The following is a 55,228-nucleotide window of genomic DNA, read 5'->3' as shown; positions in this document are numbered from 1 at the left end:
TGAGGACCAGGAACCAGCCGTCCTCTTCGTCGAGCACGCGCGCGGCTTCGGCCAGGGTCGAGACGACCGTGACCGGGAGTTCCACGCGTTGCTCGATGGCTTCGCGCAGCATGCTGGTGAACGTGCGCGAGTTCTCCACCAACAGCACGCGCTGCGGCAGGACTGCACTTTCACTATTGCGATGTAGGGTACCTGGGGACATCGGCTGGCCGTCTGGATCGAACCGTCAGGTCAGCTAACGGCCCTGCTCGCCAAAACTTGAGCACCACGTTCCAAAGCGTGGCGCTCACCACAGCGCATCGCGCAGCCGATACCAGCTCATCGCCGCCACCAGTAGCGGGGTCCGTAGCCGCCGCCCGCCGGGGAACGGGCGGTGCGGAATGCGTTCGAACACGTCCAGGCGCCGGCTCTGGCCGGCGATGGCCTCGGCAATGACCTGGCCGGCCAGGCCGGTGGCCGCCACGCCATGTCCGGAAAAGCCCTGTGCGAAGTACAGATTGGGCGCCAGCCGGCCCCAGTGCGGCGCACGGTTGCGCGAGATGTCCACGTAGCCGCCCCACAGCGTTTCCAGCGGCACGTCGTGCAGCTGCGGGAATACCGTATGCATGCGCTGGGTCATCAGGCGCTGCAAGCCCGCAGGCGGACGCGAGGAGTAACTGGCGCGCCCACCGAACAGCAGGCGGTGATCGGCACTGAGCCGATAGTAATCCAGTGCCCAGTTGGTATCGGCCACCGCCATGTCGTTGGCGATCAGGGCGCGTGCACGCGCCTGGCCCAGCGGCGGCGTGGCGCCGACATAGGTGCCGACCGGCATGATGCGCTGCTCCAGCGTCGGGGCGATGCCGCGCAGCAGTGCATTGCCGGCGATCACACCGAACGCGGCAGTCACGTTGCCGTGGGCGGTATGCATCACCACGCGCGCGCCGGGCCGCTGCCTGGTCACGGCCGAGTCCTCGTAGATGCGCACGCCGGCGGCCAGCGCGGCCCGCGCCAGGCCCAGTGCATAGGCCAGCGGCTGCAGATGGCCGCTGGCAGGGTCGAACATGGCGCCCAGGTACAGCGGGCTGTCCAGCACCTGGCGGGTGCGTGCGCGGTCCCACCATTGCAGCGGGTAGTCGTAGCGTTCGGCCATGCGCACGATGCCGTGTTGCAGCGCCTGCACCTGACGCGGCTTCAGCGGCACATGCGCGTGGCCGTCGCGCCAGTCGCAGGCGATGGCATGGCGCGCGATGCGCTCGCGCAGCAGGCGCATGCCGTCGCGCGAGAAATCGAACAACAGGCGAGCATCGTCGTTGCCGACCAGCGCTTCCAGCGTTTCCTGCTCGCACCCATAGCCAACGATGGCTTGGCCGCCATTGCGCCCGGACGCGCCCCAGCCCACACGCCGGGCTTCCAGCACGATGACGGCGTAACCGGCCTCGGCCAGCGCCAGCGCGGCGGCGAGGCCGGTATAGCCACCGCCGAGAATGCAGACGTCGGCGTGCTCGGCGCCTTGCAGGCGCGGTTGTTGGGGCAGGCCCGGCGTGCTGCGTGCGTACCAGCTGTCCGGATACCCATTGCCCGCTGAATCGCTGTGCGGCGGTGGCGCGTGGGGGGAAGCCATCACACGGTGCGCAGGTACCGCGCGTAATCCAGGTCGGGGACCTGCGCCTGGTAGTCGAGCAGCTCGCGTTGCTTCTGCTGGCCGAATACGTGCTGGAACTGCATGCCGAACTGCTCGGCGATGAAGTCGCTGCCGACGAACGCATCCACCGCGCCTTGCCAGCTGCGCGGGGTGAACACCGACTGCGCGTACGCATTGCCGGTGACCGCCGCGGTGGGTTCGGCCGGCTGCCGCAGGCCGTCCAGCATCGCGGCCAGCACGGCTGCAGCGGCCAGATACGGGTTGGCATCGGCACCGGCAATGCGGTGTTCGATGCGGGTGTTGTGCGCATCGCTGTGCGGGATGCGCAGCGCCACGGTGCGGTTGTTGAAACCCCAGCTTGCATCCAGTGGCACGAACGCGTTGCTGACGAAGCGGCGATAGCTGTTGGCATGCGGGGCGAACATCAGGAGCGAGGCATCCGCATGCCGCTGCAGCCCGGCGATGGCGTGGCGTAGCGGCTGCGCAGGCGCGTCGGCGGCGCTGGCCAGCACGTTGTGCCCGGCGGCATCGAGCAGGCTCACATGCAGATGCAGGCCGCTGCCGGCCTGGCCGGGGAAAGGCTTGGCCATGAAGCTGGCCAGCTTGCCCTGCTGCTGCGCAATGGCTTTGATGGTGCGCTTGAGCAGAATCGCCTCGTCGCAGGCGGCCACCGCATCGGCACGGTGGTGCAGATTGATTTCGAACTGGCCGGGAGCGTACTCGGCCACGGCGGTGTCGGCCGGAATGCCTTGCTGTCTGCAAGCGGCGGTGACCGCATCGGTAAAACCACGCTGGTCGTCCAGATCCTGCAGCGAATACACCTGCGTGCTGTCACTGCGTTCGCCGGTGATCGGGTCGCGCGGGGTCTGCGGGCGCCCCTGTGCATCGGCGATGGCGTCGAACAGGTAAAACTCCAGCTCCACTGCGATGACCGGGGTCAGGGCGAGTGCGCCAAACCCCTGCAACACGCGCTGCAACACCGCACGCGGGGCGACTTCGAACAGCGCGCCTTCGGGGGTATGCATTGCCAGCAGCAGTTGCGCCATCGGCCTTGGCGCCCAGGGCACCGGGCGTAGCGAGCCTTCGATCGGCCGGCAGATGCGGTCGGCGTCGCCGATCGCGTAGCCAAGCCCGGTCTCTTCCACCGTGTTGCCGGTGATGTCGGTGGCGATCAGCGACATCGGCAGGCACACGCCCTCGCGATACACCTTGCCCAGGGCCTCGGCGGTCACCCGCTTGCCGCGCAGCACGCCGTTGGTGTCGGGCAATCACAGATCGACAGACTCGCACCCGGCGATGCGAGAGAGGGTGTGGGCATCGGCAGCCGGCAGGGAGGCGATGGAGTTTTCGGAAGCCATGGGCAACACCTGCGAAGTCGCCGCCCAGCGTAGCAAAGCGCGCGTGAGTAATCGCAAGCGCAGTGGCACGCTTGGCAATGCCGGCAATGGCGCGGTAACTTCGAGCGTATCGACGTTCCACCGAACGTATCGGATTTCGCGCATGGCAGTCGTTCCGCTGGTCGGCCTGCCGACCGATCGCATCCTGCAAGGGCCTCATCCGTTTCTGGCTGCCGGCGAGAAGTACATCCGCGCGGTGGTCGAGGCAGCCGCTGCGATGCCGGTGCTGTTGCCCAGCCTGCAGCCGGCATTGGATGCAGGCGCGTGGCTGGAGCGGCTGGATGGGCTGTTGTTGACTGGAGCGGTCAGCAATGTGGAGCCGCATCACTACAGCGACGAGCCCAGCTGGGAAGGAAACCCGCACGACCCGGCGCGCGATGCCACCAGCCTCGCGCTCATCCCGCAGGCGCTCGCGCGTGGCCTGCCGGTGCTGGCGATCTGCCGCGGGCTGCAGGAGGTCAATGTGGCACTGGGCGGGCGCCTGCATCAGCGCGTGCACGACGTGCCCGGCCTGGCCGACCACCGGGAAGACCGCGGCACACCGATAGACATGCAATATGGCCCGGCGCATGTGGTGCACCTGCATCCCGGCGGCTGGCTGGCGGGCATGAGCGATAGCGCCCAGGTCTGGGTCAATTCCCTGCACGGGCAGGGCATTGCCACGCTGGCTGAGGGCTTGCTGATCGAAGCCACCGCGCCGGACGGGCTGATCGAAGCGTTCCGCGGCTCCGGCCCGGGGTTTCTGCTGGCAGTGCAATGGCATCCGGAATGGCGTGTCACACAGCATCCGTTCTACCGTGCCATCTTTCAGGCCTTCGGCGAGGCCTGTCGCCAATACGCCGCGCGACGCGGCAAGTGAGGTTGCATGTCCATCCGCACGCGTTCGCGCAAGACCCCGTCCAAGCAGCCGGAGAGCGCGCTGCGCCGCTGGCTGAAAGAGCGCAGCATCACCGAGGTGGAATGCCTGGTGCCGGACATTACCGGCAACGCGCGCGGCAAGATCATTCCCGCCGACAAGTTCTCGCATGAGTACGGGACGCGCCTGCCGGAAGGCATCTTCGCCACCACCGTGACCGGCGATTTCCCCGACGATTATTACGCGCTCACCTCACCGTCGGATTCGGACATGCATCTGCGCCCGGATGCCAGCACCGTGCGCATGGTGCCGTGGGCGGCCGACCCCACCGCGCAGGTCATCCACGACTGCTATACCAAGGATGGCCAGCCGCACGAACTTGCCCCGCGCAACGTGCTGCGCCGCGTGCTGGACGCCTATGCCCAGGCCAAGCTGCAACCGGTGGTGGCACCGGAGCTGGAGTTCTTCCTGGTGCAGAAAAATACCGACCCCGACTTCCCGTTGCTGCCGCCGGCAGGGCGCTCCGGGCGGCCGGAAACGGCGCGGCAGTCGTACTCGATCGACGCGGTCAACGAGTTCGACCCCATCCTGGACCTGATGTACGACTACTGCGATGCGATGGAGCTGGACGTGGACACGCTGATCCACGAATCCGGCGCCGCGCAGTTGGAAGTCAACTTCACCCATGCCGACCCGATGTCGCGCGCGGACCAGGTGTTCCTGTTCAAGCGCACCATGCGCGAAGCCGCGCTACGGCACGGTGTGTATGCCACGTTCCTGGCCAAACCAATGGAAACCGAGCCAGGCAGTGCGATGCATATCCACCAGAGCCTGTTGCATGCCGGCACCTGCAAGAACGTGTTCAGCGGCAAGCGCGAGGGCGGTTTCAGCGATACCTTCGCGCATTATCTGGGCGGCTTGCAGAAATACATTCCGATGGCGATGGGCCTGCTGGCGCCCAACGTCAATTCATACCGGCGGTTGATGTTCGGCGAGGTGTCGCCGAGCAATGTGCTGTGGGGCTTCGACAACCGCACCTGCGGGCTGCGCGTGCCCATCGATGCGCCGCAGAACATGCGGGTGGAAAGCCGCTTTGCCGGCTCCGACGCCAACCCGTATCTGGCTATGGCAGCGACCTTGGCCTGCGGGTTATTGGGGATCGGCGAAAAGCTCGAACCGACCGCGCCGATCAGCAGCAATGGCAAGGAGCAGGGCTACGATTTGCCGCGCTCGCTGGGCGAAGCGCTGGATGAACTGGAAGGCTGCGAGGCGTTGCAGGAGATGTTGGGGCGGCGGTTCGTGCGTGCATACATCTCGGTGAAGCGGAAAGAGTACGAGACGTTTTTCCGGGTCATCAGTTCGTGGGAACGGGAGTTCTTGTTGTTGAATGTGTGAGGCGTTCTTGCATCTCACGCGCGTGCTGTGTTCCTTCTCCTCCCGGGAGAAAATGCCCGAAGGATGGATGAGGGCGACCTCGGCGGCAACGGAAGTTCTCGCGGCCAAGCTGCCTGCCCGGTGTGCAAGCGATTAGCCGGGCGTTCTGCAAAACCGTCCACGGTCCGGCAACAGGGCCTGGGTATGCTTGTAACCCCTCACGCGCGGAGCAGGTCGTGGATCCTTCGGTGCTCAAGGCGTTGCAGCGGCTCGACGCCGCCCATCATCTGCATCCGTTCAACGACAACGCGGCATTGGCGCACAAGGGCACGCGCATCCTGACGCGCGGTGAGGGCGTGTACGTGTGGGATGCCGACGGCAATCAGTTTCTGGATGCGTTCGGCGGACTGTGGTGCGTCAATGTCGGCTACGGGCGCAAGGAACTGGCGCAGGCAGCGGCGCGTCAGATGGAGCAGCTGGCCTACTACAACAGCTTCTTCCAGTGCACCACCGAACCCACCATCCGGCTGGCGGCCAAGCTGGCGGCGTTGGCGCCGGGCGATTTGAATCATGCGTTCTTCGCCAACTCCGGGTCCGAGGCCAACGACACCATCCTGCGCCTGGTGCGGCATTTCTGGGCCGTGCAGGGGCAGCCGCAAAAACGCATCTTCATCGGCCGCCACGATGGCTATCACGGCACCACCATGGCCGGCGCCAGCCTGGGCGGCATGAAGGGGATGCACCGGCAGGGCGGGTTGCCGATTGCCGATATCCATCACATCGCACCGCCGTATCACTTCGGCGATGGCGGGCAGATGGATCCGGAGGACTACGGGTTGCTGGCGGCACGTCGTCTGGAGGACAAGATTCTGGAACTCGGCCCCGAACATGTGGCTGCGTTCATCGGTGAGCCGATCATGGGCGCGATCGGCGTCTATATCCCACCGCGCAGTTACTGGCCGGAAATCGAGCGGATTTGTCGGCGCTACGACGTCCTGCTGGTCGCCGATGAAGTGATCTGCGGTTTCGGCCGCACCGGCGAGTGGTTCGGTGCGGAGTACTTCGGCTTCCAGCCTGACGTGATGACGCTGGCCAAAGGCATCACCTCCGGCTACATCCCGCTGGCGGCAGCCATGTTCAACGACCGCGTGGCCGGCGTGCTCAAGACCCAAGGCGGCGAGCTGGCGCACGGTGGTACCTATGCCGGGCATCCGGTGTGCGCGGCGGTGGCGCTGGAAAACCTGCGCCTGCTGCAGGACGAGGGCATTGTCGAGACCGCGCGCACGCAGGTTGCGCCGTACCTGGCGCAGCGCTGGGCCGCCCTGGGCGAGCACCGGTTGGTGGGCGAGGCACGCATCGCCGGGCTGGTCGGGGCGCTGGAGCTGGTGCCGGACAAGCAGCGCCGTGGTGCGTATTTCCCCGGGCGCGGGCGGGTAGGGGCGATGTGTCGCGATTTCGCGCTGCGCCGCGGGCTGATCCTGCGCGCGACCTACGATGCCATGCTGCTGTCGCCGCCGTTGATCATTACCCGGGAGCAGGTCGACGAACTGTTCGACAAGGCCTGGGCCGCGCTGGACGACACCGCGCAGGCCTTGGGTCGATAGCTCCTGCACAAGCCGTCCCACCGCACGGCAGCGGGCAGTGACGAGGTCGGTGAGCACGCATGCGCGCAGCGGTGCCTTCGTGGCGGCTGCCGCGCTGGTCAGCCGGCAAGGTCGGTCCGTGCCGGTCCCGCTGCGCTGGGCAAACCCGGGCGTGGTGAGTAGGCTGGGAAGAGACCGGATTCGATACCGGCCGCCCCATCGTGCTGCCTGGAGACCCACATGACGCTGCGACTGCTCGCCCTGACGCTGTCCATCACCCTGTTGTCCGGCTGTGGCGGCGCTGGCGCGCCCGGCAAGACCGACGCGCAGGCCAAGGTGCTCAACGTCTACAACTATTCCGATTACATCGCCGAGGACACCATTCCCGGGTTCGAAAAGAGCACCGGCATCAAGGTCACCTACGACGTCTTCGACAGCGACGAAATGGTGGAAACCAAGTTGCTGGCCGGCGGCAGCGATTACGATGTGGTGGTGCCCACGCTGAACTTCTTCGGCCGGCAGATCCAGGCCGGCGTCTTCCTGCCGCTGGACAAGAGCAAGATCCCCAATCTGGTCAATCTGGATCCGGACGTGATGCGCCGCATCGCCGCGCAGGACCCGAACAATGCCTATGGCGTGCCGTACATGATCGGCACCACCGGCATCGGCTACAACGTCGACAAGCTCAAGGCGATCTTCGGCAACACCGATGTCGCCAACAGCTGGGATCTGGTGTTCAAGCCGGAGAATCTGTCCAAACTCAAGGACTGCGGCGTGACCATCCTGGACACGCCTTCGGACATGATTCCGATTGCGCTCAATTATCTCGGGCTCGATCCGCACAGCACGGCGCCGGCCGAGATCGAAAAGGCCGCCGCGCTGATCAAGGCCATTCGCCCGTACGTGCAGAACTTCCACTCCAGCCAGTACGTGACCTCGCTGGCCAACGGCAATACCTGCCTGGCGGTGGGCTGGTCCGGCGACATCATCCAGGCGCGCGACCGTGCCGTGGAAGCCGGCAACAACATCAAGGTGGCTTACGCCATTCCGAAGGAAGGCGCGCCGCAGTGGTTCGACATGCTGGCCATTCCCAAGGATGCCAAGCACCCTGACAACGCCTACGCCTTCATCAATTATCTGTTGAAGCCGGACGTGGCCGCGGCCAACACCAACTTCATCCATTACGCCAACCCGGTGCGCACGGCCACGCCGTTGGTGGATGCGGTGATCCGCAACGACCCCACCATCTACCCGCCGCCGGAAGTGACGGCCAAGATGTTTACCTACGCGATCAATCCGCCGGACGTGGACCGGCTGTACACGCGGCTGTGGACCGAGATCAAGACCGGGCATTGACCGGCTGCGTCGGCGGCGGGTGCTGCGCCCGAGCGCAGTGCTGCCCCGTGCGACGGCCCATCCCAGGGGCCAAGCGCACTGCGTAGGAATGGCACCATCGCGACTTGGTGGGCCGGTTGTCGGCCGGTCGGGTCATCACGCAATCTGTACCGGGCAGTTCAAATAATTGTATGGTTGCGCCGCCATTGCCGACGCCGCCGAGACGGCCGCTGCGTGGCGCGCCTCGCCCATCACACAGGACGCATCCTTTTGAGCAACCACGACCATCAGTCCAATGACGGCCAGTCCTCGGCCACGGATGCGCAGGGCGCCGGCGCGCGCGACGAGCAGCAGGCGCCCAAGCCCTCGCCGTTGAAGAACCCCAAGGTGAAGTGGACGCTGATCCTGGTCGGGGTGCTGGTGCTGATCCTGCTGGTGGTGTGGCTGGCCTATTACCTGATCAAGGGCCGCTACATGCAGGACACCAACAACGCCTATCTGCAGGCCGATTCGGTGGCCGTGGCACCGCGCGTCAGCGGCTACGTGACCAAGGTGCTGGTGAGCGACAACCAGATCGTGGAAGCCGGACAGCCGTTGCTGCAGATCGACGATCGCACCTACCAGGCCACCCTGCAGCAGGCCGAAGCCGCCATTGCCGCACGCCAGGCCGATATCGTCGCCGCCACCGCCAATGTCTCCGCGCAGGAATCGGCGCTGCTGCAGGCGCGTACCCAGGTCACCGCCGCTGCTGCCAGCCTCAAGTTCGCCCAGGCCGAAGTGAAGCGCTTCGCGCCGTTGGCCGCCTCCGGCGCAGACACCCACGAACATCAGGAAAGCCTGCAGCACGATCTGGCACGCGCACGTGCGCAGTACGACGCCGCGCAGGCGCAGGCCAAGGCCGGCGAGAGCCAGATCCAGGCCAGCCGCGCGCAACTGGAACAGGCACAGGCCGGCGTGAAACAGGCCACCGCCGATGCCGACCAGGCGCGGGTGGCGGTGGAAGACACCCGTCTGACCAGCCGTATCCACGGCCGGGTGGGCGACAAGACCGTGCAGGTGGGCCAGTTCCTCGGCGCCGGCACCCGCACCATGACCATCGTGCCGCAGGAATCGCTGTATCTGGTTGCCAATTTCAAGGAAACCCAGGTCGGCCTGATGCGTCCCGGCCAGCCGGCCGAGATCGAGGTCGATGCGCTGTCCGGAGTGAAGTTGCACGGCAAGGTCGAGAGCCTGTCGCCGGGCACCGGCTCGCAGTTCGCGTTGCTACCGCCGGAAAACGCCACCGGCAATTTCACCAAGGTGGTACAGCGTGTGCCGGTGCGCATCCTTGTGCTGGCCGGTGAAGAGGCGCGCAAGGTGCTGGTGCCGGGCATGTCGGTGGAGGTCACCGTGGACACGCGCTCGGCCAAGGACGCCAAGCAGCGTGCCGAAGAAGAATCCGACCGCGTGCAGGAGCAGGAGCGCGCGCGATGAGTGCAGCGGCCGCCACCGGCCCGCGTGCCGGCGGCAGCGCCCAGCGCGAGAAGGCCGAGCCGGGCGCCTGGCTGGCGGTGCTGGCCGGCACCATCGGCTCGTTCATGGCGACGCTGGATATTTCCATCGTCAATGCCGCGCTGCCCACCATCCAGGGCGAGGTCGGCGCCAGCGGTACAGAAGGCACCTGGATTTCCACCGCCTACCTGGTGGCCGAGATCATCATGATCCCGCTGACCGGCTGGTTCGTGCGCACGCTGGGCCTGCGCAATTTCCTGCTGATCTGCGCGGTGATGTTCACCGCGTTCTCGGTGGTGTGCGGGCTGTCGACGTCGCTTTCGATGATGATCATCGGCCGCGTCGGGCAGGGCCTGGCCGGCGGCGCCCTGATTCCGACCGCGCTGACCATCGTCGCCACGCGGTTGCCGCCCAGCCAGCAGACCATGGGCACCGCCTTGTTCGGCATGACCGTGATCATGGGCCCGGTGATCGGCCCGCTGCTCGGCGGCTGGCTGACCGAAAACGTCAGCTGGCACTACGCGTTCTTCATCAACGTGCCGATCTGCGTTGGCCTGGTTGCGCTGCTGCTGCTCGGCCTCAAGCACGAAAAGGGTGACTGGGCAGGCCTGCTCGACGCCGATTGGCTGGGCATCTACGGGTTGACCGCGGGTCTGGGCGGGCTGACCGTGGTGCTGGAAGAAGGCCAGCGCGAGCGCTGGTTCGAATCCAGCGAGATCAATACCCTGAGCCTGCTTGCGTTGAGCGGCTTCATCGCCCTGGTGATCAGCCAGTTCCGGCGGCGCCCTCCGGTGATCCGGCTGTCGCTGCTGCTGCAGCGCAGCTTCGGCGCGGTTTTCATCATGGTCATGGCGGTGGGCATGATCCTGTTCGGCGTCATGTACATGATTCCGCAGTTCCTGGCGGTGATCTCCGGCTACAACACCGAGCAGGCCGGGTACGTGCTACTGCTGTCCGGCCTGCCGACCGTCCTGCTGATGCCGATGATGCCCAAGCTGCTGGAAACGGTGGATGTGCGCATCCTGGTCATTGCCGGGCTGATCTGCTTTGCCGCTGCCTGCTTCGTCAATCTGTCGCTGACTGCCGACACCGTGGGCACGCATTTTGTCGCCGGGCAGCTGCTGCAGGGCTGCGGCCTGGCGTTGGCGATGATGTCGCTCAACCAGGCGGCGATCTCGTCGGTGCCGCCGGAACTGGCGGGCGATGCCTCGGGCCTGTTCAATGCCGGCCGCAACCTGGGCGGCTCGGTCGGGCTGGCGCTGATCTCCACCTTTCAGGAGCGCCGCATGACCTTCCATACCGAAACCATCGGCAGCTCGATCACCGCCAATGCCAGCCGTGCACAGGAGGCGCTGGCCGGCCTGACCGCACAGATGCAGGGCAGTGCCGGCGGCGAGGCGGCAGCCCGCTCGATCGCCCAGTTCGCCCGCGTCGTGCAGCAGCAGTCCCTGGTGATGACCTATAGCGACCTGTTCTGGATCTTTGGCGTGATCGTGGTCTGCACGATTCCGCTGGCCTTTTTGCTCAAGCCGTTACCCAAGGGGGCGCACCTTGCAATGCACTGATTCCATGCGCCTGATCCGCATGCCGCTGGCTGCGGCGGTGGGCACGCTGCTGCTTGGCGGCTGCATGCTCGGCCCCAACTACACCAAGCCGCCAGCGGTTGCCGACGCGGCGATGCAGGCACCCGCCCTGCATCGTGCCAGCGGCGCGGACGTGGTCGCCGCCGCACCGCTGAACCATTGGTGGGAGGAACTGCACGACCCGCTCCTGACCCAGTTGGTCACCCAGGCCTTGGCCGACAGCCCCAACCTGCGCGCGGCACAGGCGCGGCTGCGTGCCAACCGCGCGCTGGCCCAGCAACGCCGCGCCGAGCGCCTGCCCAAGCTCAACGCCAGCGCGGTGTATGCCTACGCCGAACCGCCGCAGACCATTGTCGACACGCTCGGCGGGCTGCAACAGGGTCAACCCGGCCAGCCGCCGGCGGCCGGCAACCAGGCGCTGAACCTGGAAGAGACGCAGATCTACAGCGCCGGCTTCGATGCGAGCTGGGAGCTAGATTTCTTCGGCCGCCGCCGTCGCGCCGCCGAAGGCGCGCTGGCGCAGGCACAGGCCTCCGAAGCCGAGCTGGCCGATGCGCAGGTGCAGCTGGCCGCCGAAGTCGGGCAGGTCTATCTCAATTACCGCGGCTTGCAGGCGCGCCTGGCCATTGCCGATGCCAACCTGGACAAGATCCGCCAGTCGCTACGGCTGGTGCAGCAACGTCGCGGGCAGGGCGCCGCCTCGGACCTGCAGGTCGAGCAGATCGCCACCCAAGTGCAGCAGCAGGAGGCGCAACGCTTGCCGCTGGAAATGCAGGCGCAGGAAGCGCAGGACCAGCTGGCCCTGATGGTCGGGCGCGAGCCCGGTGCGCTGGATGCCCAGCTCAGCACGCCGCAGCCCTTGCCGATGCTGCCGACACAGGTGCGCGTGGACGATGCCGGCGCGTTGATCCGCCGGCGCCCGGACGTGCGCAAGGCCGAGCGCGAGCTGGCCGCCTCCAGCGCGCAGATCGGCGAGGCGTTGAACGGCTACTTCCCGCAGGTGAGTCTGCTGGGCGGGCTGAGCTGGGTCGCCGGCTCGCCAAGCGATTTCAATTCCGACGCGCTGACCACATTGGCCGTGCCGATGCTGCGCTGGTCGATCTTCGATTTCGGCAAGACCCGCGCGCAGGTGGAGCAGGCGCGTGCCGGCAATGCGGGGCGTACGGCAGCGTACGAAGGGACCGTGCTGGCTGCCTTGCAGGATGCCAATTCGGCGTTGGCGCGCTTCGGTTCGGCACGCAAGCAGCTGGTGGTCGCACGCCAGGCCGAAGCCTCGGCCACGCGCTCGGCCGGGCTGATGCAGCAGCGTCGCGATGCCGGTGCCACCTCATCGATCGATCTGCTGGATGTGCAGCGCCAGCAGTTGTCGGCGCAGGACGCTGCCGCACAGGCGCAGGTGCAGTTGCTGGTGAATTACGTGGCCCTGCAGAAGAGTCTGGGGCTGGGCTGGAGCGCACCGGCGCAGGACGCGCGCTGAGAGCAGCCAGGGCAATCTGTGACGCGGCAGCCCATGCGCGGCCGCGTCCGGGTTTTGCCATCATGGTCGGCATTGGCCGTTGTGGCGCATGCAATGCGCAATCGAGAGGTTCAATGGCATCCCCCGAGGCCACCCCGCAGCCCCACCTCACCGCTGGCGACGGCGGCTACCTGAGCATCGACGCGGTCCGCAAGGAGTTCGACGGCTTCGTTGCGGTCGACGACGTCAGCCTGCAGATTCGCAAGGGCGAGATCTTCGCGTTGCTCGGTGGTTCCGGTAGCGGCAAATCCACGCTGCTGCGCTGCCTTGCCGGGTTCGAGCGGCCGACCAAGGGGCGCATTGTCCTGGATGGTCAACCGATCGACGCACTGCCGCCGTACGAGCGCCCGATCAACATGATGTTCCAGTCGTACGCGCTGTTTCCGCATATGAGTGTGGAGCAGAACATCGCCTTCGGGTTGAAGCAGGAAGGCTTGCCCAAGGCTGCGATCGCCAGCCGCGTCGGCGAGATGCTCGAACTGGTGCAGCTTGGCGCGCTGGCCAAGCGCAAGCCGCACCAGCTCTCCGGCGGGCAGCAGCAACGCGTGGCCCTGGCGCGCTCGCTGGCCAAGCGCCCCAAGCTGCTGTTGCTGGACGAACCGATGGGTGCGCTGGATAAAAAACTGCGCTCGCAGATGCAGCTGGAACTGGTCAACATCATCGAAACCTCCGGCGTGACCTGCGTCATGGTCACCCACGATCAGGAAGAGGCCATGACCATGGCCACCCGGATCGCGCTGATGGACCAGGGCTGGATCCAGCAGGTGGGCACGCCCGATGAAATCTACGAGCAGCCGGCCAACCGGTTTGCGGCCGAGTTCATCGGCTCGGTCAATCTGATCGATGCGCTCATCGCCGACGACGCGCCCGAGTACGTCACCTTGAAAACGCCGGCGTTCGATGCCTGCATCCGCATCGGCCACGGCATCACCGGCTTCGAAGGGCAGGCAGTGGCGTTCGCGCTGCGCCCGGAAAAGCTCGCCATCGGCAAGGACGAGCCGGCCCAGGCCTGCAACAAGGCCCAGGGCGTGATCGAAGACATCGCCTATTTCGGCAGCCACTCGGTCTACCACGTGCGCCTGCCCAGCGGGGTCAAGCTGATGGCCAATTTCGCCAATCGCCAGCGTTGGGCCAGCGAAGCGCTGACCTGGGGCGACACCGTGTGGGTCGGGTGGGGCGAAGACGACGGCGTGGTGCTCACCGCATGAGAGCGGCCAGCAAAACTACTGCGCAGCCGCCAGGGGGGCGCGGCCGGTGCTCGGAATCCTCATGTACCACTCGTACACTGCGGTTCCTGCGCGCCGTCCGCGCCCCCCTGGCGGCTGCTCGCTACGTTCTGCTAGCCACTCTTAGCCGTGGCTTGCCGGGCGCGCGCTGGGGCGTGATCGCCGCACCGTATCTATGGCTGCTGGTGTTCTTCGCGATTCCGTTTTTGATCGTGCTGAAGATTTCCTTCGCCGAGCGCGCCACCGCGATGCCGCCGTATACGCCGCTATTGGCGGTTGCTGCCGACGGTGCGGTGAGCCTCAAACTGCATCTGGGCAACTATCTGGCCTTGCTGCGCGACAGCCAGTACGTGGCTGCGTACCTGAGTTCGATCAAGATCGCGGCCATTTCCACGGCGCTTGCGTTGTTGATCGGTTATCCGATGGCGTATGTGATCGCGCGCCTGCCGCTGGCCACACGCAACGTGGCGATGATGCTGGTGGTGCTGCCGTCGTGGACCTCGTTTTTGATCCGCGTATACGCGTGGATCGGCATTCTCGATGGCAATGGCGTGCTCAATCAGGTGCTGTTGGCGCTGGGCGTGATCAAGCAGCCGTTGCAGTTGTTGTACACGCCGATCGCCGCCTATATCGGCATCGTTTACTGCTATCTGCCGTTCATGGTGTTGCCGCTGTACGCCAACCTGGTCAAGCACGATCAGCGCCTGCTCGAAGCGGCCTACGACCTGGGGGCGCGGCCATGGCAGGCGTTCGCACGCATCACCTTGCCCCTATCGCGCAACGGCATCGTGGCCGGCTGCATGCTGGTGATGATTCCGGCGGTGGGCGAGTTCGTCATCCCGGAAATGCTCGGCGGGCCGAACACCCTGATGATCGGGCGCGTGCTGTGGGGCGAGTTCTTCAATAACCGCGACTGGCCGGTGGCAGCGGCCGTGGCCACGGTGATGCTGTTGCTGCTGTTGCTGCCCATCGTGATCTTCCACCGCTACCAGCAGCGTGAGCTGGAAGGGCGGCTGACATGATGCGCGCTTCGCGCGGTGGGCGCCTGCTCGGCGGCAGCGTGCTCGCGCTGGGTTTCGGCTTCCTGTACCTGCCGATCCTGTTGTTGATGGTGTATTCGTTCAACGCCTCGCGCCTGGCAACGGTGTGGGGCGGGTTTTCGACCAAGTGGTACGGCGAATTGGTGCGCGACCGGCAATTGCTCGACGCAGCCTGGGTCAGCCTGGAGGTGGCGTTCTGGACGGCCTGCGCATCGACGGTGCTGGGCACGATGGCCGCCATGGCGATGGTGCGCCTGCGGCGGTTTCCCGGCAAAACCCTGTTCGGCGCATTGATCACCGCGCCGTTGGTGATGCCCGAAGTCATCATCGGTCTGTCGATCCTGCTGTTGCTGGTGTCGATGGGGGGCGTGCTCGGCATCGCGCCGCGCGGCGCAGTGGCGATCTGGGTGGCGCATGTCACCTTCACCGTCTCGTTCGTGACCGTGGTGATTTCTTCGCGGCTGCAGGAACTGGACCGCTCGCTGGAAGAAGCCGCGATGGATCTCGGTGCCACGCCGCTGAACGTGTTTTTCCAGATCACCTTGCCGATCATCGCGCCGGCCCTGGCGTCGGGCTGGCTGCTGGCCTTTACGCTTTCGCTGGACGATGTGGTGATCGCCAGTTTCTTGGCCGGGCCCAGTTCCACCACCTTGCCGATCAAGGTGTTTTCGTCGGTGCGGCTGGGCATCAGCCCCAAGATCAATGCGCTGGCCACGGTGATGGTGCTGGCGGTGTCGATTGCCGCGGTGATTGGCTGGTGGCTGCTGGCGCGCAGCGAAAAGCGCCGCATGCGCGATGCGCAGCTGGCGTTGCAACGCGAAGGTTGAGCGCTTCAGCAGGGGGGGGCGAGGTGCAGAGGCGTGCGAGGCAGGTAAGCCTTCGGCAGCACTGCTTCGAAAACCGATGCGGCTGCATGCACCCAGTGTGGCTGGCGGCCGTGGTGCTTGCGAACACAGTGTTGCAGCAGTTTCAGGCGATTGTGACGCGCCCCGAACTTGCCGGCGTCTAGCATGACCGCCTCGCAACAGGAGACCGTCATGTCCTACGACACCGTCAACCCCGCCAACGGCCAGGTCGAGCACACCCAGCAGACCCTGGACGCCGCTGCCATCGAAGCGCGTCTGGCCGCTTCCGCCAAGGCATTTCCGGCCTGGGCCGCGTTGCCGCTAGCCGAGCGTGGCGCCTTGCTGCGCCGCATTGGCGAGGAGCTGACCAAGCGCCGCGAGGACCTGCAACGCATCATGACCGCCGAGATGGGCAAGCTGCGCGCCGAGGCCCTGGCCGAAGTCGACAAGTGCGCGCAGGCCTGCGCGTACTACGCCGAGCACGCCGCCGACTATCTGGCGCCGCGCGACATTCCCACCGAAGCGCAATCCAGCTATGTGCGCTACGAACCGCTGGGCTGCGTGTTCGCAGTGATGCCGTGGAATTTCCCGCTGTGGCAGGCGTTCCGGTTCCTGGCACCAAGCCTGATGGCCGGCAACGTGTCGCTGCTCAAGCACGCCAGCAACGTGCCGCGCTGCGCTGACGCCATGAAAGAGGTGCTGGACGCCGCCGGCATTCCGCCGGGCGTGTTCGATGTCCTGCATATCGATAACGACCAGGCTGCCGATGTCCTGCGTGATGCCCGCATTGCTGCGGTAACGCTGACCGGCAGCGAACGCGCCGGTCGCTCGCTGGCCGCCAATGCGGGCGACCAGCTCAAGAAGTGCGTGATGGAGCTCGGCGGCAGCGATGCCTTCGTGGTGCTGGAAGACGCCGATCTGGAGCACACCGTGCCATCGGCCGTGCAGTCACGTTTCGACAATAGTGGGCAGACCTGCATCGCCGCCAAGCGATTCATCGTGGTGGATGCGATCGCCGACCGGTTCATCGAGCGCTTCGTGGCAGCGGCAGCCAAGCGCATCGTGGGCGACCCGCAGCAGGACAGCACCACGCTGGCGCCAATGGCCCGTGCCGACTTGCGCGAGGAATTGCACAAGCAGGTGCAGGCCAGCGTGGCGAAGGGCGCCAAGGTCTTGCTGGGCGGCGAACCGGTCGCCGGCTCGCATGCCGGTTATCCGGCCACCATCCTCGACAACGTCGCCCCCGGCATGCCGGCATACGACGAAGAATTCTTCGGCCCGGTCGCTTCGATCATCCGGGTGGCCGACGAGGCCGAAGCGGTGCGCGTGGCCAATGACACCAGCTTCGGGCTGGGTGGCAGCGTGTGGACGGCCGACCCCAAGCGCGGCGAGCGCGTGGCGCAGCAGCTGCAGTGCGGCGCGGCGTTCGTCAACTCAGTGGTCAAGAGCGATGTGCGCTTGCCCTTCGGCGGCATCAAGCGCTCCGGCTTCGGCCGCGAACTGGCCGAGCACGGCATCCATGAGTTCATGAACGTCAAGACGATCTATGTGGCTTGATGGCGGGGAATCGGGATTCGGGATTCGGGATTGGAGATTCGCAAGAGCAGGCGCTCGCGACTTATGAGCACCCTGGCCTAGGTTGAAAATCAACAACCTGCCAACTGCTCAAACCAATCCCGAATGCCCAATCCCGAATCCCGGGCCGCGCAGCGGCCCTATAGCCACTTGGCGCGCTTGAACAGGCGATACAGCACCAGGCACGAGCCCACGACGCCGGCGACCAGCAATGGGTAGGCGTAGCGGGCGTCGAGTTCGGGCATGTGGGCGAAGTTCATGCCGTACCAGCTGGTAATCAGGGTAGGGGCGGCCAACAGGGCGGCCCAGGCACCGAGGCGCTTGACGGTTTCGCCCTGAGCGAGCGTCACCATCGACAGGTTGACGCTGAGCGCCGTGCCCAGCATTTCACGCAAGGTGTCGATGGCATCGTTGATGCGCACCGCGTGATCGAGCACGTCGCGCAGGTAAATGCCGACTTCTTCGTGGATCAGGGAGCCGGGATTGCGCTTGAGGTGCGAGAGCACGTCCTGCAACGGCGCCACCACCAGCCGCATCTTGTTGAGTTCGCGCTTGAGCTCATACAGGCGCACCACCGTCTCGCGCTTGTAGTCGTCGGCGAAGATGTCTTTTTCCAGACGTTCCAGCGTGTCGCGGAACTCGTCCATGATCGGTAGGTAATTGTCGACCACGAAATCGAGCACGCCGTACAGGCAGAACGACGCGCCCATGTGCAGCATCGCCGGCTCGCGTTCGACCCGATGCCGCACCGGCGCGTACGACAGTGACGCGCCATGCCGTACCGTCAACAGGAAGCGCCTTCCCAGGAACGCGTGCGTCTCGCCATAGCGGATGCGCTCGTTGACCAGCTGCGCGGTGTTGACCACCACGAACAGCGAGTTGCCGTAACTCTCGGCCTTGGGGCGCTGATGCGCCTTGAGCGCGTCTTCGATCGCCAGATCGTGCAGGCCGAATTCGTCCTGCAACTTGCGCAGCACCGATTCCTGCGGCTCGTACAGCCCCACCCAGACGAAGCCATCCGGCCGCTGCAGCACGTCGCTGATGTGCTCCAGGCTGATGTCGTGGCGCTTGCCGTCGCCGTCGTAATAAGCGCAGGTGATGACGCAGGACGGATTATCGGGATGACGGCCGTTGCTGTTCATGAGCGCATCCTTCAATCAGCGCGTACGTGCGGGCAGGTCACGCGGTCGCAGGGCAATGGCAAGTGCGGTGTGGATCGGCAACAGCAGCATCACCCATTGCAGGTTGTCCTGCGCCTGGAAGGACAGCCAATGGATCACCAACGCGGCCAGCGCGCACGCCGCCACCACCCAGGACAGCACGTTGAACCAGCGGCCCGGCCGATGGCCCAGCTGCAGCCGTATGCCACCGAACCACAGCAGCACGCACAGCGGGTTGACCAGCAGCAGGTTGCGGTTGGCCCATGCCGATTGATGGGCAGTGAATCCCCACAGATACACCAGCAGGCCGCCGCCGATGGCGCACACCAGCCAGAACGGTAACGCCAGTCCAGCCAGCAGGCGCTGCCTGCGGCCCAAGGCCAGCACGCCTGCGGCCACGATGAGCCCGGTCAGCAACCACGGCCACCAGTGTCGCCGCTGTTCGGCGGGCTCGGGCGCGATGCGATGCGGCAGCAATACCTGCGTGGATTGCACCAACGGGCGACCGGCGCTGTTGTGCACCTGGGTCAGGCTGTCGGCCAGCCGCATCGGCACGAAGGCTTCTTCCCAGCGCGACAAGGGGCGATCGGCGTACGGTCCCAGGCCCAGGTCGAAGCCCAGCCACATCCACGGGGCAGGGGAGGCCAGGCGCACCGCTTCGCTGCGGAAGGTGTTGCCGCGCGAACGACCGGCCAGCTGCGACTTGAGCGCGCCACCCATCGCACGGTCCAGCGTGTCGCGCACCATGGTGGCGCAGTTGGCCATGAAGTAGTCGTAGTGATAGCGCGCGTTTTCCGGTTGGCTACGCACCGCCAAGCCCTCGGCCAGCGCGCGCGCCTGGTCTGGCGGCAGATCCAGCCACTGGATGCTGACACCGCGCCCGGCATCGCGATATTGCGACAGGTCTTCTTCCAGCGGCAGCGCGACCAGGTAATACATCATTTCGCCGCGCGCAAAACGCGGTACGAAGTCCGGCTCGCTCGGGTCGAAGAAGCCGAAGTTGTACGAGGTGGCCTGCTGCGTGCGCGGATCGACCACCACGACGGCATCGTGACCGAAACGTTCGAAAAACACTTCGCCCGGTTGCATGGTCACCACGCCGATCCGCGGCGCCGACTGGGACGCAGGGGCGGCTTCCGGGGCGGGCGCCTGCGCGAAGGACGCCGGTGTCACCAACAGCGACAGCAACGCCAGCAGCCAGCACGCAGCCCAACGCCGGGCACTGCAGCGCGCCGGCGCTGCAGCGGTCATGCCATGCGACAGGTTCAAGCGTCGTCCTGCGGATCGGGCGGCAGAATGGTGACGTGGAAGGCATGCACGCGCCGCGCATCGGCCTTGGCCACGCGGAATGCAAAGCGCCCCAGCGTCAACTCTTCGCCGGTTTCGGGCAGGTGCCCGATCGCATCGGTGACCAGCCCACCCACGGTGTCGTACTCGTCGTCGGGGAACTCGGCGCCAAAGCGTTCGTTGAAGTCTTCGATCGGCGTCAGCGCATCGACCACATAGCGCCCATCGGCCTGGATCGCAATGAGCGAATTCTCTTCTTCGGCATCGTCGTGCTCGTCGTCGATCTCGCCGACGATCTGCTCGAGCACGTCCTCGATGGTGACCAGCCCGGCAACACCGCCGTATTCGTCCACCACGATCGCCATGTGATTGCGCGAAAGGCGAAATTCCTTGAGCAGGACGTTGAGCTTCTTCGACTCCGGGATCAGCACCGCCGGGCGCAGCAGTTCGCGCACGTTGCCCGGGCCGTTGTCGGCCACCACGCCGCGCAACAGGTCCTTGGCCAGCAGGATGCCGAGCACTTCGTCCTTGTTCTCGCCGTGGACCGGGAAGCGCGAATGGCCCGATTTGACCACCTGCTTCATCAGGTCGATGAAACGCGCCTCCACCGGCAGCGAGACCATCTGCGAGCGCGAGATCATCACATCGCCCACGGTGAGCTCGGACACGGAGATCGCGCCTTCCATCATGCGCAAGGTGTCTGCGGCGATGAGACCGTCCTGTTCGGCGGTCCGCAGCAAGGCGACGAGTTCGTCGCGGGTGTGGGGTTCGCCGGAGAAGGCAGCGCTGAGGCGCTCGAGCCAGCTACGGCGTTTTTCCGGTGTTTCTGGGGATTGGCTACTGTCGTCTTCGGACATCGTGACGGGGAAGGGCACCCGGCAAACCAGGCGTTAGCCATCAGTCTAGCAGGAAGCCGGCAAGGCGCTGTGGATGCGCCGTTACCTGGCCGGTCTCAGGGCAGATCCAGGCTGTAGCCGCAGCCGACAACGGTCTTGCCCGGGTGCGATTTGACGTTGGTCACGCTCAGCACGACCGATTCGATCATGGCCTCGCCGGTCTTGGGATTGGTGGTGTCTTCGCTGACCAGCTCGCGCCCGTACATGACCTTCTCGGCGTTATCCACGCCCAGTTCCAGATCCAACTGCTTGGCGAGCGGGCGCGGGTCGGGCAGGTCCAGGATCGCCATGATGCTGGCGCCGGAAAACGCGATGTGATGGGTACTGTGGCCGAACACGCGAATGGGCGTGTTGAGCGTGTACTCGGTCATGAACAGGTTGGACTGATCCAGCGGCGTCCAGCCCAGCGCCACCGCCTTGAGCGGGTCGGCCAGTACCGGCGCCAACGCGCTGAAATCGCCGATGCGCTGGCGGCATTCGATCAAGGCGGCAAGGTCCGGGCGCACCGGTGCGGTCTGCGCCCAGGCGCCGGGCGCGCTCAACAGCAGCAGGGCGCCGGCAATGCAAAAACGCATCAGTGTTCTCCTGCGTAAGGGTCGTCGATGCCGAGGTCGGCCAGGATCTCGCGCTCCAGTTGCTCCATCGCCTCGGCCTCCTTGTCGTCTTCGTGATCCCAGCCAAGCAGGTGCAAGGTGCCATGCACGGTCAGGTGCGCATAGTGCGCAGCCAGCAATTTGCCTTGCTCTGCGGCCTCGCCCGCCACCACCGGTGCGCAGATCACCAGATCGCCCAGCAGCGGCATCTTGATGCCCTTGGGCAGGCCTTCCGGCAGTTCGGCAGGGAAGCTCAGCACGTTGGTGGCGTAATCCTTGCCGCGGTAATGGTGATTGAGCGAGCAGCCTTCCTTCTCGTCGACCACGCGCACTGCCAGATCGGCCTCGCGGATGCGTCCCTTCAACGCCGCGGCCACCCACTTGCGAAAACTCACCGCCGACGGCAGGCCGGCGCGCGGCAGCGCATAGCTGACGGCAACGTCGAGGCGGATAGGGCCCTTGGTCATGGGAACACCAGCATTCAGATCAGACAGAGGTGACAGTATCGCCCGAGTAGCGTCTTGCGGCGACGCCTGCGTGTGCGTGCTTGGCCGGCCGGTCCGGGATCAGCGAACGCACTCGACCAGCACCATGACAAGCGCGCCACCGTTGGCAACACGATAAAACGCACTGCCCATCGGCCCGTTCTGGCAATGCGGATCGACCCGGTTGACTTCCAGGGCCGGCGCGAAACCTGGTGGCGATTGTGTCCAGATTGCGGCTTGGCCGCGCTCCAGCAGGCGACCTACCAGATAGCGCGTGTCGGCGCTTTCCTTGTCATCTTGAGCCACCGCGCAGCCGAAGCGGTCGTGCGCTTTGCCGGTAGAGGCAAGTAGCGCCTGCGCTCGCGTGCCGGCAAGCAGCGCTTGTCGCTGCGCATCCTCATCAACCCCCGCACCGGCTGCAGCTTTCGCCACTGCCAGGTGTTCCAGTTCGGCCCGATCCAACAGGATGGTCGCTTGCCCAGCGGCCACCGAGACACAGGACGCGGCAAGGTGCTGCCGCAACATGACGTGCGTGGTCGTGTCGGCCTGCTGGCGTGCCTGCGCATGCGCAGGTTCATGGCAAGCCAGCGCCAACCAGACTCCCAACAGTAGGGCGCGGCCTTGCACGGTCAGTCGGCCGCAGGAGGCTGCAGCGCGTTATCGCGCTTGTCGTAGGCGGTGACGATGCGCTGCACCAATGGATGACGCACCACGTCGCGCGCTTCGAAGAAGGTGAAACTGGTGCCTTCCACATCGCGCAGCACTTCGATCGCATCGCGCAGGCCGGATTTGACGTGCTTGGGCAGATCGATCTGGGTAAGGTCGCCGGTGACCACCGCCGTGGAGCCGAAGCCCAGGCGGGTCAGGAACATCTTCATCTGTTCGATGGTGGTGTTCTGCGCTTCGTCCAGAATCACATATGCATCGTTGAGCGTGCGACCGCGCATATAGGCCAGCGGCGCGATTTCGATGACGTTGCGCTCCAGCAACTTGACCACTTTTTCCACGCCGAGCATTTCGTACAGCGCATCGTAGAGCGGGCGCAGGTACGGGTCGACCTTCTGGCTGAGATCGCCCGGAAGAAAGCCGAGTTTTTCGCCGGCTTCCACTGCCGGGCGCACCAGGATCAACCGCTGCACCCGCGACTCGTTGAGTGCTTCAACCGCGCTTGCTACCGCCAGGAAGGTCTTGCCGGTGCCGGCCGGGCCGATACCGAAATTGATGTCGTGGGTGGCGATCGCGTGCAGGTATTTGGCCTGGTTGGCGCCACGGCCACGCACGGTGCCGCGCTTGACCTTGATCGCCACATCCTGGGCCTGATATGCGCGCTCGGCCACATGCTCGAGGTTGGCATCGTTGAGCCGCAGGTGGATTGCGTGCGTGTCGAACGTGGTGATTGCGGCCTCGTCGTACAACGCGGTCAACAGCGACTGGGCGGCGGCGATGGCCGGCTCCGGTCCGGTCACCCGGAAGACGTTGCCACGGTTGGCGATCTCGACGCCAAGCTTGAGTTCGATCTGGCGCAGATGCGCATCGAACGGACCGGCCAGATTGGCCAGACGCTCGATGTCCTCGGGTTCCAGGGTGAAATCGCGATGTGCGGGTGCGTTCATGGTTGGATCGGACGGCGCACCTGGGTGCGCGTCGGTAGGGCGGGAGCGAAAGGGTAGCGCGCGGCATGTGATCCCACCAACACAGCGGGCGGCGCGGCACCTCGGCGACGCGCCGGTCCGCACAGGCATGCAGGTTTTCCACAACCGCTGTGGAGTCACGCATCACTAACCTGTGGATAAAACTCGCCGCGCTTACTGGCGCAAGGTTTGCCGGGTTGGTGGCGAAAAAAACGCCAGTACCGACAGGGTTGTCCACACAGGATGTGGATCGAATTCGGCAAAGCCTGTGGGTAAGTAAGACGAGGCCTTGCGCTGCAAGGCGCTACGGATGTGTGGTGAAATTTTGACCATTTCCCGCGAGACGCTTCGGCGCGTGGTCGCCTTGCTTGAAGGGGCGCCGCATTGCGCAGCGCCCGCGCGCCATCACTGTGCGCTGTCGTCCAGTTGAATCCGGCCACGCAGCGAATTGCTCATCGCCTCGGTGATCAACACATCGACGAACTGTCCGATCAAACGCGGGTTGCCTGGGAAATTCACCGGGCGCATGTTCTCGCTCTTGCCGGTCAGTTCGTTCGGGTCGCGCCGCGAGGGGCCTTCCACCAGCACGCGTTGCACGCTGCCCACCATCGATTGCGAAATGCTCGCCGCGTGCGCGTTGATATGCGCCTGCAGACGCGCAAGACGCGCCTGCTTCACCGCCTCCGGCGTGTCGTCCTGCAGGTCCGATGCCGGGGTGCCGGGGCGGCGCGAATACACGAACGAAAAGCTCTGGTCGAAGCCCACGTCCTCGATCAGCTTCATGGTCTTTTCGAAGTCCGCTTCAGTCTCGCCAGGGAAGCCGACGATGAAGTCCGAACTGATCGAGATGTCCGGGCGCACTGCGCGCAGCTTGCGGATCTTCGACTTGAATTCCAGCGCGGTGTAGCCGCGCTTCATCGCCGACAGAATGCGGTCGCTGCCGGCCTGCACCGGCAGGTGCAGGTAGTTGGCCAGCTGCGGTACGTCGCGGTAGGCATCCACCAGCGAATCGGAAAACTCCAGCGGATGCGACGTGGTGAAGCGGATACGGCCGATGCCGTCGATTTGCGCGATGGTGCGGATCAGCAGGCCCAGATCGGCGTACTGCGCGGCGTCGCCGGCATCGGCGCCATACGCACCGCGGTACGCGTTGACGTTCTGGCCAAGCAGGTTGATCTCGCGCACGCCTTGCGCCGCCAATTGCGCCACTTCCACCAGCACGTCCTCGAACGGCCGGCTGACTTCTTCGCCACGGGTGTAGGGCACCACGCAGAACGAGCAGTATTTGGAGCAGCCTTCCATGATCGAGACGAAGGCCGACGGACCTTCGGCACGCGGCTCGGGCAGACGGTCGAACTTCTCGATTTCCGGGAAGCTGATGTCCACCTGCGACTTGCCCGATTCGCGTCGCGCGCGAATCAGTTCCGGCAGCCGGTGCAGGGTCTGCGGGCCGAACACCAGGTCCACGTAGGGCGCACGCTTGACGATGGCTTCGCCTTCCTGCGACGCCACGCAGCCGCCGACGCCGATGATCACCGGCTTGCCGCCGGCCTTGAGCGCCTTCCAGCGACCCAGCTGGCTGAAGACTTTTTCCTGGGCTTTTTCGCGAATGGAACAGGTATTGACCAGCACCACATCCGCTTCCTCGGGGTTGTCGGTCAGCTCCAGGCCTTCGGAAGCGGCAAGCACGTCGGCCATCTTGGCCGAGTCGTACTCGTTCATCTGGCATCCGTGGGTCTTGATATAGAGCTTGCCGCGTACCACGGCAGGCGCCGATGGGCGCGCGACGGGCAAGGGCAACAGGGCGGGTGCGTCCACGGCAGCTGCCGCGGACAGGTCGGAAACGGGTGTCCCGGGCATGGCGCTTATTCCAGGCGGGTAGAAGAGAGACGCGCAGTTTACCCGCTTGCGCTGGCGCCGTCCGCGGCCGCACGCCCGGCGTCGACGGCTTCGGCGCGCGCCACTGCCGGGCGCGCGGCCATCCGGGCGATATAGGCGCGGGTCGGGGCGGGCGGGTCGATCAGGCCAAACTCCACCATCCACGCCAAGGCGCCGCCCCACAGCACATCGGCCGCACTGCAGCGCTCGCCCAGCAGGTAATCGCCCTTGGCCAGCTGCGCATCAACCACCTGCAGCACCGTGTCGGCGTCGGCATAAGGCGAGAGCGAGCGCGGCGGGGCGCTACGCTTGAGCGCAAGATCGATGATCGCCGGTTCGAAGGCCGAGCCGTAGAACGCAAGCCAGCGCAGGTAGGCGCCACGATCGGCATCGCCCGGCGCCGGTGACAGGCCGGCTTCCGGATATAGCTCGGCCAGGTACTGATAGATGGCGCCCTGCTCGGTGACCACGCTGGTGCCGTGGACGATGGTCGGTATCTTGCCCATCGGGTTGATCGCAAGGAATTCCGGCATGCGCTGCTGCTCCTTTTCCAGATCGATGGGCTGCAGGCTGTAGCGTGCGCCCAATTCTTCCAGCAAGACCAGCACCCCCCGCGAGCGGGAGCGGGGGTTGTGGAACAGGGTGACGTGGCGGTCGTCGGACATTGCGGTCTCCAGGGTGGCTGCGGTGGCGAAGCGAGTGGGGATGGCGGGTATCGCGATCTTACGGACCACTTGCGGACAGTTACTGTCCGCAATACGGTGGCGCGATGGCTTCCACCGCTGCTCGCCTGTTGCGTCTGCTTTCCCTGCTTCAAAGTGGCAGGAGTTGGTCCGGTGTGGCGCTGGCAGAACGTTTAGACATCCATCCGCGCAGCCTGCGGCGCGATATCGAGCGCCTGCGCGAAGCGGGTTATCCGGTGCATGCAGCGCCCGGCAGCGGCGGCGGCTACCGGCTGGGGCAGGGCGGTGCGGCATTACCGCTGTTGTTGGAAGAAGACGAGGCACTGACCGTGGCGGTCGCCTTGCGCGCCGCCGCGCCAGCGGTGCGCGGGATGGACGCCGCGGCGGCACGCGTGATGGCCAAGCTGGATCCCTGCTGCCGCGCCGCAGCGGCCAGCGCGCCAGTGCCGCGCATGCCGCCATGGCCAGCATGCCGGCTGCCGAAACGGAATCGCTGGTCGATGCGGGTCTGCTTGCCCAGTTGGCTGCCGCCTGCCGCGACCGGGCCACGCTGCGGCTGGACTATCGGCGCCATTCGGGTACGGCCATCACCCGCAGCGTCGAGCCGGCGTTGCTGGTGAACTACGGGCGGCGCTGGTACCTGCTGGTCTGGGACTGCGAACGCCAGGACTGGCGCAGCCTGCGCGCGGACCGGATCGATCAGGCGGTCGCCACCGGCGCGCGGTTCGCCCCCCGCGCATTGCCCGAAGAGCCACTACAGCTATTGCGCAAGGCGATCGGCGAAGCGCCGTTTCCGTGCCGGGCGCGGGTGCGTCTGGCCGGCACGGTGGAGGCATTGGCAGCGCGCATCCCGCCCTGGCTGGGTGCCTTGCAGGCCGATGGTCCCGCACATTGCTGGCTGGGTCTTGGCGCCCCGAGCATGCCCGCGCTGGCGGCCAACCTGTTGTTGCTGGACCTGCCGTTCGACGCGATTGCGCCGGCCCAAGCCCGCCACACCTTGACGCAGGCGCTGGACATGTTGCGCACGCAGCTGGACCGGCTGCCCCAGTGAGGCGGCCAACAGACCATCGCGCGTGGTCGTCAGGCGGGCGGCGGCGAACGCGTCATCGGGAGTGCGGGAGGGGTACTTGAGGATTTCGAGCACCGGTCCCGCACGCCTGGCCGCGGCGCGGGCGCCTTGCGCGCTGCTCCAGACGCTGGCCGACACTTGGCAAGCCCTGGGCAAGCTGGGACACTCCGCGCATGAAGGGGATGTCAAGATTGCTGGGGCTGATGCTCGTCACGTTGTCGGCTGCGCCGGTCAGCGCCGGCACGCTGTACAAGTGCGTCGGCGCTGACGGTATCACCAGTTACCTGAGCAAGCGCCAGAGCGGCTCCACCTGCAGCGTCATCAGCAGCTATACCCCCGATCGTGCGGCCCGCCGCCTGCCGTCATCTCCCTCGGCCGGGCGTCTGGCCGTCAGCCCCGCGCCCCGCATGGCCAATGTCGACAGCGGCGCGCCGGCCACCATTATCAGCCAGCCAGTCAGCCAGCCGCCGCGGCACGCTGCCGAGGTCGCTTCGGCGCCGGCTCCGCGTGCCTTGCCGGAGTCGTCCGTCTCGGTCGTCACACCGCCAGCGGCAGCAGCAACCAATCCGCGCCGGGTCGTCAGCGGGCAGGTGTACTCTTATATGAAGGACGGCGTGCGCCACTACACCAGCGCCCGGCCGCGCCAGGTCGCCAGCATCGAAGGCCTGCGCACCATCCATTACAGCTTTATCGAAACCTGCTACGCCTGCGGTGCCAAGCCCGGGGTCAATTTTGGTGCGATCCGGCTCAACACCAACGCCTATCAGCAGGAAATCGCAGCGGCGGCGCGCGAGTTCGGGGTGGAAGAATCGATCGTGCGCGCGATCATCCACGCCGAATCGGCCTACAACCCGCTCGCGCTCAGTCGTGCCGGCGCGCAAGGCCTGATGCAGTTGATGCCGGGCACCGCGCGCCGCTTCGGTGTCAGCGATGCCTATGATGCAACGCAAAATATTCGTGGCGGCGTGCAATATCTGTCCTGGCTGCTGAAACGCTTCAATGGCGACCTCACCCTGGCCGCTGCCGGCTACAACGCCGGCGAGGGCGCAGTCGACCGTTACGGCGGCGTACCGCCGTATAGCGAAACCCAGCGCTACGTGCAACGCGTGGGCGTATTGGCCGGCCGCTATCGTGGCCAGGCCACAGCAGCCAACTGAAGCGGCTGGCAAAACGACCGCGCAGCCGCCCGGCGGGCGCGGCCGGTGCTCCTGGCATGTCATAAGCAGCGCGGCGTCTGCGCGATCCATTCCCGGCCCCCTCCTTGACGTCTTGGTCGCTGCTTTTGGGAACCTTTGCCACGGCGCTGCGCCGAGTGCGGTGGGGCAAGTGCTTCGGTCTCCGCAACATCGGTTGCAGCGCCCATAGCCAGTCGCGAACGATCGTATTGCTGCGCTTGCACCATATCCACGCATCCACCGCACGCGCGCATTGCCGTTGCAGCCTACGCAAGGGCACTACGTCACAGCCATCCGTCTCCCATGCTCGTTGAACTCCATCGGATTGGCTGCCGCTTGCATGGGCCGTTGCATCGCATAGGGCCGACTGCGTACATTGCGTTGTCTGTGCATTAAGCGTTCCGCTACACTGCGGTCGATTCATCGCGGCTGGACCCCCCGCCAGCCGTTGGCAGCCTCACGCTACCTAATCAAGATCGGAGAGCCGGATGGCCAACGATGGGGTTAACGCACCTGCTGATATCGGGCGTCGTCGGTTTTTAACCGCGACAACGGCCGTGGTCGGTGCGGTCGGAGCAGGATTCGTTGCAGTTCCGTTCGTGAAGTCGTGGAATCCCAGTGCGCGTGCCAAGTTGGCTGGCGCACCGGTCACCGCCGACATCAGCGCCTTGCAGGAAGGCCAGCGCATGGTCCTTGAATGGCGCGGTCAGCCAATCTGGATCGTCAAGCGCTCCAAGGCCATGCTCGACGCACTCCCGTCGCTGGACGACCGGCTCAAGGACCCCAAGTCCGAGAACAAGGATCAGCAGCCGGAGTACGTGCTGAAAAACCCGGAATATCGCTCGATCAAGTCCGACATTTCGGTGCTGGTGGGGCTGTGTACGCATCTGGGTTGCTCGCCGGAGATGGTCGCCGAAATCCGCCCCGAGCCTTACGACCCGCAGTGGAAGGGCGGTTACTTCTGCCCTTGCCACAAGTCGCGCTTCGACATGTCCGGCCGCGTCTTCGATGGCGTGCCGGCACCGATCAATCTGCTGGTGCCCCCACACCACTACGTGGACGACAACACCTTGGTGATCGGCGTCGATCCTGACGATGCCGGTGCGTCGGCCAAAACCACGGGGGCTGCCTGATGAGCAATGTTCTGGTCCGTACCGCCAATGGCGTGTTCGATTGGGTCAACGAGCGCGCGCCCGGGCTGATGCCCATGTACCGCAAGCACATCAGCGAGTACTACGCGCCGAAGAACTTCAACCTCTGGTACTACTTTGGCTCGCTGGCCATCGTGGTGCTGGTCAACCAGATCGTCACCGGCATCTTCCTGACGATGCACTACAAGACCAGCGCCGCCGATGCATTCGCTTCGATCGAATACATCATGCGCGACGTGGAGTGGGGCTGGCTGATCCGCTACATGCACAGCACCGGTGCCTCGCTGTTCTTCATCGTGGTGTATCTGCACATGTTCCGCGGCTTGATGTACGGCAGTTACCAGAAGCCGCGCGAGCTGGTGTGGATTCTCGGCATGCTGATCTACCTGGTGCTGATGGCCGAAGCCTTCATGGGCTACGTGTTGCCGTGGGGGCAGATGTCGTTCTGGGGCGCGAAGGTGATCATCTCGCTGTTCGGCGCCATTCCGGTGATCGGCAATGGGCTGACCGAATGGATCATGGGCGACTACCTGCCCGGCGATGCCACGCTCAATCGCTTCTTCGCCTTGCACGTGATCGCATTGCCGTTGGTGTTGCTGCTATTGATCGTGCTGCACATCGGTGCGCTGCACGAAGTGGGTTCCAATAACCCGGACGGGGTGGACATCAAGAAAGGTCCAAAGGGCAATCGCTGGGATGCGCACAAGCCGGCCGACGGCATTCCGTTTCATCCGTATTACACGGTCAAGGACCTGGTCGGCGTTGGATTCCTGCTGTTGATCGCTGCCTTCATCATCTTCTTCGCGCCGGCGTTCGGCGGCCTGTTCCTGGAGCACGACAACTTCACCGAAGCCAACCGGCTGGTGACGCCGGAGCACATCAAGCCGGTGTGGTACTACACGCCGTACTACGCCATGTTGCGCGTGGTGCCCAACAAGCTGGGCGGGGTGCTGGTGATGTTCTCGGCCATCGCGATCCTGTTCCTGGTGCCCTGGCTGGATCGCGCCAGGGTGCGCTCGGTGCGCTACCGCGGCTGGATTTCCAAGCTGGCGTTGGGCGTGCTGGTGGTGTGCTTCGTCTGGCTGGGCGTGATCGGTTCCGGCCCCGGCACCGACGCGCATGAAACCTATGTCGGGCGCGTGCTGACCTTCCTGTACTTCGCCTTCTTCATCACCATGCCGGTGTGGACGCGGCTGGACAAGACCAAGCCGGTTCCGGAGCGGGTGACGACCCATGACTAATTCCAACGTGACGTCATGGAAGTCGCGCGTGGTCGCCTTGCTCTGCGGCCTGGTAATCGCTGGTGGTGCAATGGCGGCCGAAGGCGGGGCGGTGCCGCAAGCAGGTAATGACCTGAGCGATCGCGCATCGCTGCAACGTGGTGCGCAGTTGTTCATGAACTACTGCTCCGGCTGCCATTCGTTGAAGTACCTGCGCTATTCGCGCATGGCCAGCGATTTGGGCCTGAGCGAAGAGGAGGTCATGACCAATCTCAACTTCACCGGCGCCAAAGTCGGCGAACATATCGAAGGCACCATGCCGCACGACGCGGCGACCAAGTGGTTCGGCAAGGCGCCGCCGGATCTGACCTTGATTGCACGCGTGCGCGGTACGGACTGGGTCTACACCTATCTCAAGTCGTTCTATCTGGACCAGACACGCCCGCTGGGCTGGAACAACAAGCTGTTTCCGAACGCCTCCATGCCCAACCCGCTATGGGAGTTGCAAGGCCTGCAGCAGGCGCAATTCGGCCCGGCCGACAAGGCCACCGGCGACAAGCCGGTAGAGGCATTGAAGCTTGGGCAGCCAGGGCGTCAAACACCGGTGGAATTCGACCAGACCGTGCGCGATATCGCCAACTTCCTCGAGTATGCCGGCGAGCCGGCCGCATTGAAGCGCCAAAGCATGGGCGTGTGGGTGGTCCTGTTCCTGGCGCTGCTCACCTTCATCGCTTATTTGTTGAAGAAGGAATACTGGAAGGACGTGCACTGAACGCTGCGTAGGCCGTCATCGGCTGCGGAAGCGAACAATGCAATGCAGGGCAGGCAGGTATCGCAGGTGCTTGGATACCTCTATTTGTCGCCGAGCCTTGCGGGCGCTCCCAGCAGAAAGCGCTAGCCCCCACCTCCCGTGCGGAGAGGGGGCGGGCTGATGGTTGGCAAGCGAACAGCATGTCGGCATGTCGATCGGGGCCGTCAGCGTAGATCCCTGCAACAGGGTTGCAGCGCCTACATGTCCTGCGGTCTCGGGGGAGCAGCGCAGCAACCGGCTTATCGGAACATTAATAAGCCCTATCACTCTTGGCTTTTGCGTGACGTGATTGCACACTCGATAGACCGTGGTGACTGTCGGCGTTGGGCCGGCCGCGCCGATGCGGCCGGCGGATTCCGGTCGTCGGAGAGCCTTGAATGGCGACGAGTGTGCGTATGCGGAATACCTTGACTTTGTTTTCGTCCAACGACGACGTGTTGTGCCACCGGGTCCGTCTGGTCCTGGCGGCAAAAGGGGTGACCTACGACCTGGTGGCGGTCGACCCGCAAAATCCTCCCGAAGATCTGATCGATCTCAATCCCTATCATTCGGTGCCGACGCTGGTCGAACGCGACCTGGTGCTGTACGCCGCCTCGGTGGTCAGCGAATACCTGGACGAGCGCTATCCGCATCCGCCGCTGATGCCGGTCGACCCGCTTTCGCGCGCGCGTCTGCGCCTGGCGATGTTGCGCATCGAGCATGACTGGGTGCCGCAAGTGCAGGCGATCCAGCTCGGCAACAAGACGCAGGCCGAGGCCGGCCGCAAGCGTCTGAAAGAACTGCTTACCGCCTCGGTGCCGTTGTTCAAGGCCAGCAAATTCTTCCTCAATCCGGAAATGAGTCTGGCCGATTGCGCGATGGCGCCGATCATCTGGCGACTGGACGCGTTGGAAATCAGCCTGCCCAAGGACGGTAAGGCGATCGAGGATTACGGCAACCGGATCTTCCGCAACCCGGGCTTTATCCGCAGCCTGACCGATCAGGAAAAGAAGCTGCGCGATCTGCCGGGCTGATGCGACGGCTGTATGCCAACAGACCGACTCCCGATCGCGTGGCCGCCGCGACGGGCCATGTGCGGGTAAAATGACGCAATGAGCGAAGATTTCCCCCGCATGACCAGCCATCGCCCGTACCTGTTGCGGGCCTTGGTCGAATGGATCAACGACAACGGCATGACGCCGCACGTTTTGGTGGATGCCGGCCTGCCCGGTGTGCAGGTGCCTGCCAGTGCCGTCAAGGACGGTCGCGTCGTGTTGAATATCGCCGAGCGTGCCGTGGTCGGCCTGCAGGTGGACAACGAAAGCGTGAGCTTTACCGCGCGCTTCGGTGGCGTGAGCCACCCGGTGATGGTGCCGATGGCCGCCGTACTGGCGGTCTATGCGCGCGAAACCGGGCAGGGCATGGCGCTGCCGGACGACATCCCCGGCACCAACAGCGAGCCGCCGGATCCGGGCTCGCCCCCACCGAGCGCGCCGACGCCGGACGAATCGCCCAGCGGTGGCAAGCGCCCGCATCTTCGCGTGGTGAAGTAAGGACAGCACACCACACGCCTGCGCCGCCGCACGGCGAGTGCAGGCCGGTGCGCAGAATCAGCAGGGACCACCTGTAAGCTGAAGTTCCTGCGTGCCGTCGAATGCTATCGGTGACGGCGTCCCAGGTTCTGTTGGCTGCGCTGAAAGCGGCAAGCGTATGACCTGCAGACTCGCCAGGTGGAGGGTTCGATTGCACGTAGAGCGCACCCGTCATGTCGATTGCAGCGCGCCGGATCCGTCCGGCGCACTCGACGACGCGTACGAGTACGACATCTATCGCTTCGTGGATGGCGAGCGTTGTCTGATTGCGCGCAGCTACATCGACACGCCGCGTGAGGCGCATTTTCTCAGCATGGAAATTGCCGGCAAGTCGCGTCTGTTGAAGGATGCCGACCTGCTGGATCCGCTGTGGCTGTTCGCCCAGGCGCAGCTGCGTCGAGAGGGCAAGCTGCAATTGTGCTGGCTGAGCGGCAGGGACAATGGCTACGAGCCCGTTCCCGCGGATTCGACGTCTTTGGAATGAAGTGGCCGGCTGTGTGGAGTGCCGCCGACTGATGCAATGGCCAGCCGCGTGCACAGACGGCGACAGCGCGCAGCAACAGCTCGATGATTGCTGGAATCCAGAGGGAAGCTGGCCGGCCAATCGCTGTAACCCAGACATGTGAAGCTGCAGGTATGTCAGGTGTCAGCGTGCGGGTGAGCTGCAGCTGCGCGCCTCACTCCAGACGCTCATGCTCCGGGTGCAATGCCCTGACGGTAGCGACCTGCGGCCCGGTGAAGGCAATCAGTTGATCGCCGCGCAGCACCAGCTTGCCGCTATGGCGATCCACGCCGTCGTAGGAATAGTCGAAGCGGAAGGTGCGCTCGAAGCCCAGCCAGCCGCTGGGCATCCTGCACACGCGGATATTGGTGGAATGCACGCTCTGGTCCAGCCATTGCACGTCGGCCGCGCGGCAGGCATTGCGGCCAAGAATGTCGGCGCGTTCGGCAGCCGCGCGCGAGGAGTTCCAGAACGCGAACAGCGCGGCGCCGGCGATCATGAAAAGAATCAGGCTGGGCATGCCGCCAATGTGCCACGGCACGTGGCCGGCGGACAATCGCCGGGCCGGTGCCGCAACGTTGCGAAGGCGTCGCCTTGCCGACGGCAGAGGCCGCCACCATTGCGCTAACAGCGGCTAACAAAACCTAGCGAGCAGCTGTCAGGTGGGCGCGGACGGCGCGCTCAGAACCGGAGTGTACGAGCGGTACATGCCGATTCCGAGCACCGGCCGCGCCCGCCTGGCAGCTGCGCAGTCGCTTTGTTAGCCGCTCTAAATCGTTCACTGCCGGCCTGGCCCGTGGCTTGTCTGGACCGCTGCGCAGCCCCATTGATTGTGGTTCCCGCCGAGTTACATCCGCGCGCCTTGCCGTCATGATGAGCAATGGTGTCGGGCATTGCCAATGCATCCTGTCCTGCAACACTTCCATCCTGTGGTCGCTGCGTGGTTCGCGCAGACCTTCGCTGCGCCGACACCGGCGCAGGTCGCCGCGTGGCCGGCGATCCAGGCCGGACGCCACACGCTGGTGGCCGCGCCGACCGGCTCGGGCAAGACGCTGACGGCCTTCTTCGCCGCCATCGATGCATTGATTCGCGACGGGCTGGCCAACGGCGGTGCGTTGCCCGACGAAACCCGTGTGGTCTACGTCTCGCCGTTGAAGGCCTTGTCCAACGACATCCACCTCAATCTGGACGCGCCCTTGCAGGGCATCCGTGCGGCGCTGGTCGCCGGCGGCTTGCCGGATGTGCCGATTCGTACCGCGGTGCGTACCGGCGATACCCCGCAGCGCGAGCGCGCGCAGGCGCGTCGCACGCCGCCGCATATTCTGGTGACCACCCCGGAGTCGCTGTACGTACTGTTGGGGTCGGCATCCGGGCGCGCGTCGCTGCAGCATGTGCGCACCGTGATCGTCGATGAAATCCACGCGGTGGCGTCGGACAAGCGCGGCAGCCACCTGAGCCTGACGCTGGAGCGCTTGCAGCGGCTGGTCGCGCAGCCGATCACGCGGGTGGGGCTGTCGGCCACCCAGAAGCCCATCGAAACGGTGGCGCAATTCCTGGTCGGTGTCGACGCAGACGGCGTGCCGCCGCCGTGCGAGATCGTCGATATCGGCTACACCCGCAAGCGTGATCTGGCCCTGGCGTTGCCGCCCACGCCGCTGAGCGTGGTGATGTCCAACGACCAGTGGCTGCAGGTGTATGCCGATGTGGCTGCACTGGCGCAGCAACATCGCACCACGCTGGTGTTCGTCAACACACGGCGCATGGCCGAACGCGCGGCGCGGCATCTGGGCGATCTGCTCGGCAAGCAGCGCGTGTCGGCGCATCACGGCAGCCTGTCGCGCGAGACGCGCCTGCTGGCCGAGCAACGGCTCAAGGCCGGCGATCTCACCGTGTTGGTGGCGACCGCATCGCTGGAACTGGGGCTGGATATCGGCGATGTCGATCTGGTCTGCCAGCTCGGTTCGCCGCGCTCGATTGCCACCTTCCTGCAACGCGCCGGGCGTTCCGGACACAAGGTCGGCGGCACGCCCAAGGCGCGCCTGTTTCCGCAGACCCGCGACGAACTGGTCGAATGCGCCGCGCTGCTGGACAGCATCCGCCGCGGCGAACTGGATGCCTTGCGCATTGTGACGGCGCCGGTGGATGTGCTGGCGCAGCAGATCGTTGCCGAAGCCGCATGCGAAGACTGGGACGAAGATGCGCTGTTCGCGCTGGTGCGGCGCGCGTGGCCGTTCGCCGGGTTGAGCCGTGCCACCTTCGACAGCGTGGTGCGCATGTTGTGCGATGGCTTCAGCACCCGCCTCGGTCCGCGCGCCGGGTATCTGCATCGCGATGCCGTGCACCGGCGCCTGCATGCACGGCGCGGTGCGCGCATGACGGCGCTCACTTCCGGCGGCACCATTCCCGAAACCGGCGACTACAGCGTGGTGCTGGAACCGCAGGCCGAAAAGATCGGCACGGTGAACGAGGATTTCGCCGTTGAAAGCCTCACCGGCGATGTGTTCCAGCTCGGCAATGCGAGCTACCGCATCCTGCGCGTGGAGGCCGGGCGCGTGCGCGTGGAAGATGCCAAGGGCGCGCCGCCGAACATTCCGTTCTGGCTGGGCGAAGCGCCGGGCCGCAGCGATGAGCTGTCTGCGGCGGTGTCGCGCCTGCGTGGCGAGATTGCCGCGCGTCTGGACACCGCGCCGCACCAGGCGGCTCGCGACTGGCTGCAGCGCGAGCTGGAAATGTCCGCCGAAGCGGCGCGGCAACTGGTGGATTACCTGGCAAACGCTTGTACGGCATTGGGCGCGATGCCCACCCAGCAGTGCCTGGTCATGGAGCGTTTCTTCGATGCCAGCGGCGGTACCCAGCTGGTCATCCATTCGCCGTACGGTAGCCGCATCAATCGTGCGTGGGGGCTGGCGCTGCGCAAGCGCTTCTGCCGCACCTTCAATTTCGAATTGCAGGCGGCGGCCACCGAAGATGCGATTGTGTTGTCGCTGTCGACCAGTCATAGCTTTGCGCTGGAAGAGGTTGGTCGTTACCTGCATTCGTCGTCGGCCGAGCATGTGTTGATCCAGGCATTGCTGGACGCACCACTGTTCGGCGTGCGCTGGCGCTGGAACGCCACCAACGCAATGGCGCTGCCGCGCTTCAGTGGCGGCAACAAGGTGGCGCCGCAGTTGCAACGCATGAAGTCCGAAGATTTGCTCGCCACGGTATTCCCGGACCAGGTGGCCTGTGCGGAGAATCTGGTCGGCGAACGCGAGGTGCCCGACCACCCGTTGGTGGCACAGACCCTGGAAGATTGCCTGCATCACGCCATGGATAGCGACGGCTGGCTGCAGGTTTTGCGCGGCCTGGAATCGGGCGCGGTGACGCTGGTCGCGCGCGACCTGGCCGCGCCGTCGCCGCTGGCCGCCGAAGCCTTGAATGCGCGTCCGTATGCATTTCTCGACGATGCGCCGCTGGAAGAACGCCGTACCCAGGCCGTGCAAAGTCGCCGCTACACGCCGCAGACCAGCGACGACCTGGGCCAGCTCGATCCGCAGGCGATTGCCGCAGTGTGCGAAGAGGCCTGGCCACAGCCGCGCGATGCCGAAGAAATGCACGAGGCATTGGTGGGGCTGGGCGTGTTGCCGGTCGCAGACGCTACCGACGCGCAGTGGCAGGCATGGTTGGCCGCGCTGGCCGCAGCGGGTCGTGCCAGCTGCATTGCCTTGCACGGCAGCCCGGCGCTGTGGGTCAGCGCCGAGCGTATCGACTGGTTCTTGCCGTTGTATCGGCAAGCAACTGTGCAGCCGCCGTTGCAGGCGCCGGCCGATTGCCGCGTTGCCGACTGGCAGCGCGACTGGGCGGTGCGCGAACTGCTGCGCGGGCGCTTGTCCGCGGTCGGCCCGGCACAGGTGCCAGCCTTGTCCCACGCATTGCAGGTGCCGGAAGCAGAAATCGCGCTCGCACTGGCGGCCTTGCAACGCGAGGGCTACGTCATGGCCGGGCAGTTCAATGCGCATGTGCAGGGCGAAGAGTGGTGCGAGCGCCATCTGTTGGCACGCATCCACCGCTACACGCTGGGGCGCCTGCGCCGCGAGATCGAACCGGTATCGCAACGCGATTACGCGCGTTTTCTGTTCGAGTGGCAGCACGTGGACAGCAGCAGCCGGGTGGCTGGGCCAGATGCGCTGGCCGGTGTGGTGGGGCAGCTCGAAGGCTTCGAGGCGCCTGCGGTGCTGTGGGAGAGCGAGCTATTGCCTGCGCGCATCCGCGACTATCAACCGGCCTGGCTGGACGAGTTGTGCACTGCCGGGCGCACGCTGTGGGCACGCCTGCGGCCCGGCGGCGGCCGCAGCGGCGCTGCACTGCGCAGTACGCCGATCGTGCTGCTGCCACGACGCGAAGCGCAGCGTTGGAGCGCGTTGGCGCGCGATGCCGACGACGCGCCATTGGGCTCCCGCGCGCAACGGGTCATGCAGGTGCTGCAGCAGCAAGGCGCGCTGTTCTTCGACGAAATCGCCGACGCGGCACATCTGATGAACACCGAGCTGGAAGATGCCTTGAGCGAGCTGGTGATGCGTGGCCGCGCGCATTGCGACAGCTATGCCGGCCTGCGCGCGCTGCTGGTGCCGGCGTCCAAGCGGCCGTCGGCACTGTCGCGGCAGCGTCGCCGTGCCAGCGCACTGGGCATCCGCGATGCGGGCCGCTGGGCGCCGGTGCGGGCGCTGCCCGACCTGCCGCTTGCCGAAGCCGCGCAGCGCCATCAGGACACGCTCGAACACGTCGCGCGCACGCTGCTGCGGCGCTACGGCGTGGTGTGCTGGCGGCTGCTCGAACGCGAGGCCGCATGGCTGCCGCCATGGCGGGAATTGCTGCGCATGTATCAACGGCTGGAAGCCCGTGGCGAAATCCGCGGCGGGCGGTTTATCGCCGGGCTGTCCGGCGAGCAGTTTGCGTTGCCGGACGCGATTGCGGCCCTGCGCCGTGTGCGCGCGCAGCCGTTGCCGCAGCAATGGATCTGCGTCAGTGCCAGCGACCCAAGCAACCTGCTCGGCAGTCTGCTGCCCGGCGAGCGGGTCGCGCGCGTGCCGGGCAACCGCGTCGCTTCGCTGGATGGGCTGCCGATGGCGGTCTGGGCGGCAGACCGCTTCCAGGCCTTGCAGGAGCTCACCCCCGAGCAGGCCGAGCAGGCGTTGCGTCTGCTACAGCGCGGACCGGGCGCGGCCGAGCAATCGCCGATGGAGCGCTGGTTGGCTCAATCGCCCGCGGGCGGCGTGCCTTTTCCGGTCACGCGCGGAAGCGGACGCGACACATAGCGGCTATCTGCAACCACCCAGCGCCATGGCGCGTCCACGGCCTTGCGGATGCCGATGCGCGGCGTTGCCACTGGATGGGAGGGGGGCGGCACGCCGTCGTCTTCGATCCAGAGCCGCGCGGCCGCAGTGCTGAGATCCAGCCCATTGTCGGCGGCGGTCACGCCGAACGCCTGCGCCAGGCGGCCTGGGCCGGTGGTCAAGGCGGTGACCGGCGCGGCGCCGCGCGCGGCCTGCATGCGATCGATACCGGCCAGCGGTTCCAGTGCGCGGATCAGCACCGCATGCCCGGGCGCACCGCCGCACACCGCATTGATTGCCCAATGCATGCCATAGATGAAATACACATACAGGTGCCCCGGCGCACCGAACATCACCCGCGTGCGCGGAGTCATGCCGCGGAACGAGTGCGCGGCCGGGTCGTCGCTGCCGCAGTAGGCTTCCACTTCGGTGATGCGCCCGCGGCGTCCGTCAGCACTGACCAGCACCTTGTTGAGCAATTGCGGCGCGACGTGGCGGGCATCGTGGGCATAGAACGTGCGGGGCAAGGGCTTTGCAGGCATGGCCAAAGCATAGCTGCGCGGACGTGATGTCCCAGCGGTGTGGCCTGGACAGCGCACGGGCGGGGGTAGGGTTTTTCCGAATATGGGCGGTGATGAGCGCGTGATCTGTCACAAAAGCGCAGATTCGATTTGATGAATAGGCACTCCGGCTCTGGATGCATCTCAAGCGCGTTTTGTCGTCGCCGATAGCCATTAGCGATGGGTTAGACCCGCCGTATCGCCATGCGCGGTACGCGCAGCGCCATCGCCTTCCTGTAGCGCATGTCGCCCACGCATCCTTCTTGAGAGAACTCCCCAATGTTAGGCAACTTCAGAATCGGAACCAGACTGATCGTGGCATTCCTGATCGTCTCGGCCATCGGCGCATGCATCGGGTGGGTGGGCTATTCCAACTCCGGCCGCATCAGCGCGCTGTCGACGTCGTTGTACGAGCGCGAGTTGCTCGGCATGTCCCATGTCAAGGAAGCCAACATCAACCTCATCTATGCCGGCCGCGCGCGCGCCAACCTGTTGTTGGCCAGCAGTGCAGAAGAGCGCCAGTCGCATGTGCAGAACATCGACAAATACACCGCCAAGGTGGTCGATCACATGGCCCGTGCGCGGGAGAGCTTCCAGAGCGAGGAAGGCAAGAACAAGCTGGCGCAATTCGATCGCGCCTGGCAGAAGTATCTGTTGTCGTTGCGCAGCGCCCGCCACTGGCCATCCCCGCGCCGGGTCAGATTCATCACCACGGCGTGGGTGTGCAGCTGCGGATCTTGCTCGCGGCTGGTTTCGTGCCGGAACTTGGCCACGACCAGGTTGCCGGTATCGACCACGCCGGCCTTGCCGCCCGTCTTCACGCGGGCTTGGGCCAGGGTTTCGGCGTGGGCGACGGTGGCGGCCACGGCTTCTTCGTGGGCTTTGACCAGGCGGGCATCGCCGCCAACAAGCGCCTGGATGCTAACGCTCTTTGGCGCGCTGAACGTCAGGTCGATGCCAATGCGTTCCTTGGTGTCGTTACGCTTGGACGTGCGGGAGATTTCGATGCCCGGCTTGACCTGGCCGGCGAGCAATTGCTGGAACCTGGCACGGTCAACCTCGCCTTCCAGACCCAGCCGTTCCGCGCCCTTGCCCTGCCACTCCGACGCATCGAGTTCCTTGGTGTAGTAGTCGTCCTCGGCCTCGGCGTAATACCGGCCCATGTCGTTTAGATCGGCGCGGGTGAGAACCTTGTGGCTTAGCATGGTTTATCCCCCGAACGCCGCGTTACGCTCCACGAACGACGGCACCTGCTGCCTGAATTGCTGGAACTCCAACTTGGTCCTCGCAATTGGTCGGTCGCCAGCGAACGCGACGATAGCGGTCAGGTCCGGCATGCTCACGATTTCTGACGGCATGACGACCCGCTCGCGGTCGGTGCGATCGCGACGATTGGCGCCCTTCGCGGACCTGGACTTTTCCTCGCGCACCACTTCGTGATCGCCGAGCGCCTTGCTCATTTCTTCCGCCGTTTCCGGGTCCGAATTGGCACCGCCCAGCACCACCAGGGAGCGGAAACAGGCGCGCAGCGTTTGCGCTTCCTTGTTGCCGTAGAGGTCGTCTAGCTGCGACACGGTTTGCAGGCCGGCAATCGCCCTCAGACCATGCTTGCGGCCTTTGGTCAGTGCGTCCTGCTGGCTGGCCAGCTTTTCCAGGCTTGCCAGTTCGTCCAGGCTGAGCCAGATGCGCCTGCTCTTGCTCTCCGGCAGTGATAGGACGGACGTGCATACCACGTCCACCCAGGCCGATATGAGCGGTCGCAATGCCTCGGCCATGTCCTCGCGCCACGTGAGGAACAGATTGCCGGTTTGGTCGTCTTCCAGGAATCGGCGAATGGAGAAATGGCCAGTCGGCATTTCCAGGTGTTCGGGCAACTTGTCGGCCAGCACGAACCGCGCACTGGCCAGCGCCTTTTCAGCGCCGACGAACAGGGATTCGGCGGACGTGCCGGCCAGGAATAGTTTTAGGTTCTCCGGTTCCTCGATGGTGCACCAGTGGAACAGATCGCGAATGCTGGGACTGCCGTTCATCGCCAGCTTCTTCGCGCACTCGGCCAGCAACAGGCGGCCGAAGCTGCACCATTCTTCTTCCTCGGCCGACTTACCACGCGGCACCAGTGACAAGGCGTAGCGCTTGTAGTCGTAGTCATTGCGGATTTCGTTGTAGAACGTCCAGCCTTCGGTGCGCGTGTCGTAGGGATTTAGGATCTTGTCGCCCTGCCGGTAGAACTTCGAAACCAGGTCACCGTTAGGGTCGCAGAACACGAATCGGTCGCCGCGCAGGATGCCCGAATAAGCCAGGCCGCGAATCACTACGCTCTTGCCTACACCTGTCGAACCGGCCACCAGGATGTGCGTCGGCTCGACCGCCGTAGGAACTGGAATATCGCCAACCGTGACCTGTTGCGTTTTGCGTTCGCGGGTGAGCGACTTGAGCTTATCGACCGTGACGATCTTGGTTCCGCGCAGGAACCGCTTGAAGCGCTGCCCGGTGAACGGCGATGACAGCATGACCACCAGCAGCCAGGTCATCAGCGCGGCCATCAGGATTCCGCCGAAAATGCCCAGCAGCAGGACCGGTTTTTCGTGGGTGTGGCTAGCGATCTGCCACAACGCTTTGATCTTGGGGGAGCTCAGCGTTTCGGTCTTCTTTACCGCCATGAACCAACCCATGAAGGGCATGAAAACCCACATGGCCAGGATCAGTTGATTGCGCTCGGTCTTGTCCATCTGCCTTCGCCTATTAGTTCTTATACGGCTCCAAACCAATCCGCTTCAATTCGCCGTGGACTGCCTGAACTTTCGTTGGCTGCGCCATCGAGCGCATCAGCAACAGCAATTCGACCACCACCGCCATTAGCCCGTCCGGCGCGGTCGCCTTTGCCTCGCTGCTGGGCGCCTGGATGGGTGCGGCGACCGGCACACGATGCGCCTCGCCTAACGCGGCCAGCAGCGTGCTTTGCAGCGCCGCGAATTCCTCCGCCATGTTCTCCCGCGCCATGATCCGGTCGCGGCAGAACGCCGCCAGGGATTGGTTCTGTTGCTCGGCGAGTTGCACCAGCATTTCGCGCTGGCCTTCGGACACTGGAATGGTGATGTGGCAGCGTGCCATTGCATTTCCTTGGTACTAGAACGGTACTAATGAAAATCTCTATAAATCAATGTGATACGTGGGCATAGTGGTACCTGCGTGGTACCTGACATTCGGTGATCTTCCTGAAATACCATATATTTCAACGACCTACGCACCCGACAGGGTGCGTATGGTGTATGGGCTTCGAATCTTAAGGATTAAGGACCACTGTGCCCTTGCGAACCGCTCTCCCACACGGCACAGCAGAAGGTCAACCATTCTTCTGCGGAATGCTCCACGCCACCGACACAACCCCAGGGCAGACAGATGCAGCGGCATTGACGCCAGGCTGTGGCTATCAAGCTTTTTCACGGCCAACCTGCAACTCACGCTTTGAATGCCATTGCTGGCTCAATTCGTGATGCACCGTAGTCCCAGCACGCTCTACTGCATGAATCGACTGTTTGACCATTACCAGGGAATTTCTGGAACTTATTTGGACTGGGATCGCTTGGAATTCTTTGGTCTTGCTGGGTGCAGAAGGGTCATGGGTCAAGGCGACTTCTGGACTCTTGTTGCGAACGGCGTATTCCAGGGAATTCAACATCACGCGAGCGGTGGATATTTCGGCGTGTGTCTTCTGAGCGGTCTCCGGATAGCTACGTTCCATTCGGTCGAGTGAGTCGCGGTTCTTTTGGATGGCCTGAACAGCGATCACGTCTTTGTCTTGCCGACCGTCTTTTTCACGTGCCTCAATGCTGCGTTCTTTCAAGTGGTCTTTGAAGATCGCTTCAAACGGCTTGTAGTTGCCTTCCATGGCTTTGGTTTGAGCGAATGCCATCTGCACACGATCCACCTTGTGCCATTCGATGTTGTAACCGGCATCCCTGGCCATCTGCGACATGAACACCTGCTGGGTTCGGATGCTGCCTTCGCGAAACGGCTCTAGCTTGGTCAATTCGCCCATGTAATGCCCAGCACGCTGGGCAAAAGCCGGGTCTGCTTTGTCTAATGTCTTCTTCTCGGCCTGCAATTGCGCAAACAAGGCCTTTGCATTGGCGTCGATCTGTTGCGGGCTGGTGTGCGCGATGCCGTTCCGGTCTTTGTCCGTTGTGCGCGTCTTCCCTGCCCACTCGTAGGTTTCGCCGTACAGCCTGGCGTGGATCTTCTGCAGGTGGTCCAGGTCGTAGCTGTTCGCTTCCGGCCTGGATGCCCAACGGACGCTGCCAGCGGACGCCCACATAGCTTCATGCTGCTTGAGAGTGGCCGCGTCTGTAATCCCTGCCCTGTTCTTTAGGGACGCCTGTCTGCGGATCCAAATACGGGTCATCGATCGGCTTAGTCACCGGCGGCGATCTCCTTGCCAAGTTGGCTCCAACCGATTTCGCCCAGCGCATACCGTTTCAGCACGTCGCGCATGGCCGGCGTATACGTGACGCCCTCCCACTCTCCCGCGGCGATGGACGACTCCAATTCGCCGATGCGCTCCCGCAATTCGTCCTCGGTCTTCGGGGCTGGCAGGCGATCGTCGGCGGCCGTGTTAGCTGCGTGCAATGCATTAGCGTTCATCGTTGCGTGTCCTCTTGGTGATTGAGCGGTAAAGCCAGTCGATGCCGAATAGCAGGACGGCGACGGTGGCAAAGGAAAGGCCGGCATACATAAGCGCCAGCAGCAGGGTTCCAGACGCCTTGATTGCCGCGCCAGCGAATAGCGTCCCGACGCCCGCCAGGAATGCCAGCACGCCCGCCCACCGAAGGCGGGAAACGGGTCGCGCCTGATTGTTGAAATGGCCAGGCATTAGTCGCTTGCCATGCCCTGGCTGCGCGGCTCGACCAGGACCAGTTCGCCGAAAACCGCGATGCCTTCGTCCAGCACCAGGCGGCCGCCCTTGCTCTCCTTGAACGGGAAATAGGCGCCCACTCGCGTGAGCTTGGATTCCTCTACCCCATCCTTCGTGTATTTCGAGGCCTTGCAGGCCACCAGGTAACTGCTCACGGGCGTGTTCTCCTGTCGTTTTGGCGCGGATCCGCGCCGCATCAGATTATCACTTTTGAAGAAGTGATGCCGACCCGCGGGACTTGCCGGCAGGTGCAAGCCTGCCGCCTCGCGCAAAGGAAGAACATTGGGATAACTACGAGGCCCCCGCCCCTGGCGCACTACGCCTCGCTGGCGAGCTTGGATGGATCGTTGTCCGGCACCAGGAGGTCGGGCCACACCTGCCAGCGCAATTCAGGCTTTGCCTGCTAGGGTTCATCGCATTTCGCCACTACGACCATGCCGGCGGTAATAGCCGCGATATCAAGCCTGACAAGTCCACCTTGGCCACCTTCTTCCCGCCAGAGTCCTGGAAGTACACCCGGCACCAGCTCCGGTGAATTCATGCTGCGTTCTCCCTGAATTGGACTCGCCCTAGTAGCTCGACTACGGGGCCACGGGTGCGTCAAAGCCATACCGCGCAAAGACCGCCGTCAAACCCTCGAAAAACACCTCTTGCCCGGTCTTACCCTCGGTCATCCGAAGCTCGACCAGACGCGCCCAGTCCTCTCGGCGCAGGCGCACGGTCATGGTGACGACGCCGCTTTCGTTGGTGCCACGGCGGCGCTTGCCCTGGACCTTTCCGCCTTCTGCTGGCTGGCTTGGGACCGTCCGAACCGCTGGCCTGGTCGCTGCCACCATCGGCTCATCGAAGCCAGCCGGCATCGCTTCGGCGGCCTGGCTATTGCGGGCGGCACGCTGGCCCAGCTTGCCCAATGGACTCTTGCTGCTCATGGTTTACCTCGTTACGTAATTGCGTGGATACGTTGTTAGCTTGTTAGCTCATTAGGCCGCTACTGGCGTCGCCGCCGGGAGCGCCGCGATTGCCGCGTCTATGTCCTTCCGCAGCTTCTTGATTTCAAACGCCCCCCTGCCCTTGGGGTCGAACTCAACCACGGACAGACCGTTGCCAATGGATCGCCGAAATGGCATCAGGTGGTGTACGACGGTCTCAAGCACCGGCAACCCGCCTTCCTCGATGGCCTGACGCATGGGTTCAACCTCGGCTGCCCGTAGCGGTGCGGCATTGATGACGGCCACGGCCGGCGTGCCGGCGGCGTCCAACATCCGGCGCACGGTTTCCAGCGTGCCGAGGTCCAGGGGGGACGGCTGGAACGGCACAACCGCAAGCGTGGCCAGGCGCAGGACGGGCACCAAGGCCGCCGAGGCATGGGGCGGCGTATCCACCAGCACCACGTCGTAACCATCACTCTCCGCATCTCGGAGGGCCGCGGCGATTTCCGCGCCGGGCACCCCGACCACGGTTATGTCCTGCGCGTCCCGCAGCCCCCCCCACATTTCGGCCGACCGCTGCGGATCCGTGTCGATCAGCGCGACTGACTTGCCCGCGCGTTGGTATTCCACGGCCAGGTGCAGGGCCAGGGTCGTTTTGCCCGCCCCTCCCTTCTGCGCCGCAATCACGATTATTTGCATGATTGACCTCAATAGTTAATTACGGAATTAGCCTTTAGCGTCGTTACGTAACGAATACTAGCATGACTTCATTACGTAATGAACGGATGGCGTAAGCACGTTTTTACTTCTTCCCTGCAGGCTCCAATCGCGCCAACAACGCCGCGTTTTGGGCCTCGGCAGCTTCCAGGCGCCCCACCAGACCCGCAGCCTTTTCCCTGGCCGCAGCAGCTTCGCTCCGCGCCCCAGCGACTTCCTGGCGAGCATCTTCCGCCTTGCGCTCGATTTCCCCAGCCCGCGCCTCTGCAACTGCCAGCCGCTGGCGAAGGTCCGCCTCTTCGGCCCGCGCGGCTTCCTCTTTTGCGTATCTGCGTAATGACGTAAAAACGCAATCACGCAGCGAAATGCTTGTCCAGCTTCTCGGCGATTTCCCGCGCTACACCCTGCCAAGCGGCAGGCGACACAGGCCCGCCCTCCATGCTGGCTAGCGTCGCCGGATCCGCGTCAGCCACGGCACGCGAGTGCTTGGCCAAGGCGGCCATCCCGAACGCCTGGGCGAGCGCCCCGTACTGGGAGAACTCCATCAGTTCGGTCACAACTTCAACATTGGTCATCCTGCGCATAATAACTTCCTTACGTTGTTGCTTATTAACTCAATGACGTAATAACGCACTGAAAGGGATGTTCTGCAGTGTTTCGTAGCGCGGGCGCGCCGAAAAACGTCATCGTACAAACGAACAACGACGCTATAACGCTATAACGCAATTGCGTCATAGCGTCGTTACGTCATTCCTCGCCGAGCTGCATAATCGTGATTACCGGCTCGCCGGCGTCACCAGGTCCGATGTGCAGCTGCAGTTCGACCAGACGGGGGCGGATCCCCCTCCCTTCGCGCGGAACGCGGTAGACCGGGAACACAGCCCGGGAACCCTTGGCGTTGCGTGCCCCGTACACGCGGGCCATATAAACCACATCCCAAAGCCTGCCAGCCTCGTCCTGGCAGGCGTGCTTGCGGGCGTTGTCGGCCGCAGACCATTCCACGCAATCGGCCCAGACCGATCGGGTAAGCGCGACCGGAACTGTGAACCCAGCTTCCCGGCCGACTTCGGTCACATCGATCAACTCGCCATCTTCCAGCATGTCGGCGCGGGTGTAAGCGTGGATGAGGTCGGGATTGGTGAACATGGCGGCTTCTCCTCTTGACGTAGTGAAACAATAACGTTGTTACGTCATTACGTAAAAGCGCAATAATGGAACAAAGCACTCTCACTTTTGCAACAACGATGCGGCGGGCGTCCTGCACCAGGTCGCCGCCGCCGGCGGCGGCGGCCACGGTGGATCTGCATGGCTATCGCCTGCGCTGCCGGCATCGAGCTGGCCAGCGCCAGTGCAGTGCGCTACCCCAGCGCCTCGCCTGCGGGCGACGTGCGCGGCCTGGCCAAGTCGGCACCAGGTCGGCGCCGCCGACGGCGGCCGGCGCGGTGGATCCGCGCAGCGATTCCCGGCGCGGCCGGCATCGAGCTGGCCAGCGCCAGCGCGCTAACTCAGCGCCACGCTTGCAGGGTGACGTGCACGGCCTAGCCGAACGGGCACTAGGTCGCCGCCCGCGCCCGGCCTCCGCGATAGGTCTCCGCGGTAGTCGCCAGCGGGCGGCGGCGTCGAGTTGGCCAGGCGTACCGGTGCCACCAGGGCCACGCCGTAGGCGATGTGCGCGGCCCGATTTGCCGATTAGGCAGGCTCCACGTGAAGCAACCGCTTTTGAAGGCTATGGCGCATGGATGCGCCGCTCTTGATTCCCAGCGGTGGAACCGCGCTCGGTTGCCATCCGAGTTCGATAACGCCATGACCTGGCCAACGCCGAGCCCCAGCCCTGAAAACCCGCTTTTCCAGGGGAGGGAGCCACCGCGCCGGTTCTATCGGCGCGGTGGGAGGGGCGTAGCCCCTCCGGGGGGTCGAAGTTGCGACCGTAGCGCCGTAGGCGCGGAGGGAGGACACGGGGGGCCGCAGGCCCCCGCAACTGGACAAGGCTTCCGACGCCGTCGGTGGCGCGTAGCGCCGGCGACACCTTTTAGCTTCTAAATCTTCTGCTGTCTGTGATTTCAACCGTAGGTTGATTGGGTGGCAGCCCAATTAAATGGGACAAATAAAGGTACTTCTCCACAACAACTCCACCGCAATATCCACAGACCTGTGGATAACTGCGGTGCCGGGGGCAGATGCAGGGGGCAGGGGAGGGGAGGGCGATGCGCAGGGATGCGAAAAACAGGGCGAAAAGCGTCGTTTTCCAGTGCTTTTCGAGGCTACGGGTACGGGGTGCCCTGCCATCTGGCTATTTCAGTAGGGTGAGGATGTCGGCGATGTGCTGCGTGCCGTTCTTGCTGGCCACCGGTGGGTCGCCAGTGGCCGGCGGCGCGGCGCGCGCGGCTTTGCCTACGCTTCGGCCGCGGCTCGCTTCCTCACGCCGTTGCTGAGCGTCTACGAACGAGGCGGTCCCCTGGCCACGTGCCTGGTCCGCGTGCATGCGATCGCGCTTGAGTAGCCAGCTCGTCCCGGTCATGTCGCACAACCGTTGCAAATTCAGCCGGCGAACGGCCGCCTCGCTGCGCCATAGATTCCGGCCTTCCACGTCCGTGGAGTGCCGGCGTACCTGCTTGGTCGGGTAGGCCCAGCCCAAGCTCACCATCATGTCGAGCGCACGCCTGGCGCGGCGTAGATCGGCCTCGCCCTGAGCGCCGTAGGCAAGCTGGGCCAGGTCGGCCAGCGTGTACCGCTTCCAGGGGCCGCCGCCTGGGCGCGGCTTGCCAACGAAGCCGGTCCGAACGTCGGCCAGGTAGAGCAGGGCGACCGCCAGGGCAAGCAGTGATTCGGCGCCGTCTGCGCGCAGTGCTCGGACGCGCTGCAGGGCACGGTCGATCGGATAGCCGGCCACGATCACGGCATGGCGGATCCGCGTCCAGATTGATCCCTGGCGCAGTTCCAGGCCACGCACTAGCTCGGCACGGGTCGCATCGAGCACACCCGGCCGCCGCTTGCCGCCGCTCGGCCGATGCCACCGGACACGCTTGTGCGTCCTGCCGTGGCCGGCTGGCTCGGATTCGTCGTGGCCGATCGAGTCGGCCTTTAGGTCTGCCATGCCCCGCGCCTACTGGCGACGGGGCAGGGTGTCGGGCGTGTTCGCCTTTTCATCCTTCCCTCTTGCACGGCATAGCCGGCGGAGGTAGGATTCGAGTCAGCTAGATCCGAATCTGCTGGTGATTCCGCCAGCACCTGTTGTGAAAAAACCGCCTCGCCAAAGGCGGTTTTTTCGTGTTCGGCCTACTGAAAGCCTTGGCTTTCGCCTGTTCAGGCGGCACACGCTGTCAAATCACCTTAAGTATCAGTCTTCTCTGAAACCTCGCATATCGTAAATTTCACTAGGCCGCGGCGCTGTCCAATTCACTCGCCGCCGGGTGGCAACAGTGGCCCTCGATTGGGGGGTGCCTTGAACGCCAGTTCCAGAACGGTTTCAACGCGGACCAGGCGTTCACGTGTTTCAACGCTTTCCGACGCGAGTTTGTCTACCAAACCGGCCAGCGTGGTGACGCGCTCGTTCATCACGATGACTTCGCGCAGCGCCTTCATCACGTCGGTCAAGGTGGTCATGGTGCGTTCGCCCGCTTGGCGCGGGCACGTGCTGCGGCCTCTGCAACGCTTAGGTCATGGGCGTGCGTATGCAGCCGCGAAAACACGCTATCGAGGGCACGATTGGCCTGCGCAGTGGACGCGCGCAGCTGCTCTAGCAGTGGTCCGAGATCCTCGCTCTCCAGCGCCTGGCGACGGATGTAGTCGCTGATGGTCAGCCCTGCGTGGCGGGCGCGCTGTTGGAGCGTGCGCTTTTGAGCCGGGGTCATCACGACGGTGATGCGCTCGGTGCCGTTGGCTTCGCGGGAGAGTGGGGCGGGCATGGTGGGCCTCCTATGTGGCGCATTTTTATCATAATCAGTGGGCAAACGTAAACGGGCCGCCCACGGCGACCCGCTTGGACCCCAAGATATGGGGGCGCATCAAGATTCAGCCACTAACTGCCGTGGAAGAACAACGCATCATCAATCATGCCGCGCAGCTGCTCTGCCCGTGCCACCACGTCGACGCCCTGGGCGACGGCGCACAACTGTTCCATGAAGGTCATGGCCTCAGCCAGGGTGTGAAGGACCGGCATCGGGATCCTGCCGCGGGCCGGTGCCGGGGCGCGCTCGCCGCGCTCCGGGTCATGATTCTTCGGGAAAGTTGGCGGCTTCCGGGGCCGCGCCTCCTTCGGCTTCTTCGCGGGCCTTCTTCGTGGTCAGGACGATGGTCCCGGACACAGCCAGGCCCGGACGGATGACTAGGTTGAACCCTTCGCCCGATTTGTGAGGGAAGGCGATACCCACGTCTGTCCAGTGGGATTGTTCGGATCCATCGCGGCCGGTGTAACGGTCAACCACGTTGGCGATCAGCGGGGTCTTGTTGCTCATGCTCCTCTCCTTGCTCGATGAAATTTAGGCGTAGCTGCTGACGTGCTGAGGGCGGCCGTCCCACGGGGTGGCACGACGGCTGCTGTCGATCTTCACGGTGTTGGAAACACCGACCCGCCGGCGGATCGGTTCGCCCGTGAACCGGCCGACATGAGGCGTCTTCTTCCCGCTCATGAACCCTGCCTCGGTGTAGCTGGCGGCTATCTCGCGCAGCGTGGCCATCGCGCCAGTGACGGCAACCACTTGGAAGAATTCGACGTTCGTCTGTTCGTAACCCCAGCTGGTGTTCAACACGTCGCCGACCTGGAGCGTATGTGGGCGTGTTGCGGCCTGGCGGCGTAGCAGATGGGCGGCATGATGGCTGGCCCGAGACTGCTTGAACTGCTCGATGGCGAGGTTCCGGCTCTCGACGCTCCGGTAGTAGCCAGATACGCGACGGCACGCACGCACGGCCTTGCCAGCGAAAGCCTGCAGGTAAAAGCGCGAACCGTCGTCGGCCGTGTAGATCGCCGAGCCGTCCCCCAGGGTTTCCGGGGTGGAGCCGTTATAGCGACTTCCCACCTGCGCAGCGCGGTACTGCATGCGCTCGTCGTGCGTCAGGCTGGCGGGGTTGGGCAGACGGTAGGACATGGCGGCTTCTCCTTTAGCGTAGAAAAATAATAACGTCGTTACGTCATTACGTAAAGAATTGCCAGCGGAACACTGCACCATCATTTTTGCAATAGTGATTGAGCCGCCGTATCCACCGTGTTCTGTGGCGGCTTTTCACCTCCCTATGCTGACCTGCTTCTAGCGGGGAGGGTGCCGCCGCGCCGGCTTGTATCGGCGCGGTGGGAGGGGCGCAGCCCCTCCGGGGGGTCGAAGTTGCGACCGGAGCGCCGAAGGCGCGGAGGGAGGACAGGGGGGCCGCAGGCCCCCGCAACTGTGCAAGCGGAGCGCGCAGCGCCGTAGGCGCGTAGGCGGCCGTGACTAAGCCCGAAGGGGCGAGACGCCGAAGGCGGCTCGATGCCGGCTGCGCCGGCACGACGGCGCGGATAGCCGCCCGCCCATCATATTTGCAACATTGGATTTTTGATGTTACTAAGCCGCCTCGTAACTTTCTCGTAACTTTCCTAATGTTCTTCGGCCGCCGAAATGACGACGCTAGGACATAACCTGAACGGAGGCACCAATGAAGCCAGTCAACAGGATGCTCTTGATCGTTGCGCTGTTGCCGTTCGCCGACTCGGCATTGGCGGATGGCGTCAGTGGAGTACAGCGGCCGCAGCAGGTGATGTCAGACAAGGACAAATGGGCCTGCGAGGTGGCGATGTGTCTTGCGAATCCGCAAGGCCCAACGGCCGTTTCGGAGTGCAAACCGCCGATCAACAAGATGCGTCGCGAGCTTGCCAAGGGCAATTCAATTCCCAAGTGTCGCTTTCTCGGCAGCAACAACAGTGGCGGCGGTGGCACGAGTACCGGTGGTGGTGAAGAAGAACAGCGGCAAGCACAGCAACTGCGACGGTAAGACAGCGCCCTAACTGGGCTAAGTGCGATGCGCCGCGCTGAACCAGCGCAGCACCTGCAGGCGACATGCACAGCCAGGCCGCGGCGCGGCCCTTGCCTGCACTTGGTCGCCCCGCTGGCGAGCGCGCAGGGGCGAGGATTAGGGCCGACTGGCGATGACGCGGCACGCGGCATCGGTGCGCAGCACCCCAAGCCGGTGACCGCTTGCGGTCACGCCCCCGCCTGGACTGGATCAGACGCACGGCACAGGCTCGTTTTCGCATGTTCTGCGACATCGGCATGGGTAATCTGACGCATGGGTAACCGCAAACGACCTCGACTAGACCCCTGGCAATTCGGCCCACCTGGCGTGTGCGACGCATGCGGGAGTCCCTGCGGCACGATGGATCAAGCTGGAATCGTCTGCTACGTGTGCTCGGCCGGCGTGTTCATCCAGCGCGGATTCTGGCAATTTGCTCGCTGCCCGAACTGCAAGGGCGTAGACCCATTTTGCACAGACTGCGACGGCCGGGCTTACGTTGCGACACCGCGCGAAGACATCGATATGAGGGAACTAGAAGGTGCATGGGCGGCAGCGGTCGCGCGCCACAGCGCATACGGAGAAGAGTTGCCCGCGCCGATTGCAGACCTGAAACGCTTTCTCTGACGCCGGCACTGGGAGTGGCGATTATTTCGAGTTGAACGCATCTACCGCTCGTCGGCTCCTTGCACTCGCGGGCACAATCTCGGCCCATTCTTTGCCGCGCCCAGCCTTATGATCGGCAACCAGGTAGGTGCGGCCGTTGCGGTGCCAGCCGCCACCGCATACGGCGACAACGTCGTCGCCGCCGCGATGCCAGACAAGGATGGGGCTGCAAGAGTTGCGCCCAGCTCTGCGCCACTCATCGGCTCTGTAGTCGCCGTCGGTTGCCGTGGGTTCGCCGAGCTGCGCGACAAGCGCGGCTGCAACCGCTGGATACGCCTCTTTCGAGAACCGGAACTCCACCACCTCGATGCGTCCGGTTTTTTCGTTGAGGGTGATGTCGCTGTCGATGGACACCGCCCCGGCGAACGTGAGCGCGGTGGGTGTTTCGCACTCGACCGCCTCATACGTGGCGTTGCAATTTGCTAGGCCAACCTTGCGTGCGGCTTCTTTCTCCATGCCGGGGTGATAGCCGGCGATGGTGGCCCAGCTGCCGCCGCTCGGCGGCGCTGCAAGGGCAGTGGACGCAATGCACGCGGCCAGCAAAATGGAGAGGTTTGGGATTGGCATGGTTAGCCCCCACGGCCCTTGGCCAAGGCCTGCGCCACGTAGTCATTCAGATGATTGCCTGCTCGCAAAATGGTCGCTTCCTGACGTTGATATTCGGATTTCAGGAATGGACTGACCCACTGGGGAGCGTGATCGATCCCATCATGGGTGAAAGCATTGATGCGAAGGCCGTGCGTTTCTTCGGTGAAGCTGATCGCATAGCCAATATCGACGATGCTGCGGTGTTTGCAATGGTTGTCGAGCGCACAGAGGTACTTGAAATCGGCATGCTCGTGTAGCGCGTCCAACTCCGCTTTAACGGCAGCTGGGGTCAGCCTTTTACGAACAGTCTCCCACGCAATGTCCCGTTCTCTCTTGATGCAGGTCGCCGCATCGCGATTCATTCCGGTGGCGTAATAGACTAAGTGCACCAAGTTATCCGCCACCGAGCGCATGCTATGCATGCAGGCAACGATGTTGGCGTAAGCCGTGAATCTGGCATCTTCAAATGAGCCTGTGTCGTTGTCATCAACTCCCATCATGATCGGCAACAGTTCATCGCCAGGCAGGCCGTCCACTTTGGCGGCAATGATCCGCATGGCCTCCTGGTAGTGATAGGCACTGAACCTGCGCCGGTCCCTCACGGACTGGATGCTCTGCGATACGAGACGCCGCTGGTCGGGGCCAAACGCCGCCCTGACGCCGTCGCGCAAGGCTCCCAGATCCCATGTCATGCCTTCCGCCGGGGTGGTGCCGCTCATACGCCGGCACCCACGCTGCGGCCAGCTTTGCGGGTGCGCAGCAGGCCGGGCAATTTCAGCTGCGCCCGGTCGCTGGGCAGGATTTTGGTGGCCACCGCCGCCGCGCCGGCCGGCTTCCTGGCCGGCGTGCGCTTGGCGGGTTTGCCCTCGCGCTGGAGCTTGGCCAACTCTTTCAACGCGGCTGGCCGCCCCCGGCGGTAGACCTTGGGCGCGCGCACGTAGTTGGCCGGCAGCACCTCGAACACCATCACGCCCAGCGCCAGCAGCTGGGCGGCGGCGGTGTCGAGGGAGGCAAACACGCGCGGTTCCCCGCGCTGGCCGGTCAGTTGCTTTTCGGTTTGGCCCACGCGCACCATGACCGCGTAGCCGCCGACCTGGCCGACCAGCTGCACGGTGCGCAGCACCCCGGCGCTGGCCAGGGTGGCCAGGGTGGTGATGGAAATGGGTGATGTCATGATCGACCTATCAAACTTCGATGTTTGATGCTCAATCATTTGAACCTGACTTGCAAGCCCTAGTGCGGCGAGGCCGGTTGCGCACATAACGCGAAATTCCACGCAGTCGGGCGGGGGACTTGCACCGGTGTAGGGGCGACGCCCCTACGGACAACGCTTCACTCGCGCAGTGAACAGGTCGGCGCCGGCAGCAGTGATGTAAAGTGCTGCAACTAAATCAGGGGCACTGGCCATGGCCGTTGCAAAACGAGGTCGTAAACCTTCAGGCAAGCCGCGTGTGGCTCGTGCCTCAGCGAGCCTGCAGCCTGAGATTTACCAGACGCTGCAAGCCATAGCGAAGCAGAAAAAGGTTTCGGTTGCCTGGGTTATCCGGGACGCCGCCGAGAAGTACATCGCTGCCCAATGGCCGCTGCTGGAGACGAAATGATGACCTTAGACGCCGCCGCGAACGTAGCTCCACTACCGACAGAGCCACTGCCTTCGCTTGCCGAACTGCCTTCACCTTCATATCTGCGAGCGGTTCTGCGAACACAAAGCAAGGCGACTGCTGAGCGCTCACAGCTCGCGTTTGCTGAAGCCATCACGGCACACGCCGTCGTAGCCTATTGGGAGCAGCTTGGCTCAGGACTGGCCGTGCAGCCTCCCCCCCCGAACGCGGCGCGCGACCTTCCTGAAGCTGGTCGCCGCGCCGCAAGCCAGTTTGGGCAAGCTATTGCGCGCCTGTCTGTCGAAGACGCTGCATCTAACCTCGGGCTACTCTACACGGCGCTACTCCCCAGTGAGTGGCGTTCGGAGCGGGGCGTTTTTTACACCCCGCCAGCATTGGCCGAGCGG

The 55,228-nt window shown here is 64.7% G+C and carries 56 protein-coding genes, 2 other RNA genes and 4 pseudogenes (2 of these 62 only partly in view); 26 read left to right on the top strand and 36 right to left on the bottom strand.

All coding sequences use genetic code 11. The features are described from left to right. The 3 genes and pseudogenes from ACCQ15_RS12755 to ACCQ15_RS12745 form a co-directional block, all read right to left on the bottom strand. Positions 1-202: the start of a diguanylate cyclase gene (locus ACCQ15_RS12755; RefSeq protein ID WP_011347797.1), read on the bottom strand. Its footprint begins 1,097 nt before the window's first position; 202 of the gene's 1,299 nt are visible here — the first part of the coding sequence; its start codon is at positions 200-202; the stop codon falls past the left edge of the window. 84 nt (positions 203-286) lie between these two features. Continuing rightward, a complete protein-coding gene (locus ACCQ15_RS12750; protein ID WP_011347796.1) occupies positions 287-1,606 on the bottom strand; it encodes an NAD(P)/FAD-dependent oxidoreductase in 1,320 nt (439 codons plus the stop codon). Further along, positions 1,603-2,982: pseudogene (locus ACCQ15_RS12745) on the bottom strand (glutamine synthetase family protein). The gene ACCQ15_RS12750 and the pseudogene ACCQ15_RS12745 overlap by 4 nt, the downstream one beginning before the upstream one ends. A gap of 142 nt (positions 2,983-3,124) precedes the next feature. On the opposite strand from ACCQ15_RS12745, the gene ACCQ15_RS12740 reads away from it, so the two are divergent. The 12 genes from ACCQ15_RS12740 to ACCQ15_RS12685 all read left to right on the top strand — a co-directional run bounded on the left by ACCQ15_RS12740 (position 3,125) and on the right by ACCQ15_RS12685 (position 17,427). Continuing rightward, positions 3,125-3,880, top strand: coding sequence for a gamma-glutamyl-gamma-aminobutyrate hydrolase family protein (locus ACCQ15_RS12740; RefSeq protein ID WP_014090405.1), 756 nt, complete (start codon positions 3,125-3,127; stop codon positions 3,878-3,880). Between the two features lie 6 nt (positions 3,881-3,886). Next, a complete protein-coding gene (locus ACCQ15_RS12735) occupies positions 3,887-5,272 on the top strand; it encodes a glutamine synthetase family protein (protein WP_372380625.1) in 1,386 nt (461 codons plus the stop codon). Positions 5,273-5,487: 215 nt separating this feature from the next. Continuing rightward, entirely contained in the window at positions 5,488-6,855 is a 1,368-nt protein-coding gene (locus ACCQ15_RS12730) for an aspartate aminotransferase family protein (protein WP_136732657.1), read from the top strand. A 219-nt stretch (positions 6,856-7,074) separates the two neighbouring features. Then, positions 7,075-8,190, top strand: a complete 1,116-nt coding sequence (locus ACCQ15_RS12725) for a polyamine ABC transporter substrate-binding protein (protein WP_008571338.1) — start codon at positions 7,075-7,077, stop codon at positions 8,188-8,190. A 249-nt stretch (positions 8,191-8,439) separates the two neighbouring features. Then, on the top strand, positions 8,440-9,642 hold the full coding sequence (locus ACCQ15_RS12720) for an HlyD family secretion protein (protein WP_372380624.1): 1,203 nt from the start codon (positions 8,440-8,442) through the stop codon (positions 9,640-9,642). Next, positions 9,639-11,225, top strand: a complete 1,587-nt coding sequence (locus ACCQ15_RS12715) for an MDR family MFS transporter (RefSeq protein ID WP_008571335.1) — start codon at positions 9,639-9,641, stop codon at positions 11,223-11,225. The genes ACCQ15_RS12720 and ACCQ15_RS12715 overlap by 4 nt, the downstream gene beginning before the upstream one ends. Before the next feature lie 4 nt (positions 11,226-11,229). Further along, positions 11,230-12,720 carry an efflux transporter outer membrane subunit gene (locus ACCQ15_RS12710; protein ID WP_372380623.1) on the top strand — a complete coding sequence of 497 codons (1,491 nt, stop codon included), beginning with the start codon at positions 11,230-11,232 and terminating at the stop codon, positions 12,718-12,720. A gap of 113 nt (positions 12,721-12,833) precedes the next feature. Beyond that, positions 12,834-13,967 carry an ABC transporter ATP-binding protein gene (locus tag ACCQ15_RS12705; protein WP_008571333.1) on the top strand — a complete coding sequence of 378 codons (1,134 nt, stop codon included), beginning with the start codon at positions 12,834-12,836 and terminating at the stop codon, positions 13,965-13,967. Between the two features lie 61 nt (positions 13,968-14,028). Beyond that, a non-coding RNA gene (locus ACCQ15_RS12700) (sX9 sRNA) lies at positions 14,029-14,104 on the top strand. Continuing rightward, positions 14,096-15,007 (top strand): ABC transporter permease subunit, encoded by a 912-nt coding sequence (locus tag ACCQ15_RS12695; protein ID WP_029819636.1) that lies wholly within the window; start codon positions 14,096-14,098, stop codon positions 15,005-15,007. The genes ACCQ15_RS12700 and ACCQ15_RS12695 overlap by 9 nt, the downstream gene beginning before the upstream one ends. Then, a complete protein-coding gene (locus ACCQ15_RS12690) occupies positions 15,004-15,852 on the top strand; it encodes an ABC transporter permease subunit (protein ID WP_011347786.1) in 849 nt (282 codons plus the stop codon). The genes ACCQ15_RS12695 and ACCQ15_RS12690 overlap by 4 nt, the downstream gene beginning before the upstream one ends. A 183-nt stretch (positions 15,853-16,035) precedes the next feature. Further along, complete coding sequence (locus tag ACCQ15_RS12685) at positions 16,036-17,427, top strand: NAD-dependent succinate-semialdehyde dehydrogenase (protein ID WP_170811214.1); 1,392 nt, start codon at positions 16,036-16,038, stop codon at positions 17,425-17,427. A 158-nt stretch (positions 17,428-17,585) separates the two neighbouring features. Here the strand turns inward: ACCQ15_RS12685 and ACCQ15_RS12680 are convergent, their stop codons facing one another. The 9 genes from ACCQ15_RS12680 to ACCQ15_RS12640 all read right to left on the bottom strand — a co-directional run bounded on the left by ACCQ15_RS12680 (position 17,586) and on the right by ACCQ15_RS12640 (position 26,040). Then, the gene (locus ACCQ15_RS12680) at positions 17,586-18,587 is read right to left on the bottom strand and encodes a magnesium and cobalt transport protein CorA (protein WP_033478448.1); all 1,002 of its coding nucleotides are present in this window, start codon (positions 18,585-18,587) and stop codon (positions 17,586-17,588) included. 15 nt (positions 18,588-18,602) lie between these two features. Continuing rightward, positions 18,603-19,856 (bottom strand): lipoprotein N-acyltransferase Lnb domain-containing protein, encoded by a 1,254-nt coding sequence (locus tag ACCQ15_RS12675; protein WP_031423086.1) that lies wholly within the window; start codon positions 19,854-19,856, stop codon positions 18,603-18,605. 14 nt (positions 19,857-19,870) lie between these two features. Next, on the bottom strand, positions 19,871-20,749 hold the full coding sequence (locus tag ACCQ15_RS12670) for a CorC family transporter (RefSeq protein ID WP_372380622.1): 879 nt from the start codon (positions 20,747-20,749) through the stop codon (positions 19,871-19,873). A 95-nt stretch (positions 20,750-20,844) separates the two neighbouring features. Beyond that, positions 20,845-21,363: a hypothetical protein gene (locus ACCQ15_RS12665; protein WP_218560652.1), complete on the bottom strand. Its 519-nt coding sequence runs from the start codon at positions 21,361-21,363 to the stop codon at positions 20,845-20,847. Further along, positions 21,363-21,848: an rRNA maturation RNase YbeY gene (gene ybeY, locus ACCQ15_RS12660; RefSeq protein ID WP_372380621.1), complete on the bottom strand. Its 486-nt coding sequence runs from the start codon at positions 21,846-21,848 to the stop codon at positions 21,363-21,365. Before ybeY ends, ACCQ15_RS12665 begins: the two co-directional genes overlap by 1 nt. A gap of 99 nt (positions 21,849-21,947) precedes the next feature. After that, the gene (locus ACCQ15_RS12655; RefSeq protein ID WP_372380620.1) at positions 21,948-22,493 is read right to left on the bottom strand and encodes a hypothetical protein; all 546 of its coding nucleotides are present in this window, start codon (positions 22,491-22,493) and stop codon (positions 21,948-21,950) included. Positions 22,494-22,495: 2 nt separating this feature from the next. Continuing rightward, positions 22,496-23,479, bottom strand: coding sequence for a PhoH family protein (locus tag ACCQ15_RS12650; RefSeq protein WP_011347780.1), 984 nt, complete (start codon positions 23,477-23,479; stop codon positions 22,496-22,498). Positions 23,480-23,902: 423 nt separating this feature from the next. Beyond that, on the bottom strand, positions 23,903-25,357 hold the full coding sequence (gene miaB / locus ACCQ15_RS12645) for a tRNA (N6-isopentenyl adenosine(37)-C2)-methylthiotransferase MiaB (RefSeq protein WP_029819632.1): 1,455 nt from the start codon (positions 25,355-25,357) through the stop codon (positions 23,903-23,905). Positions 25,358-25,395: 38 nt separating this feature from the next. Beyond that, entirely contained in the window at positions 25,396-26,040 is a 645-nt protein-coding gene (locus ACCQ15_RS12640) for a glutathione S-transferase family protein (protein ID WP_011347777.1), read from the bottom strand. Positions 26,041-26,144: 104 nt separating this feature from the next. On the opposite strand from ACCQ15_RS12640, the pseudogene ACCQ15_RS12635 reads away from it, so the two are divergent. From ACCQ15_RS12635 to ACCQ15_RS12600, 8 genes and pseudogenes are all read left to right on the top strand, one after another. Next, positions 26,145-27,109: pseudogene (locus ACCQ15_RS12635) on the top strand (helix-turn-helix transcriptional regulator). A 191-nt stretch (positions 27,110-27,300) separates the two neighbouring features. Continuing rightward, positions 27,301-28,284: a lytic transglycosylase domain-containing protein gene (locus tag ACCQ15_RS12630; protein ID WP_011347775.1), complete on the top strand. Its 984-nt coding sequence runs from the start codon at positions 27,301-27,303 to the stop codon at positions 28,282-28,284. Positions 28,285-28,790: 506 nt separating this feature from the next. Continuing rightward, the gene (gene petA, locus ACCQ15_RS12625) at positions 28,791-29,435 is read left to right on the top strand and encodes a ubiquinol-cytochrome c reductase iron-sulfur subunit (protein ID WP_011347774.1); all 645 of its coding nucleotides are present in this window, start codon (positions 28,791-28,793) and stop codon (positions 29,433-29,435) included. Then, positions 29,435-30,694, top strand: coding sequence for a cytochrome b (locus tag ACCQ15_RS12620; RefSeq protein WP_008571315.1), 1,260 nt, complete (start codon positions 29,435-29,437; stop codon positions 30,692-30,694). The genes petA and ACCQ15_RS12620 overlap by 1 nt, the downstream gene beginning before the upstream one ends. Next, entirely contained in the window at positions 30,687-31,445 is a 759-nt protein-coding gene (locus tag ACCQ15_RS12615) for a cytochrome c1 (RefSeq protein ID WP_218532082.1), read from the top strand. Before ACCQ15_RS12620 ends, ACCQ15_RS12615 begins: the two co-directional genes overlap by 8 nt. Positions 31,446-31,861: 416 nt before the next feature. Continuing rightward, positions 31,862-32,497, top strand: a complete 636-nt coding sequence (locus ACCQ15_RS12610; RefSeq protein ID WP_017159210.1) for a glutathione S-transferase N-terminal domain-containing protein — start codon at positions 31,862-31,864, stop codon at positions 32,495-32,497. Between the two features lie 78 nt (positions 32,498-32,575). After that, positions 32,576-33,016 (top strand): ClpXP protease specificity-enhancing factor, encoded by a 441-nt coding sequence (locus ACCQ15_RS12605; RefSeq protein ID WP_029819627.1) that lies wholly within the window; start codon positions 32,576-32,578, stop codon positions 33,014-33,016. 190 nt (positions 33,017-33,206) lie between these two features. Then, entirely contained in the window at positions 33,207-33,539 is a 333-nt protein-coding gene (locus ACCQ15_RS12600; protein ID WP_008571310.1) for a hypothetical protein, read from the top strand. Positions 33,540-33,732: 193 nt separating this feature from the next. Here ACCQ15_RS12600 and ACCQ15_RS12595 read toward each other — a convergent pair whose 3' ends face one another. Together ACCQ15_RS12595 and ACCQ15_RS12590 are read right to left on the bottom strand one after the other, a co-directional pair. Next, positions 33,733-34,113: a DUF3301 domain-containing protein gene (locus ACCQ15_RS12595; RefSeq protein ID WP_008571309.1), complete on the bottom strand. Its 381-nt coding sequence runs from the start codon at positions 34,111-34,113 to the stop codon at positions 33,733-33,735. Positions 34,114-34,189: 76 nt separating this feature from the next. After that, positions 34,190-34,266: non-coding RNA, sX9 sRNA (locus tag ACCQ15_RS12590), on the bottom strand. Positions 34,267-34,456: 190 nt separating this feature from the next. Between ACCQ15_RS12590 and ACCQ15_RS12585 the strand changes: the two genes are divergently transcribed. Further along, positions 34,457-38,851, top strand: a complete 4,395-nt coding sequence (locus ACCQ15_RS12585) for a DEAD/DEAH box helicase (protein ID WP_372380619.1) — start codon at positions 34,457-34,459, stop codon at positions 38,849-38,851. Here ACCQ15_RS12585 and ACCQ15_RS12580 read toward each other — a convergent pair. After that, positions 38,791-39,411 carry a DNA-3-methyladenine glycosylase gene (locus ACCQ15_RS12580; protein WP_136732649.1) on the bottom strand — a complete coding sequence of 207 codons (621 nt, stop codon included), beginning with the start codon at positions 39,409-39,411 and terminating at the stop codon, positions 38,791-38,793. The genes ACCQ15_RS12585 and ACCQ15_RS12580 overlap by 61 nt on opposite strands. 203 nt (positions 39,412-39,614) lie before the next feature. Next, positions 39,615-39,770, bottom strand: a complete 156-nt coding sequence (locus tag ACCQ15_RS12575; RefSeq protein WP_169730847.1) for a hypothetical protein — start codon at positions 39,768-39,770, stop codon at positions 39,615-39,617. Here ACCQ15_RS12575 and ACCQ15_RS12570 point away from each other — a divergent pair. Continuing rightward, a pseudogene (locus ACCQ15_RS12570) lies at positions 39,709-40,083 on the top strand (MCP four helix bundle domain-containing protein); the annotation flags it as partial. The gene ACCQ15_RS12575 and the pseudogene ACCQ15_RS12570 sit on opposite strands and share 62 nt — an antisense overlap. Here the strand turns inward: ACCQ15_RS12570 and mobF are convergent. From mobF to ACCQ15_RS12510, 12 genes and pseudogenes are all read right to left on the bottom strand, one after another. After that, the gene (mobF, locus tag ACCQ15_RS12565) at positions 39,996-40,592 is read right to left on the bottom strand and encodes a MobF family relaxase (RefSeq protein ID WP_506187862.1); all 597 of its coding nucleotides are present in this window, start codon (positions 40,590-40,592) and stop codon (positions 39,996-39,998) included. The pseudogene ACCQ15_RS12570 and the gene mobF sit on opposite strands and share 88 nt — an antisense overlap. 45 nt (positions 40,593-40,637) lie before the next feature. Then, complete coding sequence (locus ACCQ15_RS12560) at positions 40,638-42,158, bottom strand: type IV secretion system DNA-binding domain-containing protein (protein WP_372381606.1); 1,521 nt, start codon at positions 42,156-42,158, stop codon at positions 40,638-40,640. A 13-nt stretch (positions 42,159-42,171) separates the two neighbouring features. Beyond that, a complete protein-coding gene (locus tag ACCQ15_RS12555) occupies positions 42,172-42,540 on the bottom strand; it encodes a hypothetical protein (RefSeq protein WP_017115651.1) in 369 nt (122 codons plus the stop codon). Positions 42,541-42,859: 319 nt separating this feature from the next. Next, entirely contained in the window at positions 42,860-43,744 is an 885-nt protein-coding gene (locus ACCQ15_RS12550) for a Fic/DOC family protein (RefSeq protein ID WP_234839828.1), read from the bottom strand. 95 nt (positions 43,745-43,839) lie between these two features. Next, entirely contained in the window at positions 43,840-44,070 is a 231-nt protein-coding gene (locus ACCQ15_RS12545; RefSeq protein WP_017115649.1) for an antitoxin VbhA family protein, read from the bottom strand. Beyond that, positions 44,060-44,242, bottom strand: a complete 183-nt coding sequence (locus ACCQ15_RS12540) for a hypothetical protein (RefSeq protein WP_026112629.1) — start codon at positions 44,240-44,242, stop codon at positions 44,060-44,062. Before ACCQ15_RS12540 ends, ACCQ15_RS12545 begins: the two co-directional genes overlap by 11 nt. Positions 44,243-44,298: 56 nt before the next feature. Continuing rightward, positions 44,299-44,496 (bottom strand): hypothetical protein, encoded by a 198-nt coding sequence (locus tag ACCQ15_RS12535; RefSeq protein WP_088016384.1) that lies wholly within the window; start codon positions 44,494-44,496, stop codon positions 44,299-44,301. A gap of 426 nt (positions 44,497-44,922) precedes the next feature. Next, the gene (locus tag ACCQ15_RS12530; protein WP_372381605.1) at positions 44,923-45,270 is read right to left on the bottom strand and encodes a hypothetical protein; all 348 of its coding nucleotides are present in this window, start codon (positions 45,268-45,270) and stop codon (positions 44,923-44,925) included. A 51-nt stretch (positions 45,271-45,321) separates the two neighbouring features. Beyond that, positions 45,322-45,969 carry an AAA family ATPase gene (locus ACCQ15_RS12525; RefSeq protein WP_039510517.1) on the bottom strand — a complete coding sequence of 216 codons (648 nt, stop codon included), beginning with the start codon at positions 45,967-45,969 and terminating at the stop codon, positions 45,322-45,324. Positions 45,970-46,072: 103 nt separating this feature from the next. Then, positions 46,073-46,312: pseudogene (locus ACCQ15_RS12520) on the bottom strand (DNA-binding protein); the annotation flags it as partial. A gap of 28 nt (positions 46,313-46,340) precedes the next feature. Then, positions 46,341-46,571 (bottom strand): hypothetical protein, encoded by a 231-nt coding sequence (locus ACCQ15_RS12515; RefSeq protein ID WP_029996445.1) that lies wholly within the window; start codon positions 46,569-46,571, stop codon positions 46,341-46,343. 163 nt (positions 46,572-46,734) lie between these two features. Further along, the gene (locus ACCQ15_RS12510; protein ID WP_372381604.1) at positions 46,735-47,133 is read right to left on the bottom strand and encodes a DUF6573 family protein; all 399 of its coding nucleotides are present in this window, start codon (positions 47,131-47,133) and stop codon (positions 46,735-46,737) included. A 159-nt stretch (positions 47,134-47,292) separates the two neighbouring features. On the opposite strand from ACCQ15_RS12510, the gene ACCQ15_RS12505 reads away from it, so the two are divergent. Further along, positions 47,293-47,529 carry a hypothetical protein gene (locus tag ACCQ15_RS12505; protein WP_218536105.1) on the top strand — a complete coding sequence of 79 codons (237 nt, stop codon included), beginning with the start codon at positions 47,293-47,295 and terminating at the stop codon, positions 47,527-47,529. Between the two features lie 748 nt (positions 47,530-48,277). Here the strand turns inward: ACCQ15_RS12505 and ACCQ15_RS12500 are convergent. The 5 genes from ACCQ15_RS12500 to ACCQ15_RS12480 form a co-directional block, all read right to left on the bottom strand. Next, positions 48,278-48,964, bottom strand: coding sequence for a hypothetical protein (locus ACCQ15_RS12500; protein WP_026112982.1), 687 nt, complete (start codon positions 48,962-48,964; stop codon positions 48,278-48,280). 419 nt (positions 48,965-49,383) lie between these two features. Beyond that, positions 49,384-49,590 (bottom strand): hypothetical protein, encoded by a 207-nt coding sequence (locus tag ACCQ15_RS12495; RefSeq protein ID WP_005934631.1) that lies wholly within the window; start codon positions 49,588-49,590, stop codon positions 49,384-49,386. Next, positions 49,587-49,892: a plasmid mobilization protein gene (locus ACCQ15_RS12490; protein ID WP_003491325.1), complete on the bottom strand. Its 306-nt coding sequence runs from the start codon at positions 49,890-49,892 to the stop codon at positions 49,587-49,589. Before ACCQ15_RS12490 ends, ACCQ15_RS12495 begins: the two co-directional genes overlap by 4 nt. A gap of 303 nt (positions 49,893-50,195) precedes the next feature. Then, positions 50,196-50,441: a hypothetical protein gene (locus tag ACCQ15_RS12485; protein ID WP_044100108.1), complete on the bottom strand. Its 246-nt coding sequence runs from the start codon at positions 50,439-50,441 to the stop codon at positions 50,196-50,198. 24 nt (positions 50,442-50,465) lie between these two features. After that, a complete protein-coding gene (locus ACCQ15_RS12480) occupies positions 50,466-51,071 on the bottom strand; it encodes a hypothetical protein (protein WP_029996441.1) in 606 nt (201 codons plus the stop codon). A gap of 541 nt (positions 51,072-51,612) precedes the next feature. Between ACCQ15_RS12480 and ACCQ15_RS12475 the strand changes: the two genes are divergently transcribed. Further along, positions 51,613-51,948 (top strand): hypothetical protein, encoded by a 336-nt coding sequence (locus ACCQ15_RS12475; RefSeq protein WP_029996440.1) that lies wholly within the window; start codon positions 51,613-51,615, stop codon positions 51,946-51,948. Positions 51,949-52,614: 666 nt separating this feature from the next. Here the strand turns inward: ACCQ15_RS12475 and ACCQ15_RS12470 are convergent. The 3 genes from ACCQ15_RS12470 to ACCQ15_RS12460 are packed head-to-tail and all read right to left on the bottom strand — an operon-like array spanning position 52,615 to position 54,394. Continuing rightward, the gene (locus tag ACCQ15_RS12470) at positions 52,615-53,199 is read right to left on the bottom strand and encodes a hypothetical protein (RefSeq protein ID WP_372381603.1); all 585 of its coding nucleotides are present in this window, start codon (positions 53,197-53,199) and stop codon (positions 52,615-52,617) included. Positions 53,200-53,201: 2 nt separating this feature from the next. Beyond that, positions 53,202-53,939, bottom strand: a complete 738-nt coding sequence (locus ACCQ15_RS12465; RefSeq protein WP_218490639.1) for a hypothetical protein — start codon at positions 53,937-53,939, stop codon at positions 53,202-53,204. After that, a complete protein-coding gene (locus ACCQ15_RS12460) occupies positions 53,936-54,394 on the bottom strand; it encodes a ParC-related protein (RefSeq protein ID WP_218490638.1) in 459 nt (152 codons plus the stop codon). Before ACCQ15_RS12460 ends, ACCQ15_RS12465 begins: the two co-directional genes overlap by 4 nt. Before the next feature lie 232 nt (positions 54,395-54,626). On the opposite strand from ACCQ15_RS12460, the gene ACCQ15_RS12455 reads away from it, so the two are divergent. Next, positions 54,627-54,821, top strand: a complete 195-nt coding sequence (locus tag ACCQ15_RS12455; protein ID WP_228729447.1) for a ribbon-helix-helix domain-containing protein — start codon at positions 54,627-54,629, stop codon at positions 54,819-54,821. Further along, positions 54,797-55,228 carry the 5' end (the start) of an HsdM family class I SAM-dependent methyltransferase gene (locus tag ACCQ15_RS12450; protein ID WP_078584421.1) on the top strand. The gene runs 1,383 nt beyond the window's last position, so only the first 432 of its 1,815 coding nucleotides appear in the window; it begins with the start codon at positions 54,797-54,799; its stop codon lies beyond the right edge, outside the window. The genes ACCQ15_RS12455 and ACCQ15_RS12450 overlap by 25 nt, the downstream gene beginning before the upstream one ends.

This window comes from Xanthomonas sp. NCPPB 1754 (assembly GCF_041475725.2).
GTDB lineage: Bacteria > Pseudomonadota > Gammaproteobacteria > Xanthomonadales > Xanthomonadaceae > Xanthomonas > Xanthomonas euvesicatoria.
This window is presented reverse-complemented; position numbering and strand designations above follow the sequence as displayed.

Bases quoted from the DNA above. Each gene is read 5' to 3' on its own strand.
- ACCQ15_RS12740 (WP_014090405.1), top strand. From the start codon at position 3,125: ATGGCAGTCGTTCCGCTGGTCGGCCTGCCGACCGATCGCATCCTGCAA.
- ACCQ15_RS12630 (WP_011347775.1), top strand. From the start codon at position 27,301: ATGAAGGGGATGTCAAGATTGCTGGGGCTGATGCTCGTCACGTTGTCG.
- ACCQ15_RS12670 (WP_372380622.1), bottom strand. From the start codon at position 20,749: ATGTCCGAAGACGACAGTAGCCAATCCCCAGAAACACCGGAAAAACGC.
- ACCQ15_RS12725 (WP_008571338.1), top strand. From the start codon at position 7,075: ATGACGCTGCGACTGCTCGCCCTGACGCTGTCCATCACCCTGTTGTCC.
- mobF (WP_506187862.1), bottom strand. From the start codon at position 40,592: ATGGGCCGGTATTACGCCGAGGCCGAGGACGACTACTACACCAAGGAA.
- ACCQ15_RS12575 (WP_169730847.1), bottom strand. From the start codon at position 39,770: ATGGCCGAGACGATCAGGAATGCCACGATCAGTCTGGTTCCGATTCTG.
- ACCQ15_RS12715 (WP_008571335.1), top strand. From the start codon at position 9,639: ATGAGTGCAGCGGCCGCCACCGGCCCGCGTGCCGGCGGCAGCGCCCAG.
- ACCQ15_RS12710 (WP_372380623.1), top strand. From the start codon at position 11,230: ATGCGCCTGATCCGCATGCCGCTGGCTGCGGCGGTGGGCACGCTGCTG.
- ACCQ15_RS12505 (WP_218536105.1), top strand. From the start codon at position 47,293: ATGGCTATCGCCTGCGCTGCCGGCATCGAGCTGGCCAGCGCCAGTGCA.
- ACCQ15_RS12510 (WP_372381604.1), bottom strand. From the start codon at position 47,133: ATGTTCACCAATCCCGACCTCATCCACGCTTACACCCGCGCCGACATG.
- ACCQ15_RS12685 (WP_170811214.1), top strand. From the start codon at position 16,036: ATGACCGCCTCGCAACAGGAGACCGTCATGTCCTACGACACCGTCAAC.
- ACCQ15_RS12495 (WP_005934631.1), bottom strand. From the start codon at position 49,590: ATGACCACCTTGACCGACGTGATGAAGGCGCTGCGCGAAGTCATCGTG.
- ACCQ15_RS12455 (WP_228729447.1), top strand. From the start codon at position 54,627: ATGGCCGTTGCAAAACGAGGTCGTAAACCTTCAGGCAAGCCGCGTGTG.
- petA (WP_011347774.1), top strand. From the start codon at position 28,791: ATGGCCAACGATGGGGTTAACGCACCTGCTGATATCGGGCGTCGTCGG.
- ACCQ15_RS12650 (WP_011347780.1), bottom strand. From the start codon at position 23,479: ATGAACGCACCCGCACATCGCGATTTCACCCTGGAACCCGAGGACATC.
- ACCQ15_RS12675 (WP_031423086.1), bottom strand. From the start codon at position 19,856: ATGACCGCTGCAGCGCCGGCGCGCTGCAGTGCCCGGCGTTGGGCTGCG.
- ACCQ15_RS12550 (WP_234839828.1), bottom strand. From the start codon at position 43,744: ATGTGGGCGTCCGCTGGCAGCGTCCGTTGGGCATCCAGGCCGGAAGCG.
- ACCQ15_RS12640 (WP_011347777.1), bottom strand. From the start codon at position 26,040: ATGTCCGACGACCGCCACGTCACCCTGTTCCACAACCCCCGCTCCCGC.
- ACCQ15_RS12490 (WP_003491325.1), bottom strand. From the start codon at position 49,892: ATGCCCGCCCCACTCTCCCGCGAAGCCAACGGCACCGAGCGCATCACC.
- ACCQ15_RS12580 (WP_136732649.1), bottom strand. From the start codon at position 39,411: ATGCCTGCAAAGCCCTTGCCCCGCACGTTCTATGCCCACGATGCCCGC.
- ybeY (WP_372380621.1), bottom strand. From the start codon at position 21,848: ATGACCAAGGGCCCTATCCGCCTCGACGTTGCCGTCAGCTATGCGCTG.
- ACCQ15_RS12480 (WP_029996441.1), bottom strand. From the start codon at position 51,071: ATGTCCTACCGTCTGCCCAACCCCGCCAGCCTGACGCACGACGAGCGC.
- ACCQ15_RS12515 (WP_029996445.1), bottom strand. From the start codon at position 46,571: ATGCGCAGGATGACCAATGTTGAAGTTGTGACCGAACTGATGGAGTTC.
- ACCQ15_RS12525 (WP_039510517.1), bottom strand. From the start codon at position 45,969: ATGCAAATAATCGTGATTGCGGCGCAGAAGGGAGGGGCGGGCAAAACG.
- ACCQ15_RS12735 (WP_372380625.1), top strand. From the start codon at position 3,887: ATGTCCATCCGCACGCGTTCGCGCAAGACCCCGTCCAAGCAGCCGGAG.
- ACCQ15_RS12690 (WP_011347786.1), top strand. From the start codon at position 15,004: ATGATGCGCGCTTCGCGCGGTGGGCGCCTGCTCGGCGGCAGCGTGCTC.
- ACCQ15_RS12530 (WP_372381605.1), bottom strand. From the start codon at position 45,270: ATGAGCAGCAAGAGTCCATTGGGCAAGCTGGGCCAGCGTGCCGCCCGC.
- ACCQ15_RS12545 (WP_017115649.1), bottom strand. From the start codon at position 44,070: ATGAACGCTAATGCATTGCACGCAGCTAACACGGCCGCCGACGATCGC.
- ACCQ15_RS12610 (WP_017159210.1), top strand. From the start codon at position 31,862: ATGGCGACGAGTGTGCGTATGCGGAATACCTTGACTTTGTTTTCGTCC.
- ACCQ15_RS12705 (WP_008571333.1), top strand. From the start codon at position 12,834: ATGGCATCCCCCGAGGCCACCCCGCAGCCCCACCTCACCGCTGGCGAC.
- ACCQ15_RS12605 (WP_029819627.1), top strand. From the start codon at position 32,576: ATGAGCGAAGATTTCCCCCGCATGACCAGCCATCGCCCGTACCTGTTG.
- ACCQ15_RS12470 (WP_372381603.1), bottom strand. From the start codon at position 53,199: ATGCCAATCCCAAACCTCTCCATTTTGCTGGCCGCGTGCATTGCGTCC.
- ACCQ15_RS12560 (WP_372381606.1), bottom strand. From the start codon at position 42,158: ATGGACAAGACCGAGCGCAATCAACTGATCCTGGCCATGTGGGTTTTC.
- ACCQ15_RS12555 (WP_017115651.1), bottom strand. From the start codon at position 42,540: ATGGCACGCTGCCACATCACCATTCCAGTGTCCGAAGGCCAGCGCGAA.
- ACCQ15_RS12680 (WP_033478448.1), bottom strand. From the start codon at position 18,587: ATGAACAGCAACGGCCGTCATCCCGATAATCCGTCCTGCGTCATCACC.
- ACCQ15_RS12485 (WP_044100108.1), bottom strand. From the start codon at position 50,441: ATGAGCAACAAGACCCCGCTGATCGCCAACGTGGTTGACCGTTACACC.
- ACCQ15_RS12585 (WP_372380619.1), top strand. From the start codon at position 34,457: ATGCATCCTGTCCTGCAACACTTCCATCCTGTGGTCGCTGCGTGGTTC.
- ACCQ15_RS12465 (WP_218490639.1), bottom strand. From the start codon at position 53,939: ATGAGCGGCACCACCCCGGCGGAAGGCATGACATGGGATCTGGGAGCC.
- ACCQ15_RS12460 (WP_218490638.1), bottom strand. From the start codon at position 54,394: ATGACATCACCCATTTCCATCACCACCCTGGCCACCCTGGCCAGCGCC.
- miaB (WP_029819632.1), bottom strand. From the start codon at position 25,357: ATGCCCGGGACACCCGTTTCCGACCTGTCCGCGGCAGCTGCCGTGGAC.
- ACCQ15_RS12615 (WP_218532082.1), top strand. From the start codon at position 30,687: ATGACTAATTCCAACGTGACGTCATGGAAGTCGCGCGTGGTCGCCTTG.
- ACCQ15_RS12475 (WP_029996440.1), top strand. From the start codon at position 51,613: ATGAAGCCAGTCAACAGGATGCTCTTGATCGTTGCGCTGTTGCCGTTC.
- ACCQ15_RS12620 (WP_008571315.1), top strand. From the start codon at position 29,435: ATGAGCAATGTTCTGGTCCGTACCGCCAATGGCGTGTTCGATTGGGTC.
- ACCQ15_RS12665 (WP_218560652.1), bottom strand. From the start codon at position 21,363: ATGCGTTTTTGCATTGCCGGCGCCCTGCTGCTGTTGAGCGCGCCCGGC.